This window comes from Tessaracoccus sp. MC1627 (assembly GCF_014164725.1).
In the GTDB taxonomy this organism is placed as follows: domain Bacteria; phylum Actinomycetota; class Actinomycetes; order Propionibacteriales; family Propionibacteriaceae; genus Arachnia.
Map to the genome: position 1 here is coordinate 458,442 of NZ_JACJGA010000001.1, position 56,868 is coordinate 515,309.

Sequence of the window (56,868 nt, forward strand, 5' to 3'; positions counted from 1 at the left end):
ACTTGGCCGGCGACAGCACGGTGAGCATGGCAGCGAGTCTAACGCCCCCTCAGCAGCCGTCGGTCAGCTCGACCCCGGGCACCAGCGCATCCCACTCCTCCTGTGACACGCGGGACCCGAACCGGCCGCACAGGTCCTCGACGGCGGCCTTCGGGTCGTCGGGCCAGGCGACGGCGCGGCCCCCGTTGAGCGCCATCACGAAGTGGCCGTCGACCCACGCCGCCCCGGTGAGGTTGGTGGCCTCCGGCCTCAGCGACAGCTCGAGGCGCGCCGAGCCGTCATCGATGCGCCACACCCAGAGCCGCCCCGCCCGGGTGGCGGCGTACAGCAGGTCGCCGCCGCGTCCGAAGCCCACCTGCGTCAACTCGGACTGCGCCTGGTTCAGCTCGTGCAGGACCTGCGGAGCCTCAGGCGTGGAGACATCGAAGACGGTGATCCGCCCCGCGGTGTCGCCGACGGCGAGGGTGCCTCGAGCCGAGAATGCGTAGTCGATGGGAATGGCGTCGTCCGCCAACGTCAGGGTGGCGGCCTCCTCCGGGCCGTTGTCGGTGAGCCGCCACAGGACGGCCGACTTGCCGTCGACGTGCATGGCCACGAACGTGCTCTCGTCGGGTGTGAACCCCGACCCGCCGGGCCAGGTGTCTTCCAGGACGCTGACGAGCGCCCAGCCGTCCCCGTCGCGTTCGAAGAGGCGGTAGCCGGGCTCGCCGCGGTAGCCGAGCGACAGATAACGCCCCGACGCGGACACCTCGACATCCGCCAGACCGCCCTGACCGGGCATACGGTCCACCGCCTCGAACCCGTCCTCGGTCCGTTCGAGGGTGACCAGCGTGCCGCCCTCGGTGAGATTGACCAGCACGGAGGCATCCTCGCTCAGGATGGCGAAGCCGTTGTAGGTGTCGCCGTCGGCCGGAGCCTCGACGGGGAGCTCCACCCAGGCGTCGTCGTCGCGTCCCAGCACCAGCCCGCCGGAGGAGGAGCCCAGCATCACGGCGTCGGCGCCGCCATACACACCGAAGAAGCGGCCCTCCGCCAGCTGCAGGACCCTCGGGTCCTCAGCCGTGGGCCAGGCGGTCACCGCGCCGCCCGTCGCGCCCGCGAGCAGGACATCGCCGCGCGCACCCAGGCTGGTCACGACCGTCGGCTCGGGGAAACTGCGCACCAACTCCCACCCGGGGAGGTACTCACGCAGCTCCCCGAAGGCCCCTCCGACCAGGAGCCGGTCCCCGAGGTGCCGCACTGCGTTGGCTGAGGCCTCGAACTCGACCGAGTCGATCAGGGAGGGGCCGGCGGGCGGCGTGGCGAAGCGGTAGCCGAACCCCTGCGTGGTCCCAGCAAGCACCTCGCTGCCGTCCGGAGAGGCGTTCATCGAGATCACGGTGCCGGCGACGGCCAGATCGGCCTGCCGCGTGCCGTCGACGCCGAACACCGTCACGGTGTCGCTCACGCCACCGACGAAGACGGTCTCGGGCGTCATCGCCAACCCCGTCACCGCCATCGGCTCGTCGAGGCTGAGATCGGGCAACGGCACCGGGGCATCCGGGTCCGTGAGGTCCACACGGCGCACGTCACCCTCGAGGGTGCCGACGGCGACCGTTGGACCGGACCACGCAGCGCTGTACGCGACGGTGTCGTCTCCCAACTCCAGGAGCCTGGTGGGTTCACCGGTGACGTCCCACACTGCAGCGGTCTGCTGGCCCCCGACCAGGACCAGGGCGCGCCCCGCCACGGTCGCGCCCTCGAGGACGAACAGCTGGCCGCCGCCGCTGTCGAACGTCTCGGCCTCGCCCGTGATCGAGCCGCCGCGCCACAGCGTCACGCTCCCGGAGCTGTCAGCGCGTAGCGTCACATCCGCCCCGTCGATGTGGGACACCATGGTGGTCCCACTCGGCCCGACGGACCGCGTCGACAGTGGGGTGCCGGCTGACTTGAGCACCGCCGAGCGACTTTCCACGCTCTCGTCGAGTGCCAGGGAGGCCACGCTCAACTGCGCCGCGCGGTTGGGGGCGGACGGCCGGATCTCGTCGGCGATGAGCGCCAGCTGCCGCGCCTGCGCCGATCGTTCCGAGGCCTGTGCGGCCTGGCGCAGGCTGGAAGACTGCAGGCCGGCCCCCACCGCCACGACGAGCATCGCGATGGCGATCGCGGCGGCGGCGACGGCGAGTTGCTGCCGTCGGCGCAGCGTGCGGATCGTGTCGGCCTGCGCGCGCTGCTGGGCGTCTGCCAGGTCGAGGCTGGCGGCGATGAAGCTGTTCTCCCGGGCCGACAGGAGCGGGGCGCTGGCCTGCCTGGCCCACGTGCTCCACAGCTCGGCCTCCACCGGCATCAGGGCGTCGTCCTGCCTGCCGCCCTCCTCCCACACCTGGGCCGCCATCTGGATGCGGCGCGCGATGAGCAGGGACGCCCGCTCCTCGTCGATCCAGCCGCGCAGACGCTGCCAGCGGGTCAGCAGGGCGTCGTGGGACACCGCGACACTGCCGCCGTACAGGGTGAACAGGCGCGACCCGAGGAAGGCGTCGACGATCGGCGACATCTCCTCGGAGAGGTCCTCCAACGGCAGCCTGCCGCGGAGCACACGGTCACCGTCGAGCTGGATCAGGGCGAGCAGGAGCCTCCGGGCCAGCGGCTTCTGCTGCTCGGTGAGGCCGGCGTGGACCGCCTCGGCCTCCTCATCGAGCGCCGACCACAGCCCGCCCATGGCGAGGTAGTGCGTGGGGGTGAGGGTGGCGCCGTGCGCCGCGGCCCAGCAGCGCCGCATTGCGCTGGACAGGAGCGGCAGCGCGGTGCCGGGTGCGGGTTCCCCGTAGAGCCGCAGGTCTCGCAGGATGAGCCGGACCAGGTCAGGCGCGACGGTCCGGCCGTGCCGGCGGGCGGGCTCCTCGATGATGCGGGTGTACTCGACCGTGCTGAGCGGCCCGACGAGGATCGGCGCCGCGAGCGAGGCCGCGAGCCGCTCGTCGCGCATGGCGAACCCGAACGCGTCGGCGGTGATCGCCACCACCGACGTCACGCGAGGCGGCAGCCCGGCCAGGGCGTCGAAGAACGCGGCGCGCTCGGCGGCGGGGAGTGCAGCGGCCTCCTCCACCTGATCCGCCACGAGCAGCACCCGGCCCGGCGGGAGCGTCAGCGTGTGAAGGTCGGCCACGCGCACGGCAATGGGCGTGAACGCAGCCAGCGGTCCATCCGGGGCGCAGGCGGTGCCGATGAGGCCCGCGGCGAGCAGCGATGATTTTCCGGCGCCGGAGTCTCCCAGCACGACGACGGGGCGGGGCGCGTCGTCACGCAGGCAGGCCTCGACCAGAGCCTGGTAGGCGCGCTCCCTGCCCACATAGACGGCGCTCTCCTGCGCCGTGTAGCTGCGCAGGCCCACGAAGGGGGACGCCTCGACGACGGGGGCGGACCTGGCGGATGCCACCGCCCGCTGCCAGGCCTCGCGCTCCTCCGGCGAGGTCACCAGCCCCAGTGCCTCGAGCAGGTCGAGGAAGTTGGAGGTGAGCGCCGGTGTTGGCAGCCTTCCCTCGAACCAGCCCTGGGCGGTCGACGGCGGCACCTTCGCCAGCGACGCCGCTCGGCGGATCGAGAGGTTGGTGGCGTGTCGCGCCGCGCCGATGTGCTCGGCGAGGGCCTCGCGGCTCAGTGGTGGCTGCATGGCGGCACGATACTTGCCCCGTCCCCCCGCGGATTCGGCGGGTCGTCCCGCATGGACGGGCCCCGCGACACGTGGGCCTGACAACGGGTTTGTGTAACCGGTGCACTCTCGTACAGCTGGTGGTTCGTCCACGCGGCGGGTTGGTGCCTAGTCTCGGAGATGTCGGCGATCCCCGCCCCGGGGGGGTGCGAGGCTGTGGCCTCGCATCGGGGAGGGTGTCCCCCGGGGGGGAGGGCACCAACGAGGCCGCAGACGAACCGAGACCCTCGGATCCAGCACACAGGTGCCGGATCCGAGGGTCTCGTCAGTCGTGGGGGTCAGGCGTCCAGCGAGTTGGTCGAGATGCCCGGCCGGCCTTCGTGGATGATCTTGCCAGGGTTCAGGTTGTGCCCCGGGTCCACGCCGTCGAACAGTGCACGCTGGATGGATACGCCGGCCGGAGAGATGTCCTGATCCATCCAGGGGCTGTGCTCCTCGCCCACGCCGTGGTGGTGCGACACCGTGCCGTGATTGTCCATGAACGACTGCTGCAGCACGCGCTTGGCCACGTCGTAGGTGACCATGGCGTTGTCCGACTTGTCGGCGATGGCGAACGTGAAGTACTGGCACGCCCCCGAATGGTAGGAGTGGCTGAGGTGGCAGAACACCACGCCGCGCACCCCGATCTCCGCCATCGCCTTGTGGAACGCCGCGACAGTGTTGGTGTGGATCTGCTCCACATAGGCCCACGGCGTGGTGGTCTCGGACACGTCGGCCACCAGGCCGCGGTCCAGCATGAAGTCACGGATGTAGGGGGTGTCGTACTTCTTCTGGTCGTACAGCGAGCCGGGGCCCTTGCCGACGCCGATCCCGCCGTGATTGCGCACGATCTTGGCCACGAGGCCCTTCTCGTAGCGCACGTGCGTGGGGGATCCCTCGTAGCCCACGAAGCTCATGGCGATCTTCTCCAGATCCCAGCCCTTCTGGAGCATGATCCGCTGGATGGCCTTGCTGCTGAGCGAGCCCAGCCGGCTGGACTTCTTCCCGTTGGCCATGATGTATTGCGTCTCAACGGCGTCAGAGACGCGCGCCATCATCACCGAGGCGTCAGACTCGACGATCTCCTGGCAGGCCCGCAGGCCGTCCTCGTACGTGGCGAAGAAGTAGGCCTGCAGCTCCCGCACCTCCGGGATGCGGTGCACGTTGACCCACGCCGACGTGATGATCCCCAGGCGGCCCTCAGACCCCAGCACCATCTCCCGCACGCTCGGACCCGACGACGACGACGGAAGCGGCCGGAGCGTCAGCACCTGGCCGGGCATGACCATGGTGAGACCGCGGCAGATGTCAGCGATGTCACCGTACTTGTCCGACTGCATGCCCGAGGACCGGGTGGCGATCCAGCCGCCCAGCGTGGACCACACGAACGAGTCCGGGTGGTGCCCCATCGTCCAGCCCCGTGCCTTCAGCTGGTCCTCCATGTCCGGCCCGAAGACGCCCGCCTCGATGTGAGCGAGCCCGGAGACCTCGTCGATCTCCAGCACTCTGCTCATCCGGCCGAGGTTCACCGACAGCACCTGACGCGTCTCACCGGGCTGCGCCTCCAGGGCGGCGACGATGTTGGACCCACCGCCGAACGGGATGAGCACCGCGTCGGCCGCGACAGCCGCGTCGACGAGCAGCTCCACCTCGCGCTGCGTTCCGGGGTAGAGCACCGCGTCCGGGATGCGTCCCAGCAGGCCGCTGCGGACGCGCAGGAGGTCACGGACGCCCTTGCCGAAGGCGTGCACGACGCGGGTCTCGTCGTCGGTCTGCACGAAGCCCTCGCCGATGATCCCGGCGAGCTCGGCCCTCAGCGTGTCCGAGAGACGGCTGGCGGGCACCTCCAGGGAGGAGAACGGAGGGATGGGCTCGACGGGGGCCGTGATGTCCACGCCCACCATCTTCATCACGAAGGGCGGGAACTTCGGCTTGTCCTCGTAGCGGTAGGCCTTGCCTTCCTCACCCCAACCCCACCACTTCTGCTGCTTGACGCCGTCGATCATCGATCCTCCTGCTTATGTGCCTGTTCCTTGGCATCCTCAACCAAGGCGGCGATGTGGGACTTCTGGGCCAGCTCGATGGCCTCGGTGCGGGCATACTCGGCGAGGGTCTTCTTGCCGTAGGCGCGGGCCGTGGTGTCATGGAGCTGGAGCACCTGGCGGCGCATCCGTTCGTTGAACTCGTGGGCGATCTCGCCCGGGTACGGGGTCATGGGGCGGCCGAACACCACGTGCACCTCGGGCCGGCCCTTCGGGAGGTGTTTCTGCCGCGAAGGCCACGCGTCGAACGCTCCGACGAGGGCCACGGGCAGTGCGGGCACCCCCCGGGAGATGCACAGCGACGCAACGCCCGGGACGAAGGGCGCCATCGCCCCGGTGCGGGAGCGGGTGCCCTCCGGGAACAGCAGGATCGGCACCCCGTCGTCGAGAAGCTGCGCCGACATGCCGCGCTTGCCCTTGCCGCCCTTGCCGCGGTCGATCGCGAAGGCGTTCATGAACAGCGACATCGACATCGACTTCATCCAGTTGTCGAAGAAGAAGTCGCCGGCCGCGCCGGTGGCGACGAACTTCGACAGCCGGGTGGGCAGCGAGCACAGGATGAGCGGGGCGTCCAGGTGCGAGGAGTGGTTGCCGAACACCACGAACGCGCCCTCCAACCCGTCCAGGTTGGACAACCCGTGCACGTGGATCTTCAGGATCCGCAGCAGCGCCGGCTTGAGGAGCAGCATCTGGGCCGTCTGGCGCGTGGTGGCCTGAACCTTCGAGGTGTACCTGGTATTGGCCGGATCGACGTCCTTGGCCACGTCAGTGCTTCTTCCGCGACGCGCTCAGCTTGTGGGAGAACCAGCGGGTGAACGACCGCGGGCCGTGGACGGCGATGAAGTTGGCCACCTTCCACTTGAGGGTGGGAACGGACACGTAGCGCCCCTTCTCGGCGTCCGCGAGCGCCCCTCGCACCAGGGTCTCGGCGTCGATCCACACGATGCTGGGCAGGGACGTGGCCCGGATGCCGGCGCGCTGATGGAACTCGGTGCGCACCCACCCCGGGCAGAGCGCGGTGGACGTGACGCCGGTGCCGCTGAGCTCCAGCGCCAGGGCCTGCGAGTAGGTGGTGCACCAGGCCTTCACCGCCGAGTAGTTGCCCGTGAAGATGGTGCCCGCCGTCGATGAGACGTTGATGATCCGGCCGTGGCCGCGCGCGCGCATCGACCTCGCGGCGGCGCCGCCGAGGATCAGGACGGCCAGGCACATCACGTCGAGGGCCTTGGCGTGCATGTCGATGTCGTTCTTGTCCAGCAGCGTGGTGTGCAGGCCGAACCCCGCGTTGTTGACGAGCAGGTCGACGGGGCGGGCGGGATCCTCGAGACGCTCAGCCACGCGCAGCACATCGGCCCGGACGGCCAGGTCCGCGCTGATCACCTCCACGTCGACCCCGTGCTCTGCCTGCAACTCCGCGGCCACGGACTCAAGCCTGTCGGTGTCGCGGGCAACGAGGATCAGGTGCGTCCCGCGGCCGGCGAGTTCGCGCGCGAACGCGTGTCCGATGCCTGAAGTCCCGCCCGTGATCAGTGCTGAAGCCATGGGATTAAGGTACGCCACCCGGGAGGGTCGCCGCGATGCGTACGGCGCCCTGACGCGCCCGTTCGTTGTAGTCCGACAATCAAAGAGCCGGCTGGTTGTGGGGGTGCCACAACCAGCCGGCCCGCGCAGTCTGTCGACGGCGTCCCTGACTACTCGGCGGCCGCGGTGACCGCGACCGTCTCGCGGGCCATGGCCAGCTCCTCATTGGTGGGTACCACGAGGACGCGCACCTTGGACGCCGGGGTGGAGATCTCGCGGGGCTCCCTGGAGCGCACCAGGTTGGCGTGCACGTCCAGCTCGAAGCCCAGGCCCTTCAGCCGGTCGATGACGGGCCGCCGCACGTGCGCGGCGTTCTCGCCCACGCCGGCGGTGAAGACCAGCGCGTCACATCCGCCGAGGATGGCGATGTAGGAGCCGATGTAGCTGACCAGCCGGTGGACGTAGACGTCCAGGGCGAGCCTGGCGCGCTCGTCGCCGGCCTCGATCTGGGCCGCGACATCGCGCATGTCGGTGTAGCCGCACATCCCGCCCATGCCGGACTGCTTGTTGAGCAGGTCGTCGACCTCGTCGATGGTCATCCCGTTGCGCACGAGGTAGGCGTGCAGGCCAGGATCCACATCCCCGGAGCGGGTGCCCATCACCAGGCCCTGCAGAGGGGTGAGACCCATGGACGTGTCCACCGCGACACCGCCGTCGACCGCCGAGATCGACGCCCCGTTGCCGAGATGGCACACGATGATCTTCGTCTCCTCCAGCGGGCGTCCGAGGAACTTCGCCGCCTCCTTGGACACGAAGCTGTGCGAGGTGCCGTGGAAGCCGTACTTCCGCACACCCAGGCGCTGGGCGGTGTCGTAGTCGACGGCGTAGGTGTAGGCCGCCGGCGGGATGGTGGAGAAGAAGGCGGTGTCGAAGATCGCCACGTGCGGCACACCAGGCAGGACCTCCTGCGCGCCGCGGATGCCGGCCACAGCAGGCGGGTTGTGCAGGGGGGCGAGGCCGGAGAGCTCCTCCAGCTGGGCCACCACGTCGTCGTCGATGAGGGTGGAGTGCACCAGCTTCGCCCCGCCGTGCACCACGCGATGACCGACGGCCGTCACGTGGTCGAGGCTGGGTCCGTGGTCCCGGAACATCGCCACCACGGCTGCCACTGCCTCCGTGTGGTTCGCGAACGGGCGCTCGTCGTGATATTCCGCCTCACCCACCTCGTGGGTGATGGTGGAGACGTCCTGCCCGATCCGCTGCACGATGCCGACGGCCTGAGGCACACCGATCGCGGGGTCGAGATACTGGTACTTGATCGACGACGACCCGCAGTTGAGCAGGAGGATCGGCTGGGACATGACGCCCTTTCTTCGGGTTCAGACCGCCTGGGCCTGGATGGCTGTGATGGTGATGGTGGACACGATGTCGTCGACGAGGGCGCCGCGCGACAGGTCGTTGACGGGCTTGCGCAGACCCTGGAGCATGGGGCCGATGGCCACGGCACCGGAGGTGCGCTGGACGGCCTTGTAGGTGTTGTTACCGGTGTTGAGGTCCGGGAAGATGAACACGGTGGCGCGGCCCGCGACCTCGGAGCCGGGCATCTTCTTCTTCGCCACCACCTCGTCGACGGCGGCGTCGAACTGGATGGGGCCCTCCACCTTCAGCTCGGGTGCCCGCTCCCGCACCAGGCGGGTGGCCTCGCGGACCTTGTCGACCTCCGCGCCGGAGCCCGAGTCGCCCGTCGAGTACGACAGCATGGCCACCCGCGGCTCGATGCCGAAGCTCTCCGCCGTCTTGGCCGACGAGATGGCGATGTCCGCCAGCTGCTCAGCGGTGGGATCCGGGTTGACGGCGCAGTCCGCGTAGACCAGGACGCGATCGCTCATGCACATGAGGAACGACCCGGAGACCACCGAGACCCCAGGGGTGGTCTTGATGAACTCCAGCGACGGGCGGATCGTGTTGGCCGTGGTGTTGATGGCCCCCGAGACCATGCCGTCGGCCATGCCGAAGTGCACCATCATGGTGGCGAAGTAGGACAGATCCTTCAACGTCTGACGGGCCTTCTCGATGCTCACGCCCTTGTGGGAGCGTAGTCTGGCGTACTCGCCGGAGAACTTCTCCGCCAGCTCGGGATCCTCGGGGTTGACCACGGTGGCGTCGGCGAGGTTCAGGCCCAGCTCGGAGGCGCGACGGCTGATCTTCGCCGAATCCCCCAGCAGGGTGATGTCCGCCACAGCCCGCTGCAGCACGACGGCCGCGGCCGTCAGCACCCGGTCGTCGGCCGACTCGGGCAGCACGATGCGCTGCTTGCGGGTGCGCGCCATCTGCATGATCTGGTGCTCGAACATGGTGGGCGTGCGGATCTCGGTGCGCGGCAGGTCGATGGCAGCCAGGAGCGCGGCCTCGTCGACATGCTGCGAGAACAGCGCGCGCGACACCTCGATCTTGCGCGGGGAACTCGTCGAGGTGCCCTGGACGCTCTGCAGCCGCACGGCGGTGGAGAACGTGTCGCGCTGGGTCACCGCGATGGGCAGATCGATCTCAGAGTCGGCGAAGAGCTTGGAGACCGACTCCGGCACCTCGAAGCCGCCGGTCAGGATCAGCGCCGCCAGCGGACCATAGTCCGGGGAGCGGTGCGCCATCACCAGGCCGGGAAGCAGATCCAGGCGGTCCGCGGGCATGATGACGGTGGCCTCGCGCTTGAGGCGGGGGAGCAGGTTGGGCAGCGTCATGCCCGCCACGATGTTGTGCAGGGACTCGTGGGAGCGGAACTCCGGCTTGCCCAACCACTGGACTGCGTCCACGGCGTCGAACTGGGCGCCCACCAGCGGCGCGGTGAGGACCGGATCCTCGGGAAGCACGGAGATCGCCACGTCCCGCACGGCGCGGAGGGCCGCTCGCAGCGACTCCGCGTCCGCCTCGTCGACGTGGGTGACGATGATGCCGATCACGGTGTTGTGCTTGGCCTCGTACGCCTCGATGGCCGACTCGGCCAGGCGCGCCACCTGCTCGACGGTGCGGCCCAGGGCCTTGCACACGTACAGCACAGGGGCGTTGAGGTTGGCGGCGATCACGGCGTTGTGCCCCAACTCGGACGGGGTCTCGATGTCCTCGTAGTCGGAGCCGAGCACCACCACGGCGTCGTGCGCCGCGGCGAGGGTGCTGTACTTGGCGACGATGGTGTCGATGGCGTCGCCGGTATCGGCTGCGTAGTCCTCGTAGGTGACGCCGACGGCGTCGTCGAATTTCTCCTTGACGCCCTTCTGTGAGAGGAGCGCTTCGGTGACCGGGTCCGACTCGGTGGAGTGCACGAGCGGGCGGAAGACGCCGATGGAACGCACTTGGCGGGCGAACAGGTCGATGAGGCCGAGGGCGATCGACGACTTGCTGACCTGCCGCTCCGATGAGGCAATGTAAACGCTTTTCGTCACGGGGACACCTTATCGTCCTTTCCGGGAGACCCCGGCCCGTGATTCCATCGGGGAAGGAGTTGAGCATCCGCCCGTCCTCGCTGGCTCCGTCGAGCCCCCGTGCCCCCCGCTCCCTGAGGAGATCGACGCGCGAAGCGCTCTACTCCCGCTCCCTGAGGAGATCGACGCGCGAAGCGCCGTCGATCGTCTCGAAGGGTTGTGTCGCAACGTTCCCGGTGGTCGGAGCCACCGTCTGTGCGGTGAGCCGGGAGCCGAGGCACGGGCGGCCGTTGTCCACCGTCGGGGTGTGCGCGTGACGGTGGGCTGGTGTCGGGTAGTGAGGCCGCCCGTGCCTCGTCTCCCGTCTCCCCGCATACGTCCCGCTGTTGCCCTTCCGGACCCGGGTGCGGACCGGCAGGGCGGCGTCGGGGTGGGTCCCTGCGGGCGTGTCCCGACGGGTGATCGTCGGGTTGGCACCGCTGCGCAGTGCCGCCCTGCCGTTCCCCACCCTTGCGCGTGGGGCCCCTTGCCAGTCGCTCCCTGAGGAGATCGACGCGCGAAGCGCCGTCGATCGTCTCGAAGGGTTGTGTCGCAACGTTCCCGGTGGTCGGAGCCACCGTCTGTGCGGTGAGCCGGGAGCCGAGGCACGGGCGGCCGTTGTCCACCGTCGGGGTGTGCGCGTGACGGTGGGCTGGTGTCGGGTAGTGAGGCCGCCCGTGCCTCGTCGCCCGTCTCCCCGCATACGTCCCGCTGTTGCCCTTCCGGACCCGGGTGCCGACCGGCAGGGCGGCGTCGGGGTGGGTCCCTGCGGGCGTGTCCCGTCGGGTGATCGTCGGGTTGGCACCGCTGCGCAGTGCCGCCCTGCCGTTCCCCACCCTTGCGAGAAGGTCTTGAGTGAGCGCCGCGCGCGTCGAACGGCACGATCCTCTGAGGGTCAACTCATCCGCTGGCTGAGGAGTGAGGAGCGCAGCGACGAGCCTCGAAGCCTGTGCAACGTTCCTTGTCAGCTCCCCTTTGTGAGGCTTCGAGGCCGCTGCGCGGCACCTCAGCCAACGGTGGTGGTGGGGGGCGCCGCTCCCGCGTCGAAGCGCCCCGCACCCGGTTCGAGGACCCGCGCGAGGCCCGCTCGACCAGCGATGCCCTGGGCGAAGGACCTACTTGACCCGGATAAGCGAGGCCTCCTTGCCGGCCGGGTTGTCGTACGACACCGCCATCAGGCCCAACGGCTTGAGTGCCGAGAATGCCGCCGGATCCTTCGTCACAGGGTCGCTCGCCTTGCCCCCCGCCGCGACCTCGACGTATCCGCCGTCGTTGAAGGGTTTCGCGGTCGCGTTGTACGTCGCCCTGCCCGGAAACTGGTCGAACGCGTCGCCGTTGAAGGACACGACGGTGTAGCTGAAGGCGCCCTCGATCCCCAGGTCGCCGGCGAAAACTGGCAGGAGCACCGTGCTGGAGTTGGTGGGCGATCCCGCAGCGAAGCCCGAAAAGGAGATCGCCTCAGTTTCGAGGTTGTAGATGAACACCCAGTTGTCCCCGTTGTGGTCGCCGGTGAGAATCGCCCCGGCGTCGTAGCTGAACAGCACCACGTCGTCGGCGCCGTCCCCGTCGGTGTCGATCGGGATGTCGAACTCGATGCTGGCGGCGTTGCTGTAGCGGTCGTGCGTCGAGACGGCGAACACCAGGAGGTCGTCCTCAGGGGCACCATCCAGGTCGACCCGTGGGACCCGGAACGACTGGACTCCTGCCGCCTGGAGGTCGAAACCGCCGCCGAGACGCTGGTCCTTGCGGTCCTCGAGCCCCCACGTGTACACGTCAGCGACACCGGCGGTGACGGCACCCATGTTGGACACCGCCAAGGTGGCCTGCGTCTGGGGGCCGTTGAGCGAGCCGCTCACAGTCGCCGAAACCTTGGTCGAGGGCCGCGGCACCAGGAGGGCGCCCACCCGCAGGGTGTCGGCGCTGCTGGTGAGCACCACGGTGCCGGAGACCTCGGCGAGGTTGGCCTGGGTGGCGCCGACTGAGCCGGGTACATCTGTGGCCTTCACCGCGAGGGTCACCCTCACCGTTGCGGTGCCGCCTGCCGGCACCGCGACACTCTTCCGGTTGAACGTGACCTTGGCGGGCAACGACTCGGCCGTCTTCTCGTAGCCGACGGTGTACGTGCGGGCGGAGGCACTCCGGTTGACGAGCGTGACCGTCCTGGTCGCGGTGAAGTCCCTCGCCACCTCGGCGAAGCCGAAGCTGAGCGTGGACTCCCGGAAGGCGCCCCTGCCCTTCGCCGAGTCGCCGTAGGCGAAGATCTCGGCGTTCACCAGGCCGGCCGGGTCGACGAGGCCTCCGCCGAGGGTCAGGCGGTAGCCCGCCACCTCGGCGGGATCCGCCGTCGAGACGAGTGCGGCCGAGACATCCTGACCGGACCAGTCCGGGTGGGCCTGCACACCCAGCGCCGCGACCCCCGCGACGTGCGGGGCCGCCATCGAGGTCCCCGAGAGGATGAGCGCGCCGGACCCGGTGCCTACGGCGGCCGAGGAGATGGACACGCCAGGGGCGGTGACGCTCGGCCTGAGCGCTGAGTCGCCCATCCGCGGCCCACCTGAGCTGAATGAGGCGTAGCGCTCGAATCCCGGATTGGCGAGGTCCTTCGCGGTCATGGACAGGGACTGGCCGTCGGCTCCAACCAGCAGAGGGCCGTCGCTGCTCGTCACGCCGAGGAACGGGATGGTGACGAGGAACTCCTCCGAGGGGCCACCGTTGACGTCGGGGACCTCGGTGATCGTCCCCTCGAACGGGGGAAGGGTGTCGCTGTCGTTGATCATGACGACGGCGTCGGCGCCTGCCTGTTGGCCGTACGCGGCGCGCGCCACGCGGGCGCAGTCTCCGCGGGTGGTCACCGCGATCTGGGGCGTGGACGCCGCCGCGCTGATGCCTGCGTCCGTGTAGTCGCTCACTGCGCAGCCGAGGGCCTCGTTCGCCGCCTCAGTGTCTGGATCGTCCGTCAGGACCACCACGTCATAGGGACCCACCGCGAGGTCGGCGTCGTTGGCGTTGATCGCATTGATGGTTTCGCCGCCCAGCGTGAGGTTCGCCCCAGGGAACGTCGCCGTCGAGTCGTTGGCCGCGACACTGATCACCCCGTTGCCTGCGCCCGGGGAACCGGCCAGATACGGGTTGGGGCCGGCGTTGCCCGCGGAGGCCACCACGACGATTCCCTTGGCGGCAGCGTTGCTGGCTGCCACTGAGGCCGGGTCGTCGACGGTGCCGTAATCGGATCCCAGCGACATGTTGATGACGTCCATACCCGCCTCGACCGCCCAGTCGATGGCCTCCACCGTGAGGTCCGTTGAGCCCTGGCAGCCGAACACTTTCAGCGCGTAGAGGTCCACCTCTGGCGCCACGCCCGGCCCGACCCGGAAGGTGTTCCCGAACGTTGTGGCGTCATAGGGCCCGGTGTAGGGCATGCCGTCTTCGGTCACGCCGCCGCCACCGGTGGTACCGGCCACGTGGGTGCCGTGGCCGCTGCAGTCGATGGGGTTGGCGTCGGGCTTCGGTGTCGAGTTGGCTGGGTCGCTGGCGTTGTAGGAGTCGCCGACGAAGTCCCAGCCGCCCTTGACCCGCGGAGCGGCGTCGCCGATCCAGGCTCGGTTCGTCGTGTTGGTGGCGGACGCGGCCGCAAAGGCCTCCGGGGTCCCCGGGCCGCCGAAGGTGGCGTGGGTGTAGTCGATCCCGGTGTCGATGATCGCCACCTTGACGCCCGCGCCGGTGTACCCGTTGTCCTGCCACACCTGATCGACGCCCAGGTAGGGGACGGAGGTGAGGGTGGTGGGCTCGTGCGTCTGCACCCGCTGCACCGCCTTGACCCCGGGCAGCGCCTCCAATGCAGGGAGGTCCTTGCGCGCCACCGACACCTTGATGCCGTTGTAGGCGGACTGCACCTGGGAGCGGACCTGGGCCCCAAGCTTGCTGAGGGCGGGCTTCAGCTGGTCCTGCTCAGCCTTGCGTTGGGCCTTGAGTGAGTCGCGCTCCGCCTTGGTGAGGGGCCGGGTGGAGGCGGCGTCCACGACGGCGACGGGGTCCGACGCCAGCTCGACCATGACGGTCACCTTGGCCTCGCCGTCGGCGGAGACCGGCACGAAGTCTGAGGAGATCTGGCCGCCGTCCACGCGCTCGAACCGGTCCAGTGGATCTTCCGGGGCCGCCTGTGCTGTCGCGGGGACTGCCAGGGCGAGCAGTGCGGTGAGGGCTACGGCGCCGACCCTTTTCATGCGTTCCGCCAAATCACTAGGGGAGATAGTGCTGGCCGTCACACTATGAGCGCTGTCTGGGCGAGTCAATGAACGGAAGTCGCGCGGTGGGTGAAGCGGAGGAGCATCCCGGGCGGGACAGTCCAGGACGGGCGCGGACTCGGGGGGGCGCATAGGCTCGGGACTCATGCGCCTCTCCGTCCTCGATCTTCTCCCCGTCCGCCGCGGCCAGAGCACCGGCCAGGCGCTCCGCGCAGGCAAGGCACTGGTCGACGCGGCGGATCGCCTCGGCTACACCCGCTACTGGGTAGCGGAGCACCACAACGCGACCTCTGTGGCGTCCACGTCCCCCGCCGTCGAGCTCATGTTCCTCGGGCAGGACACCTCCCGGATCCGGCTCGGCTCTGGCGGCGTGATGCTGCCCAACCACGCCCCGCTCGCGATCGCCGAGCAGTTCGCGCTGCTGGCTGCCGTCTACGGCGACAGGATCGATCTCGGCATCGGGCGCGCGCCCGGCACGGACCCCGTCACCTCAGCCGCGATCCGCGGCCACCTCGGCGGCGGGCAGTTCGTCGACGCGGCGGGCCGGCCGATGGATCCTGTGCTGGAGTTCCCACGCAACGTCACCGACATCCTCGCCCTGCTCAGCCCCCAGGGCGCCGAGATCCGCCTCCGCCACGGTCAGACCTACACGCTGCGTGCCGCGCCCACCTTGGAGGCGGCACCTCAGGTGTGGCTGCTCGGGTCCAGCGACTACTCGGCCGAACTGGCGGCCTCGCTCGGGCTTCCCTACGTGTTCGCGCACCATTTCTCCGGCCGCGGAACCCAACGCGCCCTCGACCTCTACCGCGGCGGCTTCCAGCCCGGCGGGCAGGAGCCCGGTCCGCGCACCTTCGTCAGCGTCAACGTGTGCGTGGCCGAGACCACCGACGAGGCATGGGAACTCGCCGAGCCCCATCAGTACCTCATGGCCTCACTGACCACACGCGGAGGCATGGACCCGCAGCCGCTCGTCGGCGACGAGGTGCGCGCACTGTTCACCGACGACCTCCGCGCCATCGTCGCGCCCGCCGTCGCCAGCTGGGCGGTGGGCGACGTGGCGCAGGTCCGCGACCAGCTGCAGGCCACCGCCGAGGAGTTCGGGGTGGACGAGATCATGGTGCACCCGGTCGCAGGCGCCCGCATCGGGGACCCGGCCGATGCCTGGCCGGCCAAGTTGCGCGGTCTGGAGCTCCTGGCCGAGGCGCTGCTGTGAGCTGACCCGCTCAGCGGCTGCTCTCCGGTGGGCGGGTGTATCCCGCCTTCTCGAGGTCCTCGGTGAGGTGATCAACCAGGAGCAGTTCGTCCTTGATCAGCCCGGCGCGGTAGGCACCGCGCGCCACCAGGTTCGCAGACACCGGCGCGGTCAGCAGCTGCAGCACGATCACGAGCAGGCACAGACCCATGGACCACCAGGTGCGCAGGCTGAGCGTGATGCCCACCGTGACCGAGATCAAGCCCAGGACCTGGGGCTTGGTGATGGCGTGCATCTTCCCCATCACGTCGGGGAAGCGCACCAGTGAGACAGCGGCGCCGAAGCACAGCAGCGCGCCCGCCAACACGAACAGTGACGCGATGAGGTCGAAGATCTCGTCTGTCATTGGGACCCCTTCCGGCCTCGGTTGGCGCTGTAGTGACGCCGGGTGGCCATCCGGTCGGCCACCATGCGCGCCACCGACACTGCGCTGGTGAAGCCCAGCATGGACAGCAGCACGAGGATGAGGACCTCCGTGGAGCTGTCTGACCACACCGTCCACAACCCCAGCGCGGCCACGACGACGGCCACGATCAGGTCGGCCGCCACGGAGCGGTCCAGCTGGGTGGGGCCCTCGGCGATCCGGTTGGCCCCGATGATCGCGGAGACGGTGAGCACCACGGCCGCGACACTCAGGATCACATCTGTGAGCAGCTGAACCATGTCACTCCTCCATCCGGGGGGACGCATTGACGGGGTGGGTGAGGCACGCGGCGTCGAAGGCGGCGATCTCCTCGTCGGAGCCGAAGGCGCGCACCACCCGCGACTCGACGGCCATGGCCATGTGCTGCACCCTGTCGAGGGCCGCGTCGTCGACCAGCTCGAGGGCGTGCATGTAGAGCCGACGGGGCTCTCGGACCACCTCGATCACCACCGTCCCCGGCACCAGCGACAGGATCTCGGCCACCTGAACCTGGTACAGGTCGTCGTCGGTGTGGAGGTCCACCCGCACGATCCCGGCGTGGAGGTTGACCTCCCGCTGGAAGGCAAGGCGCAGCAGGCGCACCGACGAGACGACAAGGTCGTAGAGGAGGTGCCAGGTCAGGAGGGCGAAACCGACGGGGCGGAATCTGCCCTGCCAGAAGATGGGGGGGAGCGGGAACATCACGCCGATGATCCAGCCCAGCGCGATGCCTGAGATCAGCACCAGCGGGGACGCGCTTCCCCATGCGAGGACCCAGACGCCGGCCATGCCGAACACCGACAGCGGCCGGAACCGGACCCGCTGACGCCACGGGGTGGTGGATCTCATCATCGCAACCCCTCCGGGAGGACGGCGACGAGGTACGACCCGTCGCGCAGTGTCGCGGCGGCGGCATGCGTGTACTCGTACAGCGGGCCGGCGAAGGCTGTCAGCGCCAGGCCGAACGCCACCAGCGCCAAGGTGGCGCCCACCTGGAGTGGCGGCATGGGCCGGGTGTCGTCGTCGATGAGCTCGTCCAGGTCCTCGTTGAGCCGCTCCGACTCGGCGCGGCGATGCTCGGCCGGGGTGACGCCCCAGAACGCCCGGTTCCACACCTTGGCCATGGCGATGAGCGTGAGGAGGCTGGTCACCACGCCGCCGACCATCACCGCCCAGGCCAGTGCGCCGCCGTGGGCGGCTCCCGCCTGGAGCAGGCCGAGCTTGCCGACGAACCCGGAGAAGGGCGGGATCCCGGCCAGGTTCATGGCCGGCAGGAAGAACAGGACCGCCAGCAGGGGAGCGACCTTCATGAGCCCACCCAGGCCTTCCAGCGACGACGTGCCGCCGCGACGCTCGATGAGCCCGGTGACCAGGAACAAGGTGGCCTGGATGGTGATGTGGTGGGCTGTGTAGAAGATGGTGGCCGCCATCCCCGCGTCGCTGCCCAGCGAGATGCCGAAGATCATGAAGCCGATGTGGCTGACGAGGGTGAAGGAGAGCATGCGCTTGATCTCCACCTGCGCGATGGCGCCCAGGATGCCGACCACCATCGTCAGCAGCGACGCCACCATGAGGACGTCGTTGACGGGCGAGGACGGGAACAGCAGCGTCTCGGTGCGGATGATGGCGTAGACGCCCACCTTGGTGAGCAGGCCCGCGAACACGGCGGTGACTGGCGCGGGCGCCGTCGGGTAGGAGTCCGGCAGCCAGGACCCCAGCGGGAACATCGCCGCCTTGACGGCGAAGGTGACGATCAGCAGCACCTCGAGCAGCAGTTGGACCGGCTCGCTGAGATCCCGCAGACGCACCGCGAGGTGGGCGAGGTTGACGGTGCCCGTGGCGGCGTAGACCGCCGAGATGGAGATGAGGAACAGAGACGAGCTGAGCAGCGAGACGATCACATACGTGGTGCCGGCGCGGATGCGGTCCCCCGTGCCGCCCAGCGTGAGCAGCACGTAGGAGGCGAACAGCAGGATCTCGAATCCCACGAACAGATTGAACAGATCCCCGGCCAGGAACGCGTTCGACACACCCGCCATCAGCAGCAGGAAAGTGGGGTGGAAGATCGACACGGGGGTTTCGCGCCTCACCTCGTCGCTGTCCTGGCCGGTGGCGAAGAGGAGGACGCACAGGGCCACCACCGATGCCACGAACAGCATCAGGGAGCTCAGCCGGTCCGCCACCAACGCGATGCCGAGCGGCTCGGGCCAGTTCGCCAGCCACAACGCGATCGGCCCCACCTGATGCGTGTGCCACATCAGCACCGCGGCCACGGCCACGATGCCGGAGAGGCTGAGCACCGAGACGACGCGCTGAGTGGCGGGGCGCCGCGGTAGCGCCAGGGCGACGGCGGCTCCGAAGATCGCGAGCAGCACCGGCACTGGGAGCAGGTTCTCCATCATTCGCTCACCACGTCCTCGCCGGTGTCGGAGAAGGTGGTGTCCTCGTAGGACTCGGAGGCCACATCCGCCTCGGCGAGCCGCCGGATGCGGGCGTCCTCGACGTCGTCGGCCACCTCGTCATGCCCGTGCAGCTGGAAGCTGCGGTAGGCGACGGTGAGCACGAACGCCGCGACCGCCATGGTGATGACGATGGCCGTGAGGACCATCGCCTGCGGCAGCGGGTCGGACGTCTGGTCCGGGTCCGCCAGCCCGACGATGGGCGCAGCACCGGGCCGCCCGGCCGCGACGATGAACAGCAGGTTCACGCCGTTGCTGGCCAGCAGGACGCCGAGCAGGATCCTGGTCAGGGAGCGCTCGAGCAGCAGGTAGACGCCGGAGGCCACCAGGATGCCCGCGGTGACGGCCAGGACGAGGTTGGCTGTCATCTCAGCTCCTCCCCGCGGCGGGTGCGCCGGGTGTGGCGCGGGGAGTCGTCGTGCGCGTCCGGTCGGCCGCGGTCCTCGGCGGTTCCGCCGTGCCGCGCCGGGAGCGCGATGGTGGAGTCCGGCAGCGGCATGGGGGCCAGCTGGTCGCTGGCGTGCTGGTCGATTCCCGAGCCGAGGCTGCGGACCACGTCGAGCAGCATGCCCACCACGACGAGGTAGACGCCCAGGTCGAAGATCGTCGACGACACGAGGTGCACCTCACCGAAGAGGGGCAGCGCGCCCCACGGCGTGGAGAGCACGTCCGGTCCCGGCACGTTCCAGTAGTACTCGTAGCTCTCCAGCACCTTGCCGCCGAAGAACACGGGGACGACGGCGGTTCCCAGCAGCAGGAACAGGCCCCCGCCCAGCAGCCGCCCGGCATCGAACGGCGCGGCCTCGTCGAGCTCGTGGCGTCCCGCCGCCAGGTAGCGGATGATGAGGGCCATACCCGCCACCATCCCTCCGGCGAAGCCGCCGCCGGGGGAGTTGTGGCCGGCCAGCAGGAGATAGATGGAGAGGATGATCATCACGCCGAACAGCAGCCGGGTGATCACCTCGAACACCAGCGACCGGACCAGCGGGGACAGCGTCTGGCCCGCCCGCAGCCACACCCCCGGAGCGGTGTCCGACATGGGGGCGTCCTCGCGGTCCTCGAAGACCTCGTCGGTGCGCGTGACCGACCCCACGCGGGAGCGGAGGAAGATCAGCGAGGCGACCCCGGTGGCCGCGATGACCAGCACCGCGATCTCTCCCAGGGTGTCCCAGGCGCGCGTGTCGACCAGGGCGACGTTGACGATATTCTTGCCGTAGCCGATCTCGTAGGCGGCCTCGTACCAGGCGTCGGACACCGGATCGGCCACCCGGGCGCCGGCCGCCACGATCGCCACCAGGGTCACCGTGGTCCCCACCGCGGCGGCCACCAGCACCCGCCACCACCGGGTGGAGCTGAGGGGCCGGTTGGTGAAGTAGCGGGGCAGTTTGCGCACCACCAGCACGAACACCACCAGCGTGACGGTTTCGACGAGGACCTGCGTGAGGGCCAGATCGGGGGCGCCTGCCATGGCGAACATCAGCGCCAACCCGTAGCCCGTGACGCCGACCAGGAGGACGCCGCGGATCCGGCCCCGCGATCCTGCGGCCAGGACGGCGGCGGTGATCATGACGGCCGCCACCAGCAGTTGTGCCCAGTGGTCGAAGACCCGGATCTCGGGCCAGAGGCGGACCCGGAGCAGCGCGTAGCTGGCCAGGGTCACCAGGGTGACGAGGATGGTGCCCAGGTAGATCGACAGCGATCCGCGCTGGGAGCGGGCCGTGACCTCGACCGACACCCGGTCCAGGTTGTGCATGGAGCGGTGGTAGAACTCCTCGGCCGTGGTGACCTGCGGGAACGTGGCCTGGATGCGGGCGATGCGCTCACGGAACACGAAGAGGGCAACACCGGCCACCAACGCGACGATCGACATGATCAGGGGCGGGGTGAAGCCGTGCCACAGCGCGAAGCCGTGGCTGGCCTTGCCGGTGGCGACGGTGCGGGCGTAGGGGTCAAGCAGATCAGTCAGCTGGGGGCCGAGGAACCCGCCGATCAGGGACAGCAGGCCCAGGAACATCGGCACGGCGGCGATCCCGACGGCGGGCCGGTGCCAGGACAGCTCCGGGGCGCCGTCCTTGGACGCGAACGCCCCCCACCACCAGCGCAGCGAGTACGCGGCGGTGAGCGCGGAGCCGAAGACGAGGGCGGCGGCCAGCGCGGCGGCGGCCAGTGGGGTCACCGCCTCGACGTCTCCGGAGACGAGGTACTCGATGGACTCGAAGGCGGCCTCCTTGGCGACGAAACCCACCAGCGGTGGCACCCCCGCCATGGACAGCACGGCCAGCCCGCCGAGGGCGGCCAGCCACGGCACGCGGTAGCCGACGCCGTTGAGCTCGCGCAGGTCCCGGGTGCCGGCGGAGTGGTCGATAATGCCCACGCACATGAAGAGGGTGGACTTGAAGAGGGCGTGCGCGATGACCATCCCGAGCCCGGCGAGGGCGGCCGCCTCGGTGCCGAGCCCCACCAGCAGCACCAGGAATCCGAGTTGGCTCACGGTGCCGTAGGCGAGGAGGAGCTTGAGGTCCGTCTGGCGGAGGGCGCGCCAGCCGCCCAGGATCATGGTGATGATGCCCAGCAGCATGATGGTGGGCCGCCACCACGGGACCGACGCGAAGGCGGGGGCGAGGGCGGCCACCAGGTAGACGCCGGCCTTCACCATGGCGGCGGCGTGCAGGTAGGCCGAGATGGGCGTCGGCGCGGCCATAGCGCCGGGCAGCCAGAAGTGGAACGGGACGAGGGCGGACTTGCTGAGCGCGCCCACCAGCATCAGCAGCGCGCCGACGGTGGCCAGCGTGCCCGTCGGCGGCTCCGCCAGGATCTCCTGCATGGACAGCGTGCCGGAGGTCTGCCACAGCGCGACGATGCCCACGAGCATGGCCAGTCCGCCGGTGGTGGTGACGATCAGCGCGGTCTGCGCGGCGCCGCGGTTGGCCCGACGGGTGGGGTCGTGCGCGATGAGCAGGTAGGAGAAGATCGTGGTCAACTCCCAGAAGATGTAGAGCACCACCAGGTTGTCCGCGGTGACCAGCCCCAGCATCGTGCCGGCGAAGATCGTCAGGATGGCCGCGGACCGGGCCACCGTCATGCCGTCGAAGTACCACCGGCTGTAGAGAAGGACCAGGGCGCCGATCCAGGTCACGATCATGGCGAGCACCCACTGGAGCAGCCCGATCCGGAGCGTGAGGTCCACGCCCAGCAGCGGGATCCACTGATAGCTCTCGAGGTATTCCCCGCCGGCGACGACGGTGGGGGCGAGGCTGGTGAGCCACACGGCCGCGGCAAGGGGGCCCAGCATCAGCACGAAGAAGGAGCGGGCCCCGAACCAGCGGACGAAGAGTGGTGCGAGCGCGCCGAGCACCGCGTGGGCGGCGATCAGTGCGAGAAGCACGCCAGAACTCCCGTCTCCTTGGGTTCGTGGTGGCGGGGTCAGTCTATCGGGCGCACAAGGCCTCCGGTGATGCCGGAACATCGACATCGGCGAGGTTTATAGCCATCTGTGGGCCTGTATAAGTTCTTGATACATTGGGACATCAATCGATACACAGGGAGGTCGTCGTGGATCCAGTGTCGAATCCGTACTCGCCCGGGGCGGGACGCCTTCCAGCGGCGCTGGTCGGACGCGGGACGCAGCTGGAGGCCTGGGACGTCGCGCTCAGAAGAATCACTATCGGGAGGGACGCCCAGTCGGTTGTCCTCTATGGCCTCCGCGGGGTGGGCAAGACGGTGCTGCTCACCCAGTTCGCTCGAATGGCCGCCGAACGGGGCTGGATCGTGGCCCAGATCGAGGCGAAATCCGGGAGGTCTGTGCGTGACATGGTGGGCGAGGCCCTCCATGACAATCTCGTGGACCTGGCGAAGCCCGGTGTGGGCGCCAGGGTGTTGAAGGCATTGAAGACCGCCCTGAGTTTCAAAGCCTCGTACGACCTCACGGGCACGTGGAACTTCGGGGTCAACCTCAACGACAGCCCGGGCGGAGGCGCGGACACCGGGACGTTCGAGTCCGATCTGGGGAAGCTACTTCGGGACCTCGGTGGCGCTGCGGAGGAACAGGGGGTTGGTGTGGCGGTTCTCGTCGATGAGGCCCAGGACCTACCCGACGAGGAACTGATCGCGTTGTGTTCCATCGTCCACGCAGCCAACCAGCGGCAGGACCGCCTCGTTCTCGCACTCGCCGGGTTGCCGAGTCTCCCACGCAAGCTCGCGGAGGCGAAATCCTACGCCGAGCGACTCTTCAACTACCGAACAGTCGATGCGCTCGCCGATGACGACGCCGCTGCCGCACTGGTGACTCCCGCCGAAGCAGAGGGTGTGGGGTGGGAGGAGGCAGCCATGAACCACATTGTGATGGCGGCGAGCGGCTACCCGTACTTCCTTCAGCAGTTCGGTCAGGACACGTGGAACGCGACGGAGCTGCCTCCGATCACCCTGCCAGACGCGAAGTTAGGGGTGGCGATCGGCCAACTCGCGCTCGACACGGGCTTCTTTCGGATCCGCTGGGATCGGGCCACCAGTGCAGAGAAGGAGTATCTGAAGGCCATGGCGGTGGATGGTGATGGTGGGAGCAGCTCCGGTGAGGTTGCCGCTCGCCTGCGGAAGAAGACCACCGCCCTCGGCCCCGTGCGGGCCAACCTCATCAACAAGGGTCTGATCTATTCGCCGGATCACGGGGTGGTGGCTTACACGGTCCCCGCCATGGCCGAGTTCGTGAAACGGCAGGCCCGGTAGCCCAACCCTGCGGCCGGACGCCGTAGCGGGAGCCGCCCTGATCTCAGAGGCGTCCGCGCAGCCAGGCGAGGTCCAGAGCTCGTTCGGGGACCCCGCCCGGGGTCTCAAGGAGGGTGACGGTGTCCGCCTCCCGCACGAGGGCGGCCAAGGCGTCGCCGTCGATCAGGCCCTGCCCCAGGTTGGCGTGCCGGTCCGCGCCGCTGCCGGCCTCGTCGCGCGAGTCGTTGCAGTGCAACACGTCCACCCGGCCGGTGATCGCGGTGATCCTCCCGAGGAGCCCGTCGAGCTCCAGACCCGCGGCGTGCGCATGGCAGGTGTCGAGGCAGAAGCCCACCCGGTCCGCGTTCGGCGAGCCCGAGAGAGCGTCCCACAACCGATCGATGGCCTCCAGGTGCCTGGCCATCGCGTTGCCGCCGCCGGCGGTGTTCTCGATGAAGATCGGCACCTCCAGCTCCAGCGCGTCCACGCACTTGCGCCAGTTAACGAATCCGACCGAGGGGTCCTCGTCGGCGGTGACGTGGCCGCCGTGGACCACCACGCCGAGGGCGCCGACGGCGGCGGCCTCCGTGACCGTCTGCTGCAGCAGCTTGCGCGAGGGGATGCGGATCCGGTTGTTGGTGGAGGCCACATTGAGGGCGTAGGGGGCGTGCACGACAATGCCGACGCCGGCGGCCTCCGCCGCGGCCCTCAGTGCGGCGGCCCCGCCGTCGACCAGGGTGGCCGGCTTCCTCCAGCTCTGCGGGTCGCCCAGGAAGATCTGAACCACGTCCAGGCCGAGCGCGGCGGCCTCGGCCAGCGGATCCGTGGAGTCGACGTGGGCGCCAAGTCGCAGAGTCATGCGCCCAACCCTATCCGCGGGGCTGGAAGAAGATGGTGGCCAGCACCCGGGCGCCCAGGGTGAAGGCGAGGAACAGGCAGGTCACCCCGAGGAACACCCAGAGCGGCACCGTCGGCAGCATCAACGGCCCGCCGTCGCGGGTGAGGAGGAAGAGGCCGCCGAGGCCGAGGACGCTGGCGATCAGGGTGAGGTTGAGCTGTTGACCGATCCCCGCCAGGAACCGCCGTTCGTCCGGGTCGGCGAAGCCGCGCACGTTCACCGCCAGCGTGCCGTCCTCCAGGTGTTCGGCGATGCGGGACATCCTCCTCGGCATGCGAGCCAGCAAGGGGAGCAGCGCAGCCAGCTGGTGCGAGGCCTGCTCGCGCATCTTCTCAGGGCTCGCCAACTCGTGGGCGAGTTCGGCGCCCTTGGCGCGGGCCACGGAGACCAGGTCGATCCGGGGATCGAGGAGCCGGAGGGTGCCGTCCAGGGTGCCGAGGGTGCGGAACACCGCGGCCAGCTGCGGCGGGACCCGGAATCCGTGCCGCACCACCAGGTCCAGCAGCTCGGCGAACATCGCCGCCGCCCCGCCCGGAGCCGAGTCGCCGCTGAAACGCATGACGAGCCCCCCGATGTCGCGCTCGAGCGCGCGATCGTCGAGCCCCGGCGGGCGATCCATGAGATCGAGGACCGCGTCCGTCGCCACGAGGGAGTCCTGCCGCTCCACGGCGTACATCAACATCGCGAGCGCGGACCTTGCAGGGCGGTCGAGGCGTCCCACGGAACCGAAGTCGAGCAGGGCCAGCTCGCCGTCGTCGGTGAGGACCACATTCCCAGGGTGGAGGTCGGCGTGGAACACGCCGGTGACGAAGACCTGGTGCACGATGCCGGCGACAAGCTCCTCCGCGAGCGCACGGCGCCGCTCGCTGGGCAACGAAGCAAGCGCGTCCCCAGCCGTGGACAGCGGATCGCCGGAGACCCTCTCCATCACGATGACGCGTTCGGACGACAGCTCGTCGAAGGCCTGCGGGACGATCAGGGTGCCGGAGGCGGCCACGCCGCGCATGTTGGCCACCTCCACCCGGTAGTCCAGTTCTTCGTGCAGCGAGGCCGCGAAGCCTTCCGCCAGCCCCACGGCGCCGATCTGTCGCGCCCACACGGTCCGACGCTCCAGGCCATGGGCGAGCCGGAGCAGGATGTCCAGGTCCGCGGTCACCTGGCGTCGGGCACGAGGGCGTTGGACCTTGACCACCACGTCGGTCCCGTCGGCCAGGCGCGCCGCGTGGATCTGGGCCACCGACGCTGCTGCGATCGGCGTCTCCTCCACGGCGTCGAACACCTCGGACAGGGGGCGGCCCAGGCCGGCCTCCAACACCGGGCGGATGTCCGCCCACGGCTCGGCGTCCACCTGCGAGTGCAGTGTCGACAGCTCCCGGACGAAGGTGGGCGGCAGCAGGTCGGCCCGCGTGGCGAGCATCTGGCCGAACTTGACGAACGTGACCCCGGCGTCGGTGAGCGCCTGACGAAGCGAACGCGCCACGCGTGGCGAGCCGACGTCGGCCTTGGGCACGGGCCCGAGGTAGGCGGTCAGTCCGCGACGCAGCAGGATCCACCAGATCACCACATAGCGGCGTAGCCGACGGAGGGCGCCGGGAATACCCGTGATGACGGACGACAGGCTGGGGACGCGGCTCGTGGGGAGGATCACCTCGAGGACGGTGAGCACGATCATCTGGCCGGTGATGACGGATCCGGCCGCGACCACGGCGATGAGGAGCAGCGGCAGCGGGGGACTGTCCGCCGTGACGGCCAGGGAAGTGAGAAGATCGTCGCCGGTCTCCCAGGCCGTCGCGTTGGCCAGCGCGGCGATGATGAGCACGCGGCCCCACCCGACGGGCACGCCGAGCAGCCTCCGAGTGAGGTAGATGAGCACCAGGATGTTGATGAGGGCTCCGATGAAGACGTCCATGCCGTTCTCCTCCGCGTGTTGTCCCAGTCTCCCAGAGGACCTCGGTCGCGGCGGGCGCACTTCGAGGTCGTGCCGGATCCCGTCAAGCGCCCTCAAGGCCGCAGACCGCGTCGGTAGCCTGTGCTCAACAGGCCGTCAAGGGAGTCACCATGCCGCAGATCAACCACGTCGTCACGCGTCTTCGGGCGGTCGTCGCGCTGCACGGGTCGCGCACCGCCACCCGCATCCGCGAGGGGGACCGCTGGGTCACGCAGACGTACACCCAGTTCCAGGACAAGGTCAACCGCGTCGCGCAGGGGCTGCTCAACCTCGGCGTCGAGCCCGGCGGCCGTGTCGGGATCTTCCTCGCCAACCGGCCGGAATGGTCGGAGATCGACTTCGGGGCGGCCACCGCCCGCGCCGTCCCGGTGCCGTTGTACGCCACCTCCACTCCTGAGCAGATCAGCCACATCGCCGCCGATTCGGGACTCACGGTGATGTTCGTCGGCAATCAGAGCGAGTGTGAGCGCGTCCTGTCGGTGGCCGACGAGCTGCCGGACCTGGCCCACGTCGTGATCCTCAAGCCCTACCCGGGGATGCCGGAGAACGTGACGAGCTACGCGGACTTCCTGGCCGAGCCGGACCACGGCGCCGTCGAGGCCCGCTTCGCCGGAGCCAGCGGCGACGACCTCGCCTCGATCATCTACACCTCGGGGACCACCGGCAACCCCAAGGGCGTGATGCTGCAGCACAGCGCCTTCGTGACGCAGAGCGACGCGCTGGACAGCTTCTTCAACATCCAGCCCGAGGACCACTCCTTGAGCTTCCTCCCGCTCTCGCACGCGCTGGAGCGGGCGTGGACCTACGTGGTGCTGCTGCACGGGTCCATGAACACCTATGTGGAGAACGCGCGGACCGTGGCCGAGCAGATGGTGCTGGCGCAGCCCACCATGATGGTCAGCGTGCCGAAGCTGTTCGAGACGGTGTACGCCACTGCCCACGCGAAGGTCGAGTCGTCCGCGGCCAAGCGGCAGATCTTCGCCTGGGCGCTCAAGGTGGGCCGCCACAACCAGTACGCCTACCGCTCCGGCAGGCGCCCCAGCGCCCTGCTGCGCACCCAGCTGGCGCTGGCGGACAAGCTGGTGCTGGGCAACGTCCGCGCGGCTCTCGGCGGGCCCAAGACCGTCCTGGCCTGCGGCGGGGCGCCGTTGCGCCCGGAGATCGAGGAGTTCTTCTCCTCGGTGGGACTCCCCATCCAGCAGGGCTACGGGCTGACGGAGACCTCGCCGCTGATCTCGTTCAACGCGCCGGACGACTTCAAGGCCGGCACCGTCGGCAAGGTGCTCCCTGGCGGCGAGCTGCGGATCGGGGACCTCGGCGAGATCCTCTACAAGGGCCCCAACGTGATGCTCGGCTACTGGAACGCCCCTGAGGCCACGGCCGAGGTGCTCATCGACGGGTGGCTGCACACCGGCGACGTCGGCTATGTGGACACCGAGGGGTTCCTCACCATCACGGATCGGCTGAAGGACATCATCGTCACCCTCGGCGGGAAGAATGTGGCCCCCCAGCCCATCGAGGGCCTCATCCTGTCGGACCCCCTCTTCGAGCACGCCGTGCTCCTCGGCGACAACCGCCCCTTCGTCACGCTGTTGGTGAAGCCGTCGCTGCCGCACGTGGAAGCCCTGGCCAAGACGCGCGCGTGGCCCGGCGAGGTGCACGACTGGCTCGCCAGCAACGAACTGCTCGAGGAGCTCAAGAAGCGGGTCGACGAGATGACGGCGAAGCTGCCCAGCCAGGAGCGGCCGAAGGACACGCAGGTACTCAACGAGGAGTTCACCATGGACAACGGCCTCCTCACGCCCACCCTGAAGGTGCGCCGCCGCGCGGTCGAGGCCCGGTTCAAGGCGCTCGTCGACGAGATGTACGCCCGGATGGAGGCCCGGCGCGCGCAGCCGTGACGAGGACGCACCGTCGCCCCTGGTGGGCCACCTGGCCGGGGGCGTTGACCATGGCGGCCGCTTCGCTGGCGATGGCGGCCTGGGGCATCGTCGCGCTGCTCGGCACGGCGCTGCTCCCTGACGACGGGGGAGTTGGCGTGGACTTCGAGGTCGCGGGGCCCGGGATGTTCACCCGTGGGGTGGCGCTGACTGTGGGTGTCGCGGCGTTGGCGCTGCCGGTGCTGACCGGCCGCTGGGCCCGGAAGCTGTGGGCCGGCTACCTGCTGCTCGGGCTGGGGCTCAGCGCGCTCGTGGGCGCGGTCGGGCTGGTGATCCTCGGCATTCTGTGAGGCGGCTGACTTGGCTGCCCGACGCCGAGGGAGCACCATATGCCCATGGGATTGCTTGACTTCCTCGGGAAGCGTTCGCCCGGCCTCTCCGTCGAGGAGACGCTGATGGCGCTCAGTAAGGGCGCGGTGCTCATCGACGTGCGCACCCAGGTGGAGTACGAGGCAGGCCACGCGCCGGGCGCGCGTCCGGTGGACCCGAAGGCCCTGCACGAGAACCCCCTGGACGCCATCCACGGCGACGACCCGCTCGCGGAGCGCGACGGTGCGGTGATCGTCATCTGCGACAACGGCCTGCGGTCCTCGATCGCGGCGGCCGAGCTGCGGTCCAAGGGGCTGCTGGCGGAGTCGGTCGCGGGCGGGCTCCGCGCCTGGGCGAAGGACGGCAACCCGGTGCTGCCCGGCCCCTACCGCCGACGGCGCTGAGGTGCGTCCCGTCTGGGCGGCGCCCTTCGTCGGCGGCGTGCTGGCCGGAGCGACGGCGTCCGCGCTGGCCACCCGTTGGCTCGAGGGGCGCCGCACCATCGACCGCCATGTCGAGGACTACCGCGCCCACTGGGGGCAGCGTCCCGAGGGGGCCGAGGGGTTGCGCTACGTGGCGCTGGGGGACTCGGCCGCCCAGGGCGTGGGCGCCACGGCCGTGACCCGCGGGTACGTGCCGAGGATCGCCGAGCGGCTGCGCACCGCCAGCGGCCGCGACGTTCTGGTCACCAACCTGTCGGTCTCGGGCGCCACCAGCGACGACGTGGTGCGCGACCAGCTTCCGCAGTTCGCCCAGCTGGGTTTCGTGCCGGACCTGGTGACCCTGGACATCGGCGGCAACGACGTCATCTACCCCGGGCACAACGCCGCCACGTTCGAACGCAGCCTGGAACAGATCCTCGCGGCGCTGCCCGCGGGGAGCTTCGTCGCCGACGTTCCGTGGTTCATGGTGCCGGTGCTCGGGGGGCAGTCCCAGCGGATGTCGGTCCTGGCCGCGGCGCTGGTGGAGCGGCACGGGCATCACCTGGTGCCGCTGCATCGGGTGTCGCGGCAGACCGGCATGCTCGGCTATCACCGGCACACCGCCGGCGACTTCTTCCATCCCAACGACCGCGGTTACGAGGGGTGGGCGGAGGCGTTCTGGGGGACGATCGTGGCCAGCGGGCGCTTGGAGCAGTTGCGCGTCGCTGATTGATCCGGTCCGGTCTCGGATCCTGGCCCTCCGGGGGGAGGGCGTTGAGCAAATGGCACGGGTCGTGGAGCCGGGCCGGGGGAGCGTGAGCGTGGGCGCATCGTTGAGCCCTGCCATTTGCTCAACGCACCCCTCCGGCGGGGACCGGCGATTTCCCCCGCGCAGTGCCGACGGGTAACCTAGGCGGTCGGCTGACATCCGAAGTCAGTCATGCCCTCCTGCCGCGGGACAGACCCGTGGCCGTTAGTCCGAAGGAGGTGGGGCTGAGCATGCGCAAGTATGAAGTCATGGTTCTCATCGATTCTGAAGTTGATGAACGCCTTGTTCCCGCGCTCGTCGATAAGCATCTCGAAGTCATCACCAAGGGTGGTGGCACCGTCGACAACACCGATCACTGGGGTCGTCGTCGTCTCGCTTACGACATCAACAAGAAGTCCGAAGCGATCTACGCCGTGCTGCAGATCACCGCGGAGCCCGCGATCGTGTCCGAGATGGATCGACTCATGTCCATCGACGAGCGGATCGTGCGCACCAAGGTGCTGCGTCGCGAGGACTGAAAGTTATCCACAGCCTCTGTGCAGACTGAGAAAACTCGGGGCGATCAGCCAAGAGTGAAGGCAGTCGCACCAGGCGCAGATCCGGCACTGAGTGTCGGAGGGGCGCCGTAAGGTAGCAGAGGCAACCCAAGTCCGATATCGGAAGGCACACACAGACATGGCAGGCGAAACCCCCATCACGCTCATCGGCAACCTCACCGCCGATCCCGAGCTTCGTTTCACGCCCAATGGGGCGGCCGTCGCGAACTTCACGGTCGCGTCCACCCCCCGCACGTTCGATCGTCAGACGAACGAGTGGAAGGACGGCGACGCCATGTTCCTCAACTGCTCCGTGTGGCGTCAGTACGCCGAGAACGTGGCCGAGTCCCTGCAGAAGGGCACCCGCGTCATCGTTTCCGGTCGGCTGAAGTCGCGCAGCTACGAAACCCGCGAGGGTGAGAAGCGCACCGTGTTTGAGGTAGATGTCGACGAGGTCGGTCCGGCCCTTCGCTATGCCACGGCCAAGATCACCCGTACTCAGGGCGGCGGCGGTGGCGGTAGCTGGCAGGGCAATCAGGGCGGCGGTAACGCCCAGGCTGGCGGCGGTGGCGGACAGCAGTCCGATCCGTGGTCCGGCTCCGGAGCAGCCGGTGCACCCAGTGCACCCGGCGGCAACCGCGGCGGGAACGATCCCTGGGCACAGTCCCAGCCGGAAGAGCCCCCGTTCTGATCCATCCGCTTAACTAGCCCGCCTGGGCTAGCTGGCACATTCCGTCGCAAGACGGGCTTTCACGGGCGGCAAGCCCGGGAGTAAAGGAGAGCACCACAATGGCCGGTCCACAGCGCAAGCCTGTGAACAAGAAGAAGATCCTTCCGGTAAAGAAGACGCGGGTCGCAAACGTCGATTACAAGGACGTCAACCTGCTCAAGAAGTTCATTTCTGAGCGTGGGAAGATCCGCGCCCGCCGCGTCACCGGGCTGTCGGTTCAGGATCAGCGCAAGGTTGCCATCGCCGTCAAGAACGCGCGTGAGGTGGCCCTGCTGCCCTACGCGTCGACCGCTCGCTGAGCGCAGGAGGAGAAACAATGAAGCTCATTCTGACCAGCACCGTCGACAAGCTCGGCATCGCCGGGGACGTCGTTGAAGTCAAGGACGGCTACGGCCGCAACTTCCTGCTGCCACAGTCGAAGGCGATCCGCTGGACCCGTGGCACCGAGAAGCAGATCGACGGCATCAAGCGGGCGCGTGACGCCCGTGAGGTGCGTGGCGTCGAGCACGCGCAGGAACTGCGCGCCCAGCTCGAGGGCCTCACCGTCTCGGTGGGGGCACGGGTCTCCGATCAGGGCCACCTGTTCGGTTCCGTCACCTCCAGCGACCTCGCGGTCGCCGTCAAGAAGGCCGGCGGCCCCACGATCGACAAGCGCACGGTTTCGTTCGCGAAGCCGGTCAAGTCCGTCGGCACGCACACCGCCGCTGTCAAGCTGCACCAGGCTGTCACCGCGTACGTTCCCTTCGAGGTCGTCGCCCAGTGATCTGAGGCAACCCACAGCAGAGAGCCCCGGTTTCGACCGGGGCTCTTTCGCTTTCTCGGGGCCTTGGGCTGGCCGTAGGGTTGGGGGATGAGCGCTCGATTCCTCACCACGTGGCCGTGCCAGGACGCGTGCGGCACGGTGGAGACCGACGAGCGGGTGGAGGGCGCGCCTGTGTATCGGTGCCCCGGCTGTGACACCTCCTGGATCGAGCTCAACGAGCGCACCGAGTCCGCCGACGATGGGTCCGCGGGCGTCGAGTAGTGACACCATCAGGAAGACAGCGTCTAGGGATGGTCCCCACCAGTGGCTGACTCCGGTGCATCGGCCGTCCGACGTATTCTCGGAGTCATGCGCAGCCCCATCGAACGCCTCCGAGTGCTGATCGGACGGACCCTCCGCAGCCGAGTCGCCGGCGACGACGCCGACGAGAAGGCGCACTTCATCTGGCAGGTCGACGGCCAGCGGTGGCACACCCCCGACGACGTGATCTGGCATGTCAACGGGGACGCGGCGATGTACGCGGGCGGGATCCGTTCCCTTCTCCTGCAGACGCTGCACCCCGCGGCCATGGCGGGTGTCGCGGGGCACTCCGGCTACAAGTCGGACCCGTGGGGCCGCCTGCAGCGCACCTCCGAGTTCATCGCCATGACCACCTACGGGCCGATCCCGTCGGCGCTGGCGCTCATCGAGCGGGTCAAGGCCGTCCACGAACGCGTCAGGGGCAAGACCGACGACGGCACTCCATACCGGGCGTCTGACCCGCACCTCCTCGAGTGGGTGCACCTCACCGAGACGCAGAGTTTCCTGGCCAGCTTCCAGCACTTCGGGGACCGGCGGCTCAGCTGGGGGGAGGCCGACGAGTACGTGGCCCAGGCCGCCCCCGTCGGTGAACTCCTCGGCGCCGTCGACCTTCCCCGGACCGAGGCCGACCTGCTCGCGGCCCTCGAGCGGTATCGCCCCGAGTTGCGCGCCTCCGCGGCCGCCGTCGACACCGTCACCTTCCTGCTGCGCCACCCACCCATCCCATGGCCGGCCCGTCCCGGGTACTGGATGCTGGCGGCCGGCGCCATCTCGACTCTGCCGGTGTGGGCGCGCCGGGAGCTGGGGCTCCCGGCCAGCCGCTGGTTCGACAGGTTGGTGGGCTTGCCGTGCGGGCGGTTCGCCACGGCCGTGGTCCGATGGTCGCTGACGCCGGAGAGCAGGGTGGGGCGCTGGGCGCGCGCCGGCGCCGACGCATCCACGTGAGCCCGCCCACCGTCGCGGGGATGGACCGGGCATACTGCCGCCATGAGGATCGGCGTGGTGGGCTACGGCATGGGCGGCAGGATTTTCCACGCCCCCTTTATTCAGGCGGCAGAGAGACTTGAGCTCGCAGGCGTGGTGACGCGCAGCCCGGAACGCCGCGCGGAGGTCGCTGCTGACCTTCCAGGCGTCCCGGTGTTCGACTCGATGAGCGCCCTGCTGGACTCCGGCGTCGACGCCGTCACCATCACCACCCCGCCGGAGACGAGGCGGGAGCTCGTGCTCGAGGCGGCAGGGCGGGGCGTCGGGATCGTCGCGGACAAGCCCTTCGCCCCCAGCGCCCAGGATGCCCGCGAGCTGGTCGCCGCTGTCGAACGCCTCGGAGCCCCGATGGCCGTGTTCCACAACAGGCGGTGGGACACCGACGTGCGGACCCTCAAGGCGCTCCTCGATGCCGGCGAGCTGGGTACGCCGTGGCGGGTGGAGTCCCGCTTCGATCTCGACGAGCCCTCCACCCTCGACCCGGGGCCGACGGGCGGACTCCTGCGGGACCTTGGCACGCATCTGGCGGACCAGCTGCTGTGGCTCTTCGGCCCCGTGGAGCAGGTCTACGCCAAGCTGGACTGGATCGATCTGCCGCAGGGGCGCACAGACGCCGGCTTCTCCGTGGTCCTGCGCCACGCCTCGGGGGTGAGCTCGACGATGCGTGCGAGCAAGGCCAACCACCTCGTCGCCCGCGAGCTGCGCGTCTACGGGAGCGCGGGAAGCTATGAGTCGCAGATGAGCGACGTGCAGGCGGCCGCCGTCTTCTCCGGACGGCGCCCGGTCGACGAGGGTGACCGCTGGGGGTACGAGGCGGAGGAGCGCTGGGGCGCGCTGCGCACGGCGACGGGTGAGCGCCGGGTGCCGTCGGAGCGCGGCGCCTACCAGGACTTCTACTCCCAGTTCGCGCGCGCCGTGGCCGGCGAGGGGCCCATGCCGGTCACTGGCGCCGACGCAATCCGCACCCTGGAGGTTCTGGACGCCGCGCGCCAGAGCGCCCTCGAGGGCCGGTCGATCGACCTCGGCTGACCAGCCCGCGGATGCAAGGGGGGAGCGGCCCCAGCGATCCAGAGATTGCCTGTCAGCTGGAGTTACAACCCTTCGAGACGGCCGCCGCCGCTCCGCGGGCGGCCCTCCTCAGGGAGCGAAACAGGGGCGGCCAAGCTCGGTCGGTGAGGGTCCCGCGTCGCGAAGCGACCGGGGAAGTCTCGAAGGGTCGAGAACCACGGCTGACAGCGAGGGTGCTGGACGGCAGGGCGGCACTGCGCAGCGGTGCCCAACCCTACGATCACCCAGCTGGCATCCCGCCTCAGCAGACCCGGCCACAACGCCGCCCTGCCGGCCCGCACCTTGACCTGGCAACGCCACAGGAGGACCGAGTGCGGGGAGACGGGAGACGATGCCCGGGCGGCCTCAACAACCCGACCACCGACCACACCGGTAGCCACCTTCAGACCAAGGACAACGGCCGCCCGGGCATCGACTTACGGCTCACCGCACCCGACCAGAAGAATCGCGTGAAGGTGGTAGTCACAACCCTTCGAGACGGCCGCCGCCGCTTCGCGGGCGGTCCTCCTCAGGGAGCGATGGGACGTACCACGCCGCTTCGCGGGGGACCCTCCTCAGGGACCGGGTAGGCCGGACCGCGACCGCTAGGCACCGACGTAGGCGGACAGGTGCCGACCGGTCAGGGTGGACCCGTCGGCGATGAGCTGAGCAGGGGTGCCCTCGAACACTATCCGCCCCCCGTCGTGGCCCGCTCCGGGGCCGAGGTCGATGATCCAGTCCGCGTGCGCCATCACCGCTTGATGGTGTTCGATCACGATCACTGACTTGCCGGAGTCCACCAGGCGGTCCAGCAGGGCGAGCAGGTGGGCCACGTCCGCCAGGTGAAGGCCGGTGGTGGGTTCGTCGAGCACGTAGATCTCGCCCTTGTCCGCCATCGCCACCGCGAGCTTGAGCCGTTGCCGCTCGCCGCCCGAGAGCGTGGTGAGCGGCTGGCCCAGGGAGAGGTATCCCAGGCCGACGTCGTTCAGCCGCCCGAGGATGGCGTGCGCGGCGGGCGTCTTCGTCTCCCCGGCCCCGAAGAACTCCAGTGCCTCGGTCACCGGCATGGCCAGCACGTCGGCGATGTTCTTCCCGCCCCAGCGGTATTCGAGCACCGCGGGCTGGAACCGCTTGCCCTCGCACTCCTCGCAGGGCGTGGCGACGGTGTCCATGAAGCCCAGCTCGGTGTAGATGACGCCGGCGCCGTTGCACGCCGGGCAGGCGCCCTCCGAATTGGCGCTGAAGAGGGCCGGTTTGGTGCCGGTGGCCTTCGCGAACGCCTTGCGGATGGGCTCCAGGAGGCCGGTGTAGGTGGCCGGGTTGCTCCGCCTGGACCCCTTGATGGCGGTCTGGTCGATCGAGATGGCGCCGGCGTCGGCCGGCATCGAGCCGTGGATGAGCGAACTCTTCCCCGAACCCGCGACACCCGTGAGCACCGTCAGGATGCCCAACGGGATGTCGACGTCCACGTCCTTGAGGTTGTTCGTCGACGCGCCGCGGATCTCCAGCGCTCCCTTCGGGGTGCGGGCGGTGGGCTTGAGTTGAGCGCGGTCGTCGAGGTGCTGGCCGGTCAGGGTGCCGCTGGCGCGGAGCTCCTCGACGGTGCCCTCGAAGCAGATCTCGCCGCCCTTGGTGCCCGCGCCGGGGCCCAGGTCGACGACGTGGTCCGCGATCACGATGGTCTCCGGCTTGTGCTCCACCACGAGCACGGTGTTGCCCTTGTCCCGCAGGGAGAGGAGCAGGGTGTTCATGCGCTCGATGTCGTGGGGGTGGAGGCCGATGGTGGGCTCGTCGAACACGTAGGTGACGTCGGTCAGCGACGACCCGAGGTGCCGGATCATCTTCACCCGCTGAGCCTCGCCGCCCGACAGGGTGCCCGACGGGCGCTCCAGCGACAGGTACCCGAGCCCGATCTCCACGAACGAATCCAGCAGGTGCCGCAGGTTCCTGAGCAGCGGCGCCGCGGCCGGCTTGTCGAGGCCGCGTAGCCATGCCGCCAGGTCGGTCAGCTGCATCGCGCACGCGACCGCGATGCTGACACCGTCGATCTTCGAGGCCCGGGCACCCTCGGACAGCCGGGTCCCGCGACACTCCGGGCAGGTGTCGAACTTCACCGCCCGCTCGACGAAGGCGCGGATGTGCGGCTGCATCGCGTCCGGGTCCTTGGACAGGAACGACTTCTGGATCTTCGGCACCAGCCCCTCGTAGGTGAGGTTGATGTTGTCCACCTTGATCTTGGTGGGCGCCTTGTAGAGGAGGTCGTCGAGCTCGCGCTTGGAGTAGTCCTTGATGGCCTTGTCAGGGTCGAGGAAGCCGGAGGCGGTGAAGATGCGCACGTACCAGCCGTCGCCGGTGTAGCCGGGGATGGTGAGGGCGCCGTCGTTGAGCGATCTGGTCTCGTCGTAGAGCTGGGTGAGGTCGATGTCCGAGACGTTGCCCTTGCCCTCGCAGCGCGGGCACATGCCGCCGACGAGGGTGTAGGTCTTGGCCTCCTTCTGCACCCTGCCGGCCTTCTCCGTCTTGATCATCCCTGAGCCGGTGACCGACGGAACGTTGAACGAGTACGCCTGAGGCGAGCCGATGTGCGGCTGAGCCAGCTTGCTGAACAGGATGCGCAGCAGGGCGTTGGCGTCGGTGACGGTGCCGACGGTGGAGCGCACGTTGGCGCCCATCCGCTCCTGGTCCACGATGATGGCCGTGGTGAGCCCGTCGAGGTGGTCCACGTCCGGCCGCGACAGTGTGGGCATGAAGCCCTGGACGAAGGCGCTGTAGGTCTCGTTGATCATCCGCTGGGACTCGGCGGCGATGGTGCCGAACACCAGTGAGCTCTTGCCCGAGCCCGAGACGCCGGTGAAGACGGTCAGCCGGCGTTTCGGAAGGTCGACGTCGATGTCCTTGAGGTTGTTCTCGCGGGCGCCCTGGACGCGGATCATGTCGTGGCTGTCTGCGGGATGCTCTGCTGTGCTCACCGCGCTACCGTGCCACCCCGCCGCGACAATTGCCAGGGTTCCTCTGCATTAACCCTCGGCCAGGAGGGCGTCGATCTGGTTGATGGCACCGGTGGCGCCCTCGACCATGCCCATGTCCAGCACCTGCTGCAGCGCCTCGACGGAGGGGTAGACGGCCTCGTACACCGCGCGGGTCCCGTCGTCGTGGCGGCTGAAGGAGTAGGTGTTGATCCCCACCGGGAGGGAGGTGTCCGGCGTGAAGTCCTCGTTGGCGAAGCCGTCCTCGAAGGTGAAGCTGCGCGGCTCGTCGACCTCTTTCACGTCCCAGAACCCGCAGTACTTCTGGCCGTCGGGGGCGGTCATGTAGTAGGTCATCCGCCCGCCCGGGGTCAGGTCGTGGTCCACGAACGTGGCCGGGTACGTGGGCGGGCCCCAGACCCTCTCCAGCTGGCGGGGATCGGCGTAGAGCTCCCAGATGCGCTCTACCGGGGCCGCGAACTGTGCGGTCATGGTCAGGCGGCGGTTCTCCAGGTCCTTCTGGACGTCGATGACGGGCATGGTCACTCCTGGGGTGTGGTGGGGGTGGGTGGTGGGGTGGCGGCGATGAGATCGTCGATGCGCGACACGCGGCCGCGCCAGATGCCCTCGAGCTCGGTGAGCAGGCTGCCCACAGACCGGACCGCCTCGACGTTGCCGCTGGCCAGGGACTCGCGCCCCTGCCGTCGGCGCGAGACCAGAGCGGACCTCTCGAGCACCGTGATGTGCTTGTGGACGGCGGCGAAACTCATGTCGTAGTGCGCCGCCAGCGCGGTGACCGACTGCTCGCCGGCCAGCACGCGGCGCAGGATGTCGCGGCGGGTGCGGTCCGCGAGTGCGTGGAACAGGGCGTCTGTCCGTTCCTCGTCGATCACTGTCATGGAACTATGTTCAACCGTTTGGTTATAGGTTGTCAAGGGTTCGGAGGAGGTTTTTCAGAGGTCCATCGCATAGATCCGCACCGGGACGCCGCTGCGGCTGAGCGTCTCGCGGTCCAGCCTGAGGCCGTTCTTCTCCGCGACCCGCTGGGAGGCGACGTTCTCGGGATGGATGATCGAGACGAGGCGACGGTGGCCGAGCGAGCGCGCAAGGTCACGGCAGGCGGCCGCCGCCTCCGTCGCGAAGCCCCGCCCCTGGAGCCTCGGGATGACGTGGTAGCCCACCTCCAGCTCCTCGACGCCGTCGATCAGCTGCCAGGTCAGGCCGCAGTCGCCGACGAACCCGCCGTCGGGGGTGCTGATGATCCAGAGCCCCAGCCCGTCGCGGGCGTAGTTGCGGAGGTTCCACTCGATCCACTCGGCCGTCTCGTCGCGGGTCCTGGGGCGGGGGTAGTAGGTCATCACCTCAGGATCGCCGAGGAGGCCGGCCATGGCGTCGAGGTCCGCGTGCCCCATCCGACGGAAGACGATCCGGTCCGCCATGGGGAGCGGCGCCGCCTCGTCCCAGACCCACTCGTCCTCGCCGTCGAACGGGCGGTGCGGGGCGGGCATGGCCAGGCCGAGCTTCTGCGCCACCCGCCGCGATGCGACGTTGCGGGGGTGGACGAAAGCGACGAGGCGGCGGATTCCGGCCCCGCGCAGCGCGGAGACGAGCGCGCGCATGGCCTCGGTGGCGTAGCCGCTGCCCTGGTTCGCGGTGCCGATCACCCAGGCGAGTGTCGCGGTGGAGGCTGGGGGGTCGACGGTGGCCTGAACGAACCCGATGGCGGCTCCGCCTGGCAGCCGGACGGCCCAGTTTCCCCACACCTCCGTCGACGGAGGGGGCGGGCCTGCCTCCTGCGCCTGGTAGCGCCGCCGAAGATCCTCGACGGACGGCGGGCTGTCGAAGGTGTAGCGGTGGATCGACGGATCGGCGAGGACCTCGGCGATGGCCGGCGCGTCGTCGACGGTGAGCGGGGTGAGGCTCAGGCGGTCCGTCTGGAGGGGGGAGTGGGCCAGATCGCGGAGGGCGGCGTCGTCTGGCATGGTGCCAACGCTACGCGCGGATACCGTTGAGGGGGAGGAGGCGGCGATGGCGGTGGTGTTGATCGGGCTGGGATCCAGGGGCGATGTCCAGCCGATGGCGGTCCTGGGTGGCGAGTTGGCGCGCCGCGGCGTTGAGGCACGAGTGGTTGCGCTGGCGGAATATGCCGATCTGGCCGGGCGCTACGGCGCGGAGGCGGTGCCCATCCGGGCGGATCTGACGTCGGCCCTGGAGACGGCCAGGCGGCACCCCCGCGTCGCCGGCACGGCGTTCGGGCAGGGGTGGCTGCTGCGCCGCTGGGTCTCCGAGGTGGCAGGGCCGGTGGCCGACGCGTTGCTCAAGGCCGCGCGCCCGGGTGACTCCCTCCTCAGCGGGATCCTGGGAGCCGGGGCTGCGGTGGCCGCAGCTGAGGGGTTGGGGGGCCGGGCGGCGACCGTGCTGTTCACGGCCCAGCTGCCCACGGTCTACCGCGACAGCCACTGCTTCGCCAGCTGGTTCGGACCATGGGACGCCTACAACAGGTGGGGGACGGGGCTGAGTTGGAGTGTCGCGGCCTCGCTTGGGGCGCCGCTTGCGGAGGAGGTGCGTCGGCGGGTCGGCCGGCGCGGCCGCCATGGGCCGGGTGCGGACCCGATGACCGGGGTGCGAGGCCGGTTGGGTGCTCTCGCCGGGTACGAGCCCGTTGTCGCCGCCCTGGACCGGCACCCGGTGCTCGTGGCGGCCAGCCCGACGCTTGCCCCACCGCCGCCGGATCTCCGGCCCACGGCGCACCAGACGGGGTATCTCAACCCACCGGACGAGGACGCTCCGCTGTCGGAGGACCTCACAGCCTTCCTGGCGGCAGGCGACCCGCCGGTCTTCGTGGGCGCCGGCAGCCTCGCCTCGACAACCGGCGACAGGGGCCTGGCGATCCTGGCGGAGGCGGCCCGGCTATCCGGGCGGAGGATCGTGACTCTCGCGCCGACCCCCGCCCACGTGGGCCCCGGGCCTGGTCAGGTGTACGCGGTCTCCGACGTGCCCTTCGAGGCGTTGTTCCCCCACACGGCCGGGGTGATCCACCACGGCGGCGCGGGCAGTACGCACACCGGGCTGCGGTCCGGGCGGCCGTCGGTGGCGGTGCCGTTCGGGGTTGACCAGCCGTATCACGGCGCGCGGCTCGCCGCGTTGGGGGTTGGGCCCTCGCCGGTGCCGTTCCGTCACCTCGACGCTGGGCGGCTGGCGCGGCTGATCCACGACCTGGTGGAGGGACCCGACGCTGCCCGCTACCGCGAGCGCGCCCGCGAGGTGGCCGCGACGGTCCGCGGTGAGGATGGCGTGGGCGCAACGATCGAGGTGATGGCGCGGCTTGGGTTGATCACCGCGTGACCCAGATGGCTTCGGCTGTCAGGCGTCAGGGCTGGTGGTGTCGCGGGCGGGGGAGCCGAACGCCAGGAAGGCGAGGAAGGCCAGCGCCCAGGCGGCCTGAGCATTGCCGGTCAGCTGCTCCTGCCACGTCCACCCCGTTCCCTCGAGGTGCTCGTCCGGCAGGTCCCAGATGAGGCGGGTGACGAAGATCACCACCCCGCTGCCGGCCAGCGCCCAGGCCCAGGGGCTTCCCGAACGCCTCGCCCAGATGGCCAGCATGAGGAGGGCCGGCGCCACCCACACCCAGTGGTGAGACCAGGACACCGGTGACGCCAGGAGCGCGTAGACACCCATGGTCAACGCAGCGGCGAGGTTGTGTCCTCGGTGGAACAGGCGGGCCATCAGCGCCAGGAGGGACAGCCCCAGAATCGCCGACAGCAGGAACCAGGTGAGCGTGGCCGCCCCGCCGTCGAGGCCGAGCCTGAGCAGGACGCCGTTCATCGACTGGTTCGAGACGTAGGCCAGGCCGCCGATCCGGTCCGGGTCCGTGATCGTCCCCGTCCAGTAGCGGACTGACTCCTCCCAGGCCACGAGGAATCCGAGGAGGGTGAACAGGAGCGCCGAGGCGACGGCGGTTGCGAGGGCGCGCCACTCGCGCTTGACGAGGAAGTAGGCGAGGAACACCGCGGGGGTGAGCTTGATCGCCATGGCGAGGCCGGTAAGCGCTCCCTGCCAGCGCTTCCCGCGACCGACCACGACGTCGACCACCACCAGCGCCATCAGGGCCACGTTGACCTGGCCGAACTCCACCGTCTCCCGGACCGGCTCCAGCCAGAAGCCGATGGTTCCGGCCGCCAAGCCCGCCAGCAGCAGCCGTTGACCCCGGACGTCGGTGAGCTCGCGGATCACGAGGACCATCACCACGACTAGCAGCCCGAGGGTGCCGAAGGAGAACAGCAGGTTGGCGTCGCGCATCGTCAGCAGCGCGAGAGGCACGAACAGCATGGCCGCGATGGGCGGGTAGGTGAAGGGGAGGTTGGCGCCGATCTCGGTGTCCGGAAGGGTGCCGTACAGGTCGCCGCCGCGCAGCAGGGTCTCGGCGCCGAGCCGGTAGACATCGAGGTCGATCCGGTAGGGGGGCGTCGGTTTGAACCGCTCGGGCAGGAACGGCACCTCGCCTGGGCGGCCGTAGACGACGGCGTAGGCGGAGATCGCCGCAGCGGCGACGATCATCAGCACGCCGAGCCATCTGGAGTGCGTCGTCGGGCGTGGGGTCACCGGGCCATCGTATGGTCCCGCGCGCGCAGCGTGAGAATCCGGGCGGGGGCGCCGGTCGACGCGATTGCGCCCGGTAGCGCGAGGGGTGTGCTGAGCTGGGTCCAGTCTGAACGTTGCGTCACCGGAGGAGGAGACATGAAGGAACCCAAGCCCCTGTCCCAATCGGCCCACTACACCGGTGTCGCGGCAGAGGTGCCCGTCGTCAAGGAGTCCACCACCTCGCGCGTCATCCACAACAACCCGCTGCTCCGCGTGGTCGAGTTCACCTTCGACGAGGGGGAGATGCTGACCGAGCACACGTCCCCGCGTGCGGTGGTGGTGCAGTTGCTGGAGGGGCGGATGAGCTTCACGGTCGGCGACGACGAGGTCACCCTCGCCCCAGCGGACGTGGTGTATCTGGCGCCGAACGAGCGGCACGCCCTGGTGGCGCTCGAGCCGTGCCGGATGAGCCTGGTGATGGTCGACGTTGGTGGCTGATAGCCCTTGATCCTCGTCCCTGCGGACTCTCTTCAACGGGTCCTGGGCGTGCGAGGGCCCGGCCCCGCGTGGGGACCGGGCCATCTGTTGGGCGAGTGGTCAGGAGATGACGCCGGCGTCGATCTCCTCCTGGGTCCAGTAGCCGGTGTCGACGAGGGCCTCGGTGATGTTGTCCTGCGTGACGGTGACGACATCAAGGAGGTAGGACGGGACGATCTTCACGCCGTTGTCGTAGTCCTCTGTGTTGTTGGCCTCGGGCTCGTTGCCGGCCAGGAGGTCCTGGGCGGCGGTGACGGCCTGCTCGGCCAGGAGGCGGGTGTCCTTGAAGATGGTCGAGTACTGGATGCCGTCCTGGATGAGTTTCGTCGAGGCGATCTCCGCGTCCTGTCCGGTGACGATCGGGAAGCCGTCTGCGACGGTGCCTGAGTAGCCGTTGTTCTGAAGCGCCGTGATGATGCCGCGTGCAAGGCCGTCGTTGGCCGACAGCACGCCGTCCACCTTGGCGTCGCCCTGGTAGTTGGCGGTGAGGAGGTCTTCCATGCGCTTCTGCGCGGCCTCCTGCTGCCAACCGAGCGTGGCTGCCTGCTCGATGTCGGTCTGGCCGGAGACGACGGTGAAGGTGCCGTCATCGATCTTGGGCTGGATGACGCTCATGGCGCCGTTGAAGAAGAAGTGGGCGTTGTTGTCATCAAGCGAGCCGGCGAACAGCTCGATGTTGAACGGGCCTTCGCCGCGGGCTTCGAGGCCGTCGATGAGGGACTGGCCCTGGGCGACGCCGACCTTGAAGTTGTCGAAGGAGACGTAGAAGTCGACGTTGGCGCTGTCGCGGATCAGGCGGTCGTAGGAGATGATCTTGATGCCCTGCGCAGCGGCGTTCTCGAGCTGGGGGGCCAGTGCGGTGCCGTCGATGGCGGCGATGATGAGGACCTTGACGCCCTGGGTGATCATCTGGTCGATCTGCTGGCCCTGGGTGGGGATGTCGTCGTTGGCGAACTGGAGGTCGACGTCGAAGCCGGCCTCTTCCAGCTGGGACTTGACGGCTTCGCCGTCGGCGATCCAGCGTTCGGTGGTCTGGGTGGGCATCGACACGCCGACGGAACCGCCGGCCTCGCCCGCAGGTGCGCTGGTGGTGGCGGACGCGTCGCCAGACGTGGTGGGGTCCGTGGTGCTGCCTGCGCCGCCGCCACCGCACGCGGTGAGGGCGACGGCGAGCACCATGCCCGCGGCTGCGGTCATGAGTGTGGTCATCTTCATTCGTTCCTCCTGAGAACGTCAAGGGATCTGAGTGGTGCCCAGACCCATGTTTCTGTGAAGCGGGAGATGCGCATGAGCAGCCCGATGGTCGCGAGTCTCCATGGCCGACAACTTTGTCTTTCTCCAGTACTAAATATTCCTGCGCGGCATCACCGCTGTCAAGGAAAGAGCATGGACATTTAGTTGCAGTTCCATAACAATTTTGTGGCTAGGGCAGATCCGCCTTTCTCAGCACCGAACGACCCCAGCGAGGATGCACGGAGGGAGACTTGGGTCCATGGAGACTTTTGCCAATGACGGGCTGACGTTCGAGGTGCGCGACTCTGGCCCCCGACGGGCTGACTCCGACCACACCGTCGTCCTGCTCCACGGATTCCCACAGACGCCCGCGGCCTGGGATGCGGTGGCGCCGCTGCTACACGCGGCCGGGGTCCGCACGCTGGCGCCGTCCCTGCGCGGCTACACCGCGAATGCGCGGCCCCCAGGGCGGAGCGCTTACCGGATCGAATGCCTCGTCGGAGACGTGTTCGCGCTGCTGGACCAGGCAGGCCTCGATTCGGCCCACGTCGTGGGTCACGACTGGGGAGGTGGCGTGGCCTGGGCCGCCGCCATGACGACGCCGGAGCGGGTGCGAAGCCTGACGGTGCTGTCAACGCCCCATCCAGCGGCGATCCGACGGGCCGTGTTGCGCTCGTCGCAGGGGTTGAAGAGTTGGTACATGCTGGCCATGCAGGTGCCCGCACTGCCCGAGATGCAGCTGTCGCGGCTGGTGCGCAAGGAGGGTCTCCGGCGCCTCGGGGTCCCCGCGGACCTCTCGGCCGCCTATGCCGCCCAGATGAGCGATGCCGAGGCGGTGCGCGGGATGCTCGGCCCGTACCGAGGGCTGTTCGCGACGGCCGGCGCCGAGGCTGTGAAGCTCGATACCCCGGTGTCGGTGCCCACCACGTACCTGTGGGGCAACCGCGACCCCTACCTTGGCCGCGTGGCGGCTGAGGACACTGCGCGGTACTGCACCGGTGACTACCGGTTCGTCGAGATGGACGCCGGCCACTGGCTTCCTGAAAAGCGGCCGGAGGTGGTGGGAGCAGAGATCCTTGATCGGATCAGATGAGGATCCTTTACTCCCGACGGGATCCAGTGGCTATCGCGGATGGGTCGCGGACGGCTGGGGCCTCACTCGGGCAGGCCGCCGGCGTCGGGTAGGCCGGACCCCCACCCGGCGGAGAAGAGGACGTCGGCCCCCTGCGTGTCCTCAACCAGCCGGGCCAGCAGTTCGGAGGCGGTTCCCGAGCGCAGCAGCGCGTACTGGTCCATCGGGCTCAGCGGTGCGATGCCGGAGACCTGCCAGATGCGCTGCGCCAACTCCGGCGACAGTTCGATGCCGGCCGGCCAGGGGAGCTCCACGAACTCGCTCGCCCTGGAGAGGGTGGCGCGCACCAGGGACTCGGCTTCGCTGAGCGCAGAGGCGGTGGAGTCGTCGAGCTCCACAGCGGCGAGGTCGCGCACCAGGGCCCGCGGGAACGGGTCGTCCTGCAACCAGCGCACCACCTCGAAGCGGGAGGCGCCGGAGGCCAGTAGGAGAATCGAGTCCTCGCTGGGCTCGATCGACACGATGCGCGCTACGGTGCCCACCCCGAATCGCGCGTCGCCGCCCCCCACCTCGGAGCCTCGCTCGATCAGCACCACCCCGAACTCGTGCTCGGCTTCCCTGAGAACCGTTGACACCATCGCGACGTAGCGCGGCTCGAAGACCCGCAGCTGCAACGGCATGCCCGGAAACAGCACAGAGCCGAGCGGAAACATCGGTAGCTCACGCGTTGCGCCGGTCATGACAGCGATCCTGCCGGAATGGTGTCGTCGTCGACGAGGGGGTCTGCAACTTGCTATCCATAGAGCGGCTTCTGCATATATGCGCAGATGCCGCTCTATGGGTAGCAAGTTGCAGACACACAAACAGGGGGACCGTCCTTTCCTCGCACGAGGGGTGGGTTCGACTGGGATCGATCCCCCTCCGGCCCGCACGCGATGAACAACTACCGGATCTGCCGCGTGGCACCGAGAACCTGCTCCGACTTCGGGTAGACGGAAGGTGTAGACGCTGCAGGCCCCCATTGACACGTCGGGCCGGCTGGGCTGGAAACACCCCGCCCGTCTGAGCGGATCCATGCCGCGAAACCAGATCGGGGGCCACCGTGGGCCACAGTCGCTTGGCGCCGTGATCGCGAAGCCAGGCGAGCACGGGCAGCAGGGTGATGATCGCGCCGATGCCCACGGCGATCCCCGTCCCGAGGGCTGTGACGCTGAACTCTTGTCCGACGGTAGACATCGCGAGGAGGAACGCTGTGAGAACAATGAGCAACAGCCCCCACAGCCCGACCAATGCCACCAGGATCACCTGCCAACCTGGGCGGCGGGCTTGATGCACGCTAGCGCAGGTTGTCCCAGGCAGACTCAACGCACGGAACTGCCGCGGACCGCGCGGACGCTTCCCGGGCCCGCTTGGTTGTGAGGCGGTGGCGGGTGGCCCCCAAGGTGCTGTGGTGTTGAAGGCGCGCGTCCTGACATGAAGTGAGGGCGCCGCTGCGGGAACAGAGACACCCTCGATGAACGACTCAACTGTGAATTGAGGTCTTGATGTCCCAGGCTATCGGGGGGCTTGGGGGCATCTCTAGGTTGCGGCTCCCTCGACACCTGTCGAGACGCGCTCTAGTTTGAATGAGATCCCGGTCTCTAGTTTGAAAATACGAGTTGATGGTGGCGACTCGTTCAATGTAGGGCGGGCGAGTCCGGTCGTATTGAGATCCCGCCTCGTGCTCGAGGGATGTCTTCATCGACCTCGGGGCTCATCGGATCGGGGGTCTTGAGCCCCTTGTCTATCCACTGGCCACAGATCGCGCAGTGAGTCTCCTCGGCGAGTACGCGCGCGGATGGAGCGTCGTCGCGATCCGTTGGCCTTGAGTCTCTGTCTCGTCCTGCCCCCGTCGCGAGTGACTGTGGACCGGGCGGGAACTGCGCCACTCAGGGTGAATGAGCGTTTGGCGGGGATTCGATGCCCGATGGGTACCGCCACCGCATCCGGTGGCTAGCGTCATTGCCAGGTACAGCGACAGGAGTCGAGATGCGCACCCAGAAGATGTTGATGGCGGCCGTCCTGGCCGCATCCCTGGTCGGGATGTCTACTGGGCCAGTGATGGCCGACGAGGACGGCAAGGACGAGGGGGCCACGGTCCTCCAGTCGGAGTTGCCGCCTAGCGAACGGAGTTTGTTGGAGAGGGCCGGGGTGCGGGGGGCGGAGGTCAATATCCAGCCCCTCGGCGAGTACACACTGGTTTCCGATGGGCAGAACTGGACAATCACAGAGAGCGGGAGTGGCAGCGCCGCATCTCCGATGAATATCGAATTTGGTGTAGGCATCTGCAAGGGGGGGTTTTTCCTGCCCAAGAAGGTGAACTCCAATGTCGAGTGGGGTGCATGGAATGACTGCAATGTCTACGGCTCTGCCTCGACCTATGTGCATTCAATCTCGGCGCAACTCTGGATGCAGACGGGAGCGTTTGCGTTCCAGAAGACCAAGCAGGAAACCGCTATGGGCCCGTTGGAATCTGTCTCGAGCAAGGTTGTGACGGCGCATCGAGTCAAGAAGTGTGACACCACCTACACCAAGGAATTTCAGATCCAGGCAGAGGTGCCCTTGAAGAGGGAAAAGATGGGCGTGGTCAAGAGTGACAACGTCAAGCTTGCCTGCAACTTCAAGGTGAGCTGATGACGCAACCCTTCCCCCCTTTTGGGAGGCATCGCGCGCCGTCTCCGGAGACCCTGCTCGCCATGCAGTCTGCGGCCCGCCGATTGAACGAGCACTTGGATGCTGCTGGTGGGGCCTATGCGGAGTTGCAGGAGCTAGCTCGAAGTGAGGATATGTCGCCGAGCATTGGCAACGACCTGGGGCTTGACTGGGGCTTCATGGAGTCGGTGATCCAGGGACTCACGCTCGAAGAGGCGACGGTTCATCACCACCTTCAATCCCGCGAGGGCGAGGCGCGGTAGTGGCGGTCTTGCTGCGGCCCCTCGGAGGCCACAGCCGGGGTGCGGTTACGGGGCCCTAGAATGCTAACGAGCCGAGAAGCTCCCGACCCTGGCCCGTCTATTAAAGTAGCTGCGGCTCGTGGTAAACGGACACCTGCCACCAACCGCGCGTTCTTCACTTGAATTACACGCGCGTAGTTTTCCCCAGCTGTGGATAACGCTGTGGGCAACCTGGTCCGCGTAGGATCGGGCCATGGCTCGACTCGACTCCTGGCTGTGGGCGGTGCGGATGTACAAGACGCGCTCGTCCGCCACGGCCGCGGTGCGCGGCGGGCACGTCCGGGTCGACGACAAGCTCGCCAAGCCGTCGCAGCACGTCGTGCCCGGGCAGGTGATCAGGGTGCGTCGCGAGCAGGAGGAGAAGCTGATCCAGGTGGTGGACCCGAACCTGGAGAAGCGGGTCGGTGCGCCGATCGCCCAGGCCGCCTACCTCGACCGGACACCCGAGAAGCCGCCGCCGATCCCGGAGATGGTGGGCCGGGTGGCGGTCCGCGATCGCGGCGCGGGCAGACCCACCAAGCGGGAGCGCCGCGACCTTGACCGGCTACGGGATCGCTGACCTCGCAGCAGATCGCGTCACGCCGGGCGCACGTCCTCCAGCAGAATCCGATGCAGCTCGTCGGCCTGCTCGAAGGCCACCGAGTGGCCGGCGTCGGGCAGGCTGTACCAGCGCTTCTCCGGCGCCTCCAGCAGATCGAACCATTCCTTCGCCGGCCCCACGCGGGCGGCCAGCTCGTGCTCACCGACCAGCAGGTAGACCGGCACCTCCAGGCGGGGTGCGTCGCGGCGCAGGTCGAGGTCCTGGAGCTGGGGATACATGACGGCGAACATGTCCATCACGCCGCGCATCACGCTGAGCTTCTCGAGCGGCCCGTATTCCTGGCCGAGGACCCCCCACGGGCCGACGCCGCTGGCCTCCCCGCGCTGCCGGTAGGCCTCCGGTGGGATGTATCCCTCCTCTAGTAGGGGGTAGTGCGCCATGATCATCGCGTAGTCGAAGACGTCGCCGTACGGGGGAGGGCCCATCGCGGCCAGGTCGGCCACCAGCGTGCCGTCGCCGTTGCCCAGGGCCGTGGTCACCAGGTCGCGGTAGATGCCCTCGTCGGTCTCGAGCGGGTCCACCATCTGCCCGCTGGCGAGGTAGGCGTGGAACAGCTCCGGCGCGGTGCGCACGGCCAGCACCCCGAGCAGCGTCCCCCACGACTCGCCGAGCACGTAGATCCGCTCCTCGCCGTAGCGATCCGCCAGCCAGCGCGACAACTCAACGGTGTCGGCCACCGCCTGCTCGAGCGTGAGCGTGGCTGCGTCGAGGCTGGGATAGGACTTGCCGGTCCCGCGCTGGTCCCACCCCACCACGAGGAAGTCCTGGGTGAGCGGCTCCAGCAGCACCCGAGAGTAGGGAAGGTCGCTCTGACCGGGGCCGCCACTCAGGTAGAGCAGCACCGGCAGGTCCGGATTCGCCCCGCGCACCTGGATCCATTGCTCGTGACCGCCCAGCTCCACCTGCACCAGCTCTGAGACCGCGCCGTCGACTGGGACGCCGTCGGGTCCCCGGAGCGCCGGCGAGGTCGGGGGCAGCAACAGCGAGAGCGCCAGCAGCGCGACGAGGCCAGTCGCGAGCGCCAACACCACCGGGCGCCGTGCCCCGGCGTCGCGACGGCTTCCCCACGCCGCGCCGACGAGGAGAGCCAGCCCGGCCAGGCCCCAGGCCGCGACCCGGCCGAGGGCGAAGGCGATGGGTCCGAACGCGGTGCCCAGGTCCAGGGGCCCGGTGGTCGCCAGCCCCGCGCCGGCCCGGGCGACCTCGAAGGCCAGGATCCAGGCCACCGGAGCCAGGGGCAGGACCCAGCGGGTGCGGGCCAGCGCGCCGGCGAGCAGGCCGACGGCGAGCGCGGCGGCCATCAGTGCGATCCCGCCTGCCGCCGTCACCGGCCCGACGGGTTGGATGAGCCCCGCGATCGCGCCGCCTCCCGCGGCGGTCAGGTGCGCCAGCGCCAGGCGAACCCAGCGGGACGAGTGGAGTGGAGCGGTCAGTGCATCACTGTGTGTCATGGCATCAGCGTCGCCGACGCGGAGTGGGTGCCGCGTCGGGCGGAGGACCGGTCTCTGGCATCCTCCTGAGGGGGCACACCGGAAGACGATTTCGCTGGAGATGTAGGCGGAGATACATCTGTAGACCGTTGTCGGGGCCCTTCCAGTCGGGCTACGTTGCTGAGGTGAGCATCTGGGCGAGCCTCCGCCGAGTGGACCAGGCCCGACCCTGGGTCCTGGACACCGCCTTCGCGCTGGGCCTGCTCGCAGCCTCGCTGTTTGCCGCGGGCGCCACCACGGGGTCCATTCCACCGCTCCAGCTCGGGCTGACGGTGGCCACCTCCGCCCTCTACGCCGCCCGGCGGGCCGCCCCTCTCCCTGTCCTGCTGGGCTCCGGTGCACTGGTGGTTGCGATGATCGGGCTCGGCTTCGGCACGGCAGTCGTCGGGGCGGGGCTGTTCCTCGTCGCCTACACGGTCGCGGCGCACGGCTCGCGGGCCGCCACCGTCGTCGGGGCCGTCTTCGCGACGTGCCTGGTGGTGGTGGTCTCCGCCGCCTTCCCGGACCGGATGCCGTTCGGGGAGGCCGTGACCAACCTGGCACTGTTCGCCGGGTCATTCGTGCTCGGGCGGGCCATGCGGCTGCGGCGCGACGCCGCAGTGCTGGCCGCTGAGCGGGCGGAGCTCACGGTCAGGATCCAGCGCGAGGAGGCGAGAGCGTCGCTCACGGAGGAGCGGCTGCGGATCGCACGGGAGCTGCACGACGTGGTGGGGCATTCCCTCGGCGTGATCGCCCTGCAGGCGGGCGTGGGGGCGCGGGTCGTGGACTCTGATCCAGCCGAGGCGAAGGCTGCCCTGCTGGCCATCGCCGAGCGCAGCCGGGACTCGCTGCGCGAGGTCCGCCAGATTCTCGCCACCGTGCGGGAGCCCTTGGATGTCGCGGACCCGACTCCGGGTCTGACGGCCATCCCCGCGCTGGTCGCCTCACTGGCTGACGCGGGGCTGCGGGTCGATCTTGAGCAGAGCGGTGAGCCGTGGCCGATGCCGGCGTCGATGGAGACGGCCGTCTACCGCGTGCTGCAGGAGTCGCTGACCAACGTGGTCCGGCATGCCGGCACCGGTCGGGCAACCGTCCGGGTCGCGTTCGCCCCGGCGGAGCTCGTGCTGCGGATCATCGACGGCGGACGTGGCACCTCGGCGGGGGTCGGCCCGGCTTCCGGTCAGCTCGGAATGCGGGAGCGGGTCACGATGTGGGGAGGCAGCCTCGAGGCGGGACCACGCGACGAGGGTGGCTACGAGGTGGTGGCCAGATTGCCGCGACAGGAGGCCGACGCATGATCCGGGTTGTCATCGCAGACGACGAGGCCCTGGTCCGGAGCGGGTTGGCGCTACTGCTTCGCCACGAGCCTGGCTTCGAGGTCGCGGGTCTGGCCGGCGACGGGTTGGAGGCCGTCTCGCTGGTGCGCGAGCAATGCCCCGACGTGGTGCTGATGGACATCCGGATGCCGGGGATCGACGGGCTGGAAGCTACGCGGCGGATCGTCGGCGACCCGTCCACAGACGGCTGCAGGGTGCTCGTGCTGACCACTTTCGATCACGACGAGAACGTTTTCGCCGCGCTCCGGGCGGGGGCGAGCGGATTCCTGCCCAAGGACACCGAACCCGAGCGGCTGCTGGAGGCGCTACGCGTGGTTGCCTCGGGGGAGGCCTTGCTGGCGCCTCACGCCACCCGCCGCCTGATCGAGGAGTTCCGTCGCGGCGCGCCACCGATGGTCCCCGTCGGGCCGGCGCTTGACGCCCTCACGGACCGCGAGGCGGAGGTGCTGGCCGCGGTGGCGGCCGGACTGTCGAACGCGGAGATCGCGCAGAGGCTGGTGATCAGCTATGCCACGGCCAAGACCCACGTCAGCCGGCTGTTGACCAAGCTCGACGCCAGGGATCGCGCCCAGCTCGTGATCATCGCCTACGAGCACGGGTTGGTCCAGCCGGGCGGCTGAACCATTCAGGCGGGCGGCTCGGTGGGGCGGAGGATCTCCGGTGGCAACCCATCAGGTGTCTCTCCCAGCTCATCGCGGTGCCACCTTGCGTAGGCGCGCACCGCCGTCGGCAGCGTGGCGAAGATGCGGCCGTCGCCCACCTTGTCGACGAAGCCCGCGGCGGCCAACTGATCGTGGAGGTCCTGCTTGACCCTGGCCATGGTGAAGATGACGTCCCTGGCCGCGAGCCGCTCCCGGAGGAGTTCGAGGGTGTCGACGGCCGTGAGGTCCACCTCCACGTTGGCTTCGGCGTTGAGCAGGAACCACCGCACGGGCTGGGGCGCGCGGTCCACGGCCGCCTCGGCGCGGCTGAGGAAGTCGTCGGAGTTGGCGAAGAACAGCGGGGAGTCGTAGCGGTACACCACAAGCCCGGGTACCTGGGTGGCGTTGGGATAGTCGTCGATGTCGTGCATGCCCGCGACGCCTGGCGCGTAGCCGAGCACCCCATCGTGCGCGTGGGCCATCCGCCGGATGAGATCCAGCAGGGACAGCGCGATGGCGATTCCGATGCCGCCGAGCACCCCGAACACCACGACGGAGACCGTGGTCACGGCCGTCAGTGCGAGCTCGCTCCACCGGAACCTGGCGATCCGTCGGATCTCCGCGACATCCACCAGCCTGGTGGCGGCGTAGATCACCAGCGCGCCGAGGGCCGCCATCGGGAAAGTGGAGAGGACCGGACCGGCGAACAGCAGAGTGGCGACCACCGCGGCCAGTGCCACAAGCGAGTGAAGTTGCGTGCGTGACCCGACGGCGTCGCCCAACACCGTCCGCGACCCGCTGGACGAGACCGGGAACCCCTGCAGCAGGCCGGTCGCGACGTTGACGGCACCGAGGGCGAACAGTTCCTGTCCCGCATCGATGTTCTGGCGCCGCTTCGCCGCGAAGGCGCGGGCGGTGAGCACGTTGTCCGAGTAGCCCACCACGGCGATGCCCGCGGCATAGGGGAGGAGCGCGAGCAGCGACACGTCGGCGAGCCCGGGAAGTCTGGGCGCGGGCAGCCCGGACGGTACGTCGCCGACGATGTCGAGGCCGTAGCGCTCCAACCCGAAGAACGCGACCACCCCGGCCGCTGTCAGCAGCACGATGAGGGGGCTGGGGAGTTTCGGGGCCAACCACCTCGCCACGAACAGCAGCACGAGCACCACCGCGGCCATTGCCACCGTCGGGAGGTGGGCCTCCCCGAGGCGCGTCACGAACTCCCAGGTTGCGCCCAGCGTGGACTCGGCCTCGATCTCGAGCTTGGCCACCTTGCCGAACTGGCTGACGATCATCAGCACCGCGATCCCCACCATGTATCCGACGAGGACAGGCCGCGACAGTAGCGTCGCCAGGAACGACAACCGCGCGAGCCATCCCACCAGGCACACCAGGCCGACGGCGATCGCGAGCAGGGCAGCCACCTCCGCATACTGTTCGGGGCCGCCCGCCGCGGCCACCAGCGCACCGACGCCGGCCGCCGTCATGAGCGCCGTCGTCGATTCCGGGCCCACGGACATCTGCCGCGACGATCCCAGCGCGGCGTAGAGCAGCAGCGGAGCGAGGATGGCCCACAGGCCGACGACGGCGGGGAGGCCGGCGATGACGGCGTAGGCCATCACCTGGGGGATGAGGTAGGCGGCCACCGTCACGCCCGCGACAGTGTCGCCGCGCAGCCAGCGGCGCTCGTAGCGGCGCAGCACCGCGACCCCGGGGAGGTAGCGCTCCCAGGCTGCGGGCGTCGTCGTCGACGGGTCCATGGACCGAATCTAGTGTCCCGCGTCAGAGGTTTGCTGCGATTCCTCGCCCCAGCGGGCCTCGGTGTGTTCCGGGGTGGCCAGGGCCGCGAGCACGATCGGCTCGGCCAGTCTCCGGGTGGGGGGGTGGAGTTGAGCAAATGGCAAGGGTCGCGGTGGGTCGCGCGCTCAGGTCACGCGGGGCGGGTTCCGCGAACCCTGCCATTTGCTCAACTCACCCCCCGGAGGGGGGGAGCCGGTGTCATGGGCGCAGGGTCAGGACTCGGCGTCGGCGTCCTGGGCGCGGTCGACGAAGTAGGAGTCGTCCATCGCCGGGTCCGGGGCGATGGGGACGTACTGACGACGTACCCGCGCCTGGTCCCACTGCCGGCCCTCAACCTCTTCCCGGGCGGCGTTGACGGCGTCGCACTGCTCCTGGTTGAGGTAGAACTCGATGGCCTCCACCGCCTTGTCAGCGCGCAGGAACCGGTCCCCGTCCTCGCCGTCGGAGGCCGCGGCGACGAGCCGGTCGACGGCGCGCTGAACCGTGGCTCGGCGGACCCGCCGTTTGGTCTTGGGCAGCAGGTCGATCTTGCCGTCCTCGGACACGATGATCACCATGGCGCCCCTGCCCGCGCCCGCGAGGTAGCGGATGGCGGAGCTGAACCGGGAGCCGCGCGACGGGTCCCCGGTGCCGGTGGCCAGCCCGTCGAGGATCACGCCGACGGCGTGGCACTTGCCGTCCGGAGAGACCAGGACGGCGCCGTCGATGCCGGTGGCCGCCGACAGGGCCTCGGGGCCCAGCCGGCTGGGGGTGATGGCGTAGGCCTGGGGCAGGAGCCGCTGGGCCTCTGATTCCGCCTCGGGGTGGACCACGAGCATGGTGCCGTGCGGCTGCTGCAGCGCCGCCCGCGCGATCTGCCACAGGTATCGGGCGTTGCGGGCGGAGACCTCGGGGAACACGCGGTCCACGGTGACGGAGAACTCGTCCTCGTCCAGGAGCTCGCGCGGCATCGCGGCCACGCCGTTGTCTACCCGCAGGAACGGGACGTCGCCGTCCCACAGCTCCCAGGAGCCGTTACCGGAGATCCGCGCCACGAAGGTGTGCTCGCGGGAGGCGCCCTGCTCCAGCTTGCCGAGGCCGTAGACCTCGCGGCCGTCGCACAGCAGGTGCAGGTCTCCGGCGGACAGCTCCAGTACCTTGCGCAGCGATTGGGCCCTGCCGATGGGCACCGGGTGCTCGAGCGACATCACCGTCGTGATTCCCTCCCCACCGCGCGACGCCAGGAGGAGCGACCCCTTGCCCGCGCGCCCCTCGTAGGGCTGCGCGGAGACGGCGTCGAACGCCTGGAGGGCCCCGAAGGCCAACTCCTGGCCGGTCCTCGCAACGACGGCGGAGACGAACAGGTCCGCGGCGGAGCGCAGCACGAACTCCGGGTCGATCCGCACCAGGGAGCCGGGGATCTGCCGGTCCAGCTCGCGGGAGGCCACGTCGAGGACGCTGTTGATCACCGCCTCCTGGAACGAGCGGGCGGTGAGGAAGTCGTCTCCGGCATCGTCGGGCAGCTGGGGCAGCTCCTTCCACTGGTCCTCCTGCAGCGCGAGGACGGGGAACACGGTGTGCTCGCCGATCGTCACGCCCACGCCCACGAAGTGGATGCGCCCGCCGGCCCTGGCGGCGGCATCCAGCTTGTCCGCGACGGCGCGCCTCCTCGTGCGCGCCTCGAGCGCGGCCAGATAGGTGGGGGAGTTCTCCGCGGCGTCGTCGTCGCGGAGGAGCTTGTTGAACCGTCTGGTGCCGAGGTGGGTGGACTGGGCGACGATGGCGCGGTCGAAGTGGCCGCGCGCGGGCTCCACGACCACCCCGGAGTCCCGGTCCAGGGGGATACCGACGACGAAGGCGCGGGCGTCGAGGCCCGTACCGGCCGCGTCGAGGACATCGTTGGCCACCTGTTCCAGGGAGCGCCGGTAGGTGGCCTGGCCCTCCCACAGCTCTGCGTTCACGTTGGGATCGTCCCACGTCCACTCATCGATGAACAATGCACGCCCCTTCCCTCTCGTCCCACCCCAACGTACCTGCGGGGGCGGGCGTACGCTGGGGTGCAGGAGGCTTGCAATGAAGCATGCGACGAAGAAGTGGGAGAAGTTGCCGCCCTGGCTGCGCACTGTGCTGGCGTTGGGAGGGATGGCTGACGCGGCGCTGCGGGTGTACGCATTGGTAGATGTGGCTAGGCGCCCTGAGGGTGAGATCAACGGCTCGAAGGCGGTGTGGGTGCCTGCTCTGGCGGTGGTGAGTTCCATGGGCCTGCTGCCGTGCGCCTACCTTCGCTGGGGCCGTCGAACCAGCTGAGACGATACCCTAGGGGGTATAGCATGGGGGAATGGAGACCCAACTGCCCCCGTGGAAGCGCGTCCTCGTCGTGGTGGCGCACCCAGACGACGAGTCCTTCGGCCTGGGAGGAGTGATCAGCCGCCTCGTCGACGACGGGGCCGAGGTCAGCGTTCTCTGCCTGACCGCCGGTGAGGCGTCAACCCTGGGCGCCGCGCCCCACCTGGCCCGCACACGCGCGCTCGAACTCGAGGCCGCGGCCGAGATGCTCGGATGCCGGAGCACCGCCCTGCTCGACCATCCCGACGGAGGGCTGGCCGGCCGCGAGGCGGAGTTGATCGCCGACATCGACCTCGCCCTCGGCACCACGAACCCCGACGGCCTGCTGGTCTTCGGCGTCGAGGGTGGTGTGACGGGACATCCGGACCATGAGGCGGCCAGCCGGGCCGCCCTTGCCGTGGCGGCCGGGCGCGGGCTGCCCGTCCTGGAGTGGGGGTTGCCTGCTTCCGTGGCGTCGACGTTGCGCGACGAGTTCGGGGGAGGGTTCACCGGGCACGACGATGCTGCTCTGCCCATCGTCGTGACCGTCGACCGCAGCAGGCAGGTGGCTGCCGCGCATCTCCATGTCACCCAGGCGGTGCCGGGCAGCGTGCTTTGGCGGCGGCTGGAGTTGTTGGGGGACCGCGAGCATCTCCGGCTCACCCCGCCCGCCTGACTTCACGAAAGCTTCACATTCCCATGGCGGGAGCTTCACGACGGCGAGGTGTTCTTGATACATCACCACACCAGTGATCATCCAAGTTAAGGAGTCATCATGAAGCGCACTGTTTCCCTCATCACCGCAGGGCTGGCCGTGGCCGCCCTCACCTTCGGCGGGGCCACCCTCGCCTCGGCCGACACTTCGCCCCCTGACGCCGACGAGAAGTCGTCCCTCGCGTTCAGCCGCGAGGAGGAGAAGATGGCCCACGACCTCTACACCGAGTTCG

50 protein-coding genes (2 of these 50 running past the window's edge) are annotated in these 56,868 nt (G+C 69.3%); 24 read left to right on the forward strand and 26 right to left on the reverse strand.

Annotated elements, in window-relative coordinates; all coding sequences use genetic code 11:
* From yaaA to H5399_RS01990, 8 genes are all read right to left on the reverse strand, one after another.
* Window positions 1–28, reverse strand: partial view of a peroxide stress protein YaaA gene (gene yaaA, locus H5399_RS01955; protein ID WP_182781342.1) — the start only. The gene continues 743 nt to the left of window position 1, outside the view; the window shows 28 of its 771 coding nt (coding positions 1–28); the start codon lies at window positions 26–28; its stop codon lies off the left edge, out of view.
* Window positions 29–49: 21 nt separating this feature from the next.
* The gene (locus tag H5399_RS01960) at window positions 50–3,649 is read right to left on the reverse strand and encodes a hypothetical protein (protein ID WP_182781343.1); all 3,600 of its coding nucleotides are present in this window, start codon (window positions 3,647–3,649) and stop codon (window positions 50–52) included.
* Between the two features lie 317 nt (window positions 3,650–3,966).
* Complete coding sequence (locus tag H5399_RS01965; RefSeq protein ID WP_182781344.1) at window positions 3,967–5,673, reverse strand: FAD-binding oxidoreductase; 1,707 nt, start codon at window positions 5,671–5,673, stop codon at window positions 3,967–3,969.
* Entirely contained in the window at window positions 5,670–6,473 is an 804-nt protein-coding gene (locus H5399_RS01970) for a lysophospholipid acyltransferase family protein (protein WP_370585666.1), read from the reverse strand. The genes H5399_RS01965 and H5399_RS01970 overlap by 4 nt, the downstream gene beginning before the upstream one ends.
* A gap of 1 nt (window position 6,474) precedes the next feature.
* On the reverse strand, window positions 6,475–7,251 hold the full coding sequence (locus tag H5399_RS01975; protein ID WP_182781345.1) for an SDR family oxidoreductase: 777 nt from the start codon (window positions 7,249–7,251) through the stop codon (window positions 6,475–6,477).
* A 149-nt stretch (window positions 7,252–7,400) separates the two neighbouring features.
* A complete protein-coding gene (locus H5399_RS01980) occupies window positions 7,401–8,591 on the reverse strand; it encodes an acetate kinase (protein ID WP_182781346.1) in 1,191 nt (396 codons plus the stop codon).
* Window positions 8,592–8,609: 18 nt separating this feature from the next.
* Window positions 8,610–10,667: a phosphate acetyltransferase gene (gene pta / locus H5399_RS01985; RefSeq protein WP_182781347.1), complete on the reverse strand. Its 2,058-nt coding sequence runs from the start codon at window positions 10,665–10,667 to the stop codon at window positions 8,610–8,612.
* Between the two features lie 1,133 nt (window positions 10,668–11,800).
* Complete coding sequence (locus H5399_RS01990; protein ID WP_182781348.1) at window positions 11,801–14,908, reverse strand: S8 family serine peptidase; 3,108 nt, start codon at window positions 14,906–14,908, stop codon at window positions 11,801–11,803.
* Window positions 14,909–15,074: 166 nt separating this feature from the next.
* On the opposite strand from H5399_RS01990, the gene H5399_RS01995 reads away from it, so the two are divergent.
* The gene (locus H5399_RS01995) at window positions 15,075–16,142 is read left to right on the forward strand and encodes an LLM class flavin-dependent oxidoreductase (protein ID WP_182781349.1); all 1,068 of its coding nucleotides are present in this window, start codon (window positions 15,075–15,077) and stop codon (window positions 16,140–16,142) included.
* 10 nt (window positions 16,143–16,152) lie between these two features.
* Here the strand turns inward: H5399_RS01995 and mnhG are convergent, their stop codons facing one another.
* From mnhG to H5399_RS02025, 6 genes are read right to left on the reverse strand one after another with little or no spacing between them, the layout of a single operon-like run.
* The gene (mnhG, locus tag H5399_RS02000; protein WP_182781350.1) at window positions 16,153–16,527 is read right to left on the reverse strand and encodes a monovalent cation/H(+) antiporter subunit G; all 375 of its coding nucleotides are present in this window, start codon (window positions 16,525–16,527) and stop codon (window positions 16,153–16,155) included.
* Window positions 16,524–16,844, reverse strand: coding sequence for a monovalent cation/H+ antiporter complex subunit F (locus tag H5399_RS02005; RefSeq protein ID WP_182781351.1), 321 nt, complete (start codon window positions 16,842–16,844; stop codon window positions 16,524–16,526). Before H5399_RS02005 ends, mnhG begins: the two co-directional genes overlap by 4 nt.
* 1 nt (window position 16,845) lies before the next feature.
* Window positions 16,846–17,436 carry a Na+/H+ antiporter subunit E gene (locus H5399_RS02010; protein ID WP_182781352.1) on the reverse strand — a complete coding sequence of 197 codons (591 nt, stop codon included), beginning with the start codon at window positions 17,434–17,436 and terminating at the stop codon, window positions 16,846–16,848.
* Window positions 17,433–18,986, reverse strand: coding sequence for a Na+/H+ antiporter subunit D (locus H5399_RS02015; RefSeq protein WP_255421938.1), 1,554 nt, complete (start codon window positions 18,984–18,986; stop codon window positions 17,433–17,435). Before H5399_RS02015 ends, H5399_RS02010 begins: the two co-directional genes overlap by 4 nt.
* Window positions 18,983–19,411: a Na(+)/H(+) antiporter subunit C gene (locus H5399_RS02020; RefSeq protein WP_182781353.1), complete on the reverse strand. Its 429-nt coding sequence runs from the start codon at window positions 19,409–19,411 to the stop codon at window positions 18,983–18,985. The genes H5399_RS02015 and H5399_RS02020 overlap by 4 nt, the downstream gene beginning before the upstream one ends.
* Window positions 19,408–22,428, reverse strand: coding sequence for a Na+/H+ antiporter subunit A (locus tag H5399_RS02025; protein WP_220490709.1), 3,021 nt, complete (start codon window positions 22,426–22,428; stop codon window positions 19,408–19,410). The genes H5399_RS02020 and H5399_RS02025 overlap by 4 nt, the downstream gene beginning before the upstream one ends.
* 167 nt (window positions 22,429–22,595) lie before the next feature.
* Between H5399_RS02025 and H5399_RS02030 the strand changes: the two genes are divergently transcribed.
* Entirely contained in the window at window positions 22,596–23,765 is a 1,170-nt protein-coding gene (locus H5399_RS02030; protein WP_182781354.1) for an ATP-binding protein, read from the forward strand.
* Window positions 23,766–23,808: 43 nt separating this feature from the next.
* Here the strand turns inward: H5399_RS02030 and H5399_RS02035 are convergent, their stop codons facing one another.
* Window positions 23,809–24,603 (reverse strand): deoxyribonuclease IV, encoded by a 795-nt coding sequence (locus H5399_RS02035; protein ID WP_182781355.1) that lies wholly within the window; start codon window positions 24,601–24,603, stop codon window positions 23,809–23,811.
* A 10-nt stretch (window positions 24,604–24,613) separates the two neighbouring features.
* Window positions 24,614–26,551: an AarF/ABC1/UbiB kinase family protein gene (locus tag H5399_RS02040; RefSeq protein WP_182781356.1), complete on the reverse strand. Its 1,938-nt coding sequence runs from the start codon at window positions 26,549–26,551 to the stop codon at window positions 24,614–24,616.
* A gap of 149 nt (window positions 26,552–26,700) precedes the next feature.
* Between H5399_RS02040 and H5399_RS02045 the strand changes: the two genes are divergently transcribed.
* The 11 genes from H5399_RS02045 (at window position 26,701) to H5399_RS02095 (ending at window position 34,372) form a co-directional block, all read left to right on the forward strand.
* On the forward strand, window positions 26,701–28,491 hold the full coding sequence (locus tag H5399_RS02045) for a long-chain fatty acid--CoA ligase (protein ID WP_182781357.1): 1,791 nt from the start codon (window positions 26,701–26,703) through the stop codon (window positions 28,489–28,491).
* A gap of 50 nt (window positions 28,492–28,541) precedes the next feature.
* Window positions 28,542–28,820, forward strand: a complete 279-nt coding sequence (locus H5399_RS02050) for a hypothetical protein (RefSeq protein ID WP_182781358.1) — start codon at window positions 28,542–28,544, stop codon at window positions 28,818–28,820.
* 45 nt (window positions 28,821–28,865) lie between these two features.
* The gene (locus H5399_RS02055) at window positions 28,866–29,243 is read left to right on the forward strand and encodes a rhodanese-like domain-containing protein (protein ID WP_182781359.1); all 378 of its coding nucleotides are present in this window, start codon (window positions 28,866–28,868) and stop codon (window positions 29,241–29,243) included.
* Between the two features lies 1 nt (window position 29,244).
* The gene (locus H5399_RS02060) at window positions 29,245–29,994 is read left to right on the forward strand and encodes an SGNH/GDSL hydrolase family protein (RefSeq protein ID WP_182781360.1); all 750 of its coding nucleotides are present in this window, start codon (window positions 29,245–29,247) and stop codon (window positions 29,992–29,994) included.
* Between the two features lie 266 nt (window positions 29,995–30,260).
* Window positions 30,261–30,548 carry a 30S ribosomal protein S6 gene (rpsF, locus tag H5399_RS02065; protein ID WP_182781361.1) on the forward strand — a complete coding sequence of 96 codons (288 nt, stop codon included), beginning with the start codon at window positions 30,261–30,263 and terminating at the stop codon, window positions 30,546–30,548.
* Between the two features lie 157 nt (window positions 30,549–30,705).
* On the forward strand, window positions 30,706–31,257 hold the full coding sequence (locus H5399_RS02070) for a single-stranded DNA-binding protein (RefSeq protein ID WP_182781362.1): 552 nt from the start codon (window positions 30,706–30,708) through the stop codon (window positions 31,255–31,257).
* Window positions 31,258–31,355: 98 nt separating this feature from the next.
* On the forward strand, window positions 31,356–31,595 hold the full coding sequence (rpsR, locus tag H5399_RS02075) for a 30S ribosomal protein S18 (protein WP_182781363.1): 240 nt from the start codon (window positions 31,356–31,358) through the stop codon (window positions 31,593–31,595).
* A 17-nt stretch (window positions 31,596–31,612) separates the two neighbouring features.
* Entirely contained in the window at window positions 31,613–32,059 is a 447-nt protein-coding gene (rplI, locus tag H5399_RS02080; RefSeq protein ID WP_182781364.1) for a 50S ribosomal protein L9, read from the forward strand.
* A gap of 87 nt (window positions 32,060–32,146) precedes the next feature.
* Window positions 32,147–32,320, forward strand: coding sequence for a hypothetical protein (locus H5399_RS02085; RefSeq protein ID WP_182781365.1), 174 nt, complete (start codon window positions 32,147–32,149; stop codon window positions 32,318–32,320).
* Window positions 32,321–32,407: 87 nt separating this feature from the next.
* Window positions 32,408–33,304 (forward strand): oxygenase MpaB family protein, encoded by an 897-nt coding sequence (locus H5399_RS02090; protein WP_182781366.1) that lies wholly within the window; start codon window positions 32,408–32,410, stop codon window positions 33,302–33,304.
* Window positions 33,305–33,346: 42 nt separating this feature from the next.
* Window positions 33,347–34,372, forward strand: a complete 1,026-nt coding sequence (locus tag H5399_RS02095; RefSeq protein WP_182781367.1) for a Gfo/Idh/MocA family protein — start codon at window positions 33,347–33,349, stop codon at window positions 34,370–34,372.
* Window positions 34,373–34,995: 623 nt separating this feature from the next.
* On the opposite strand, the gene H5399_RS02100 is transcribed toward H5399_RS02095, so the two are convergent.
* The 4 genes from H5399_RS02100 to H5399_RS17490 form a co-directional block, all read right to left on the reverse strand.
* The gene (locus H5399_RS02100) at window positions 34,996–37,323 is read right to left on the reverse strand and encodes an excinuclease ABC subunit UvrA (RefSeq protein WP_182781900.1); all 2,328 of its coding nucleotides are present in this window, start codon (window positions 37,321–37,323) and stop codon (window positions 34,996–34,998) included.
* 84 nt (window positions 37,324–37,407) lie between these two features.
* Complete coding sequence (locus H5399_RS02105) at window positions 37,408–37,896, reverse strand: SRPBCC domain-containing protein (protein WP_182781368.1); 489 nt, start codon at window positions 37,894–37,896, stop codon at window positions 37,408–37,410.
* A gap of 2 nt (window positions 37,897–37,898) precedes the next feature.
* Window positions 37,899–38,255: a helix-turn-helix transcriptional regulator gene (locus tag H5399_RS02110; protein ID WP_182781369.1), complete on the reverse strand. Its 357-nt coding sequence runs from the start codon at window positions 38,253–38,255 to the stop codon at window positions 37,899–37,901.
* Window positions 38,256–38,309: 54 nt separating this feature from the next.
* A complete protein-coding gene (locus H5399_RS17490) occupies window positions 38,310–39,338 on the reverse strand; it encodes a GNAT family N-acetyltransferase (RefSeq protein WP_220490711.1) in 1,029 nt (342 codons plus the stop codon).
* Window positions 39,339–39,384: 46 nt separating this feature from the next.
* Here H5399_RS17490 and H5399_RS02125 point away from each other — a divergent pair, with 46 nt between their 5' ends.
* A complete protein-coding gene (locus H5399_RS02125; RefSeq protein WP_182781370.1) occupies window positions 39,385–40,701 on the forward strand; it encodes a glycosyltransferase in 1,317 nt (438 codons plus the stop codon).
* Between the two features lie 18 nt (window positions 40,702–40,719).
* Here the strand turns inward: H5399_RS02125 and H5399_RS02130 are convergent, their stop codons facing one another.
* On the reverse strand, window positions 40,720–41,958 hold the full coding sequence (locus H5399_RS02130; RefSeq protein WP_182781371.1) for a glycosyltransferase 87 family protein: 1,239 nt from the start codon (window positions 41,956–41,958) through the stop codon (window positions 40,720–40,722).
* Window positions 41,959–42,093: 135 nt separating this feature from the next.
* On the opposite strand from H5399_RS02130, the gene H5399_RS02135 reads away from it, so the two are divergent.
* A complete protein-coding gene (locus H5399_RS02135; RefSeq protein ID WP_182781372.1) occupies window positions 42,094–42,435 on the forward strand; it encodes a cupin domain-containing protein in 342 nt (113 codons plus the stop codon).
* 99 nt (window positions 42,436–42,534) lie between these two features.
* Here the strand turns inward: H5399_RS02135 and chvE are convergent, their stop codons facing one another.
* The gene (chvE, locus tag H5399_RS02140; RefSeq protein WP_182781373.1) at window positions 42,535–43,689 is read right to left on the reverse strand and encodes a multiple monosaccharide ABC transporter substrate-binding protein; all 1,155 of its coding nucleotides are present in this window, start codon (window positions 43,687–43,689) and stop codon (window positions 42,535–42,537) included.
* 277 nt (window positions 43,690–43,966) lie between these two features.
* Here chvE and H5399_RS02145 point away from each other — a divergent pair, with 277 nt between their 5' ends.
* Window positions 43,967–44,800: an alpha/beta fold hydrolase gene (locus tag H5399_RS02145; RefSeq protein ID WP_220490712.1), complete on the forward strand. Its 834-nt coding sequence runs from the start codon at window positions 43,967–43,969 to the stop codon at window positions 44,798–44,800.
* Between the two features lie 62 nt (window positions 44,801–44,862).
* On the opposite strand, the gene H5399_RS02150 is transcribed toward H5399_RS02145, so the two are convergent.
* Window positions 44,863–45,519: an LON peptidase substrate-binding domain-containing protein gene (locus H5399_RS02150; protein WP_182781375.1), complete on the reverse strand. Its 657-nt coding sequence runs from the start codon at window positions 45,517–45,519 to the stop codon at window positions 44,863–44,865.
* A 1,288-nt stretch (window positions 45,520–46,807) separates the two neighbouring features.
* Between H5399_RS02150 and H5399_RS02155 the strand changes: the two genes are divergently transcribed.
* The 3 genes from H5399_RS02155 (at window position 46,808) to H5399_RS02165 (ending at window position 48,331) form a co-directional block, all read left to right on the forward strand.
* Entirely contained in the window at window positions 46,808–47,452 is a 645-nt protein-coding gene (locus tag H5399_RS02155; protein ID WP_182781376.1) for a hypothetical protein, read from the forward strand.
* Entirely contained in the window at window positions 47,452–47,733 is a 282-nt protein-coding gene (locus H5399_RS02160) for a hypothetical protein (RefSeq protein WP_182781377.1), read from the forward strand. The genes H5399_RS02155 and H5399_RS02160 overlap by 1 nt, the downstream gene beginning before the upstream one ends.
* A 232-nt stretch (window positions 47,734–47,965) precedes the next feature.
* Window positions 47,966–48,331, forward strand: a complete 366-nt coding sequence (locus tag H5399_RS02165; protein WP_182781378.1) for an RNA-binding S4 domain-containing protein — start codon at window positions 47,966–47,968, stop codon at window positions 48,329–48,331.
* Between the two features lie 17 nt (window positions 48,332–48,348).
* Here H5399_RS02165 and H5399_RS02170 read toward each other — a convergent pair whose 3' ends face one another.
* Complete coding sequence (locus H5399_RS02170) at window positions 48,349–49,824, reverse strand: alpha/beta fold hydrolase (protein WP_182781379.1); 1,476 nt, start codon at window positions 49,822–49,824, stop codon at window positions 48,349–48,351.
* A 164-nt stretch (window positions 49,825–49,988) separates the two neighbouring features.
* Here H5399_RS02170 and H5399_RS18400 point away from each other — a divergent pair, with 164 nt between their 5' ends.
* Both H5399_RS18400 and H5399_RS02180 read left to right on the forward strand, forming a co-directional pair.
* Window positions 49,989–51,140, forward strand: coding sequence for a sensor histidine kinase (locus tag H5399_RS18400; RefSeq protein ID WP_182781380.1), 1,152 nt, complete (start codon window positions 49,989–49,991; stop codon window positions 51,138–51,140).
* The gene (locus H5399_RS02180) at window positions 51,137–51,799 is read left to right on the forward strand and encodes a response regulator transcription factor (protein WP_182781381.1); all 663 of its coding nucleotides are present in this window, start codon (window positions 51,137–51,139) and stop codon (window positions 51,797–51,799) included. Before H5399_RS18400 ends, H5399_RS02180 begins: the two co-directional genes overlap by 4 nt.
* A 5-nt stretch (window positions 51,800–51,804) precedes the next feature.
* On the opposite strand, the gene H5399_RS02185 is transcribed toward H5399_RS02180, so the two are convergent.
* Together H5399_RS02185 and H5399_RS02190 are read right to left on the reverse strand one after the other, a co-directional pair.
* Window positions 51,805–53,577, reverse strand: a complete 1,773-nt coding sequence (locus H5399_RS02185) for a SulP family inorganic anion transporter (protein WP_182781382.1) — start codon at window positions 53,575–53,577, stop codon at window positions 51,805–51,807.
* A gap of 252 nt (window positions 53,578–53,829) precedes the next feature.
* On the reverse strand, window positions 53,830–55,593 hold the full coding sequence (locus tag H5399_RS02190) for a DNA integrity scanning protein DisA nucleotide-binding domain protein (RefSeq protein ID WP_220490714.1): 1,764 nt from the start codon (window positions 55,591–55,593) through the stop codon (window positions 53,830–53,832).
* 76 nt (window positions 55,594–55,669) lie between these two features.
* Here H5399_RS02190 and H5399_RS02195 point away from each other — a divergent pair, with 76 nt between their 5' ends.
* The 3 genes from H5399_RS02195 to H5399_RS02205 form a co-directional block, all read left to right on the forward strand.
* The gene (locus H5399_RS02195; protein ID WP_182781383.1) at window positions 55,670–55,903 is read left to right on the forward strand and encodes a hypothetical protein; all 234 of its coding nucleotides are present in this window, start codon (window positions 55,670–55,672) and stop codon (window positions 55,901–55,903) included.
* A 31-nt stretch (window positions 55,904–55,934) separates the two neighbouring features.
* A complete protein-coding gene (locus H5399_RS02200) occupies window positions 55,935–56,597 on the forward strand; it encodes a PIG-L deacetylase family protein (protein WP_182781384.1) in 663 nt (220 codons plus the stop codon).
* Window positions 56,598–56,696: 99 nt separating this feature from the next.
* Window positions 56,697–56,868, forward strand: the 5' portion of a protein-coding gene (locus H5399_RS02205) for a DUF2202 domain-containing protein (RefSeq protein WP_182781385.1). 587 nt of this gene lie beyond the right edge of the window; only the first 172 of its 759 coding nucleotides appear in the window; it begins with the start codon at window positions 56,697–56,699; the stop codon falls past the right edge of the window.

Excerpts from the sequence above, each read along its gene's own strand:
- H5399_RS01960 (WP_182781343.1), bottom strand. The coding sequence starts at position 3,649 with ATGCAGCCACCACTGAGCCGCGAGGCCCTCGCCGAGCACATCGGCGCG.
- H5399_RS01965 (WP_182781344.1), bottom strand. The coding sequence starts at position 5,673 with ATGATCGACGGCGTCAAGCAGCAGAAGTGGTGGGGTTGGGGTGAGGAA.
- H5399_RS01975 (WP_182781345.1), bottom strand. The coding sequence starts at position 7,251 with ATGGCTTCAGCACTGATCACGGGCGGGACTTCAGGCATCGGACACGCG.
- H5399_RS01980 (WP_182781346.1), bottom strand. The coding sequence starts at position 8,591 with ATGTCCCAGCCGATCCTCCTGCTCAACTGCGGGTCGTCGTCGATCAAG.
- H5399_RS01990 (WP_182781348.1), bottom strand. The coding sequence starts at position 14,908 with ATGAAAAGGGTCGGCGCCGTAGCCCTCACCGCACTGCTCGCCCTGGCA.
- H5399_RS01995 (WP_182781349.1), top strand. The coding sequence starts at position 15,075 with ATGCGCCTCTCCGTCCTCGATCTTCTCCCCGTCCGCCGCGGCCAGAGC.
- mnhG (WP_182781350.1), bottom strand. The coding sequence starts at position 16,527 with ATGACAGACGAGATCTTCGACCTCATCGCGTCACTGTTCGTGTTGGCG.
- H5399_RS02005 (WP_182781351.1), bottom strand. The coding sequence starts at position 16,844 with ATGGTTCAGCTGCTCACAGATGTGATCCTGAGTGTCGCGGCCGTGGTG.
- H5399_RS02010 (WP_182781352.1), bottom strand. The coding sequence starts at position 17,436 with ATGATGAGATCCACCACCCCGTGGCGTCAGCGGGTCCGGTTCCGGCCG.
- H5399_RS02015 (WP_255421938.1), bottom strand. The coding sequence starts at position 18,986 with ATGATGGAGAACCTGCTCCCAGTGCCGGTGCTGCTCGCGATCTTCGGA.
- H5399_RS02020 (WP_182781353.1), bottom strand. The coding sequence starts at position 19,411 with ATGACAGCCAACCTCGTCCTGGCCGTCACCGCGGGCATCCTGGTGGCC.
- H5399_RS02035 (WP_182781355.1), bottom strand. The coding sequence starts at position 24,603 with ATGACTCTGCGACTTGGCGCCCACGTCGACTCCACGGATCCGCTGGCC.
- H5399_RS02040 (WP_182781356.1), bottom strand. The coding sequence starts at position 26,551 with ATGGACGTCTTCATCGGAGCCCTCATCAACATCCTGGTGCTCATCTAC.
- H5399_RS02045 (WP_182781357.1), top strand. The coding sequence starts at position 26,701 with ATGCCGCAGATCAACCACGTCGTCACGCGTCTTCGGGCGGTCGTCGCG.
- H5399_RS02050 (WP_182781358.1), top strand. The coding sequence starts at position 28,542 with ATGGCGGCCGCTTCGCTGGCGATGGCGGCCTGGGGCATCGTCGCGCTG.
- H5399_RS02055 (WP_182781359.1), top strand. The coding sequence starts at position 28,866 with ATGGGATTGCTTGACTTCCTCGGGAAGCGTTCGCCCGGCCTCTCCGTC.
- rpsF (WP_182781361.1), top strand. The coding sequence starts at position 30,261 with ATGCGCAAGTATGAAGTCATGGTTCTCATCGATTCTGAAGTTGATGAA.
- H5399_RS02070 (WP_182781362.1), top strand. The coding sequence starts at position 30,706 with ATGGCAGGCGAAACCCCCATCACGCTCATCGGCAACCTCACCGCCGAT.
- rpsR (WP_182781363.1), top strand. The coding sequence starts at position 31,356 with ATGGCCGGTCCACAGCGCAAGCCTGTGAACAAGAAGAAGATCCTTCCG.
- rplI (WP_182781364.1), top strand. The coding sequence starts at position 31,613 with ATGAAGCTCATTCTGACCAGCACCGTCGACAAGCTCGGCATCGCCGGG.
- H5399_RS02085 (WP_182781365.1), top strand. The coding sequence starts at position 32,147 with ATGAGCGCTCGATTCCTCACCACGTGGCCGTGCCAGGACGCGTGCGGC.
- H5399_RS02090 (WP_182781366.1), top strand. The coding sequence starts at position 32,408 with ATGCGCAGCCCCATCGAACGCCTCCGAGTGCTGATCGGACGGACCCTC.
- H5399_RS02095 (WP_182781367.1), top strand. The coding sequence starts at position 33,347 with ATGAGGATCGGCGTGGTGGGCTACGGCATGGGCGGCAGGATTTTCCAC.
- H5399_RS02100 (WP_182781900.1), bottom strand. The coding sequence starts at position 37,323 with ATGATCCGCGTCCAGGGCGCCCGCGAGAACAACCTCAAGGACATCGAC.
- H5399_RS02105 (WP_182781368.1), bottom strand. The coding sequence starts at position 37,896 with ATGCCCGTCATCGACGTCCAGAAGGACCTGGAGAACCGCCGCCTGACC.
- H5399_RS02110 (WP_182781369.1), bottom strand. The coding sequence starts at position 38,255 with ATGACAGTGATCGACGAGGAACGGACAGACGCCCTGTTCCACGCACTC.
- H5399_RS17490 (WP_220490711.1), bottom strand. The coding sequence starts at position 39,338 with ATGCCAGACGACGCCGCCCTCCGCGATCTGGCCCACTCCCCCCTCCAG.
- H5399_RS02125 (WP_182781370.1), top strand. The coding sequence starts at position 39,385 with ATGGCGGTGGTGTTGATCGGGCTGGGATCCAGGGGCGATGTCCAGCCG.
- H5399_RS02135 (WP_182781372.1), top strand. The coding sequence starts at position 42,094 with ATGAAGGAACCCAAGCCCCTGTCCCAATCGGCCCACTACACCGGTGTC.
- chvE (WP_182781373.1), bottom strand. The coding sequence starts at position 43,689 with ATGAAGATGACCACACTCATGACCGCAGCCGCGGGCATGGTGCTCGCC.
- H5399_RS02145 (WP_220490712.1), top strand. The coding sequence starts at position 43,967 with ATGGAGACTTTTGCCAATGACGGGCTGACGTTCGAGGTGCGCGACTCT.
- H5399_RS02150 (WP_182781375.1), bottom strand. The coding sequence starts at position 45,519 with ATGACCGGCGCAACGCGTGAGCTACCGATGTTTCCGCTCGGCTCTGTG.
- H5399_RS02155 (WP_182781376.1), top strand. The coding sequence starts at position 46,808 with ATGCGCACCCAGAAGATGTTGATGGCGGCCGTCCTGGCCGCATCCCTG.
- H5399_RS02160 (WP_182781377.1), top strand. The coding sequence starts at position 47,452 with ATGACGCAACCCTTCCCCCCTTTTGGGAGGCATCGCGCGCCGTCTCCG.
- H5399_RS02165 (WP_182781378.1), top strand. The coding sequence starts at position 47,966 with ATGGCTCGACTCGACTCCTGGCTGTGGGCGGTGCGGATGTACAAGACG.
- H5399_RS02170 (WP_182781379.1), bottom strand. The coding sequence starts at position 49,824 with ATGACACACAGTGATGCACTGACCGCTCCACTCCACTCGTCCCGCTGG.
- H5399_RS02180 (WP_182781381.1), top strand. The coding sequence starts at position 51,137 with ATGATCCGGGTTGTCATCGCAGACGACGAGGCCCTGGTCCGGAGCGGG.
- H5399_RS02185 (WP_182781382.1), bottom strand. The coding sequence starts at position 53,577 with ATGGACCCGTCGACGACGACGCCCGCAGCCTGGGAGCGCTACCTCCCC.
- H5399_RS02195 (WP_182781383.1), top strand. The coding sequence starts at position 55,670 with ATGAAGCATGCGACGAAGAAGTGGGAGAAGTTGCCGCCCTGGCTGCGC.
- H5399_RS02200 (WP_182781384.1), top strand. The coding sequence starts at position 55,935 with ATGGAGACCCAACTGCCCCCGTGGAAGCGCGTCCTCGTCGTGGTGGCG.